Below are 56,821 nucleotides of genomic sequence, written 5' to 3'. Positions count from 1 at the left end.
TCGACCGCGGTGAGGGGTTCCTGCAGGGGTACGTACAGGTGGCGGCCGCCACTGGGGGACTCGTCCTCGACGTAGGCGAGGCCGGCTGAGCGCAGGATCTCTCCGAGGCGTCGGGCGTCGTCGTCGACGACCGTCTTCCGAGCCTTCGAGGTGTCGAGGTCGAGGGCCAGTGTGCGGACAGAGCCGTCGACGTCGTGCAGCATTACGGCCGCCGGTCGCGCAGGCACCGTCTTGGTGATCTGCAGGGGAGTGGTGGGCTGCGGGTACTGGAACCGGCCGTCCTTCCACCGCCCAATGCGGTACGTCGGCTGGCCAGCGATGAGGGGTGCCAGGACCCATGCATCATCTGCAGAATCGCTACGGCGCGGCGCGGCACAAACAACTAGAGGAGCTTCTAGCACCTGGTGTAAACTCACTTTCGTACACAGGTACGCCGAGAGGCGTAGCGGTATTGAGCTCCTCACCTGGAATCTTGGCGGATACGGTGGTGGAGAGCTTGAATAACTTGATACGAAGGCCCGCCGGCTAGGCGGGCCTTCCTCGTTTAACTGGCCTTTTCGAGGGGCAGTGCCTCCTGGTTGGCGAAGTGTTCTGTGCGCAGCGCAGCGATGATGGCTTGCGCCTTCTCGGTGAGAAACGGTCCTGGCTTCATGCCCATCTCAGCGGTGATCTGCTGGAGGACCTGGAACTCCTCTGGGCTGAGCTGAACCGCGACGGTATGACGTGGGCCGTAGCCCTTGCTGGGTCGTCCAAGCTTCCGCTGAGCAGTCATGGGCTCACTCTGCCAAGGATTTTTATTTAAAGCCGCACCCGGAGACGGCGTGTCGCGCGACACTTTGGGGAGTGAACTCAAGGGCTGCATGGCTTCCTTAACGACCGAAGGACTGCAACCAATATGTCACAGTCCTTCGTCCGTTAGTAAATGACAGCAAGTGCTAGGGCTTCCAGGCCCACTCGATGAGCTTCCTCTTGGCGTTCTCTTCATGAACCGGGATAGACGTCGAAGCGAAGGCTTCGCCGAACAGGGTCCGTAGCGATCGGGCGGTTCGGAAGTATTGGCCGTGCCGGTCGATGCGGCGGGCGGGGACGCCGAGGTACTTGGCAGACTGCCGGCGACTCATGCCAGCGGCGACGCAGATTTTGACGGCCCGGAAGATGACCGCGTAGGCGACCTCATTCTCCGGGTTGGCCTTGGTCAGGATGCGTCCGACAGCGCGTTTGGCTGCTTCGGGTGTTTGATCCATGTACCTCTCCTCAGTCCACAGGTAGGTTGGCGTCAATCTTCCGGCCAGCAACTCCGTGCGTTCGCGTGTAGGCGAACATCCACAGACCGATCACCACGCAGACGGCCGATGCCTGTGAAATCACCTCAAACAGATAGAACGCCTGGGGCCAAGCCTCTAGTTCCCAAGGGAACGCGAGGGCGCGACCGATGGATAGTACAAAGCCGAACAGAATGAGCCTGGACCCTGCACGGGTGAGGCGTAATGGATTCACGTGGCTGTCGTGGAGGACTGGCCTGAACAGGATCCCCATCACGTAGGCGATGTACGCGAGAGCGATCCAATGCATGACGTGCACCGGAGGCTGGGTCAGATAGTCCACCAGCCGCGGGGAGGGGTTGGGCGCTTGGGAGGAGACTAGGGCGCCAAAAGCGCCAAGAGAAGCAGCCAGGAGTGCGAGGGAACCACGGATGCCGACAAGCCAGCGAAGCGCGAAGTCAGATTTATAGGAAGTCGCTAGATGTACTCCCAGCTGAGAGACGGCAGCCATAGCGAAAATTTGTGCGATCGCCGAGGTCCCATTTGACACAGGTATGTAGGAGTCAATGAATTCGTAAATAGGTTGGATCGTCATGACGTTGCCAACAGTGAGAAGGATTCCCATGAGCGCGAGACGACCGCTGGGACGTAGAAGCGACCTCGCCCCCTCCGGCGTATTTTTAGCGGTCAGGCGATGGAAGGTAGCACTACCAAGAACAATCAGCATGAAACTGATCGAAATAACGTGGGTGCTGTCGGTCATCCAATCGCCTCCGCAAGCTTCTCGGCATATTCGATTGCTTCCTTGCGTTGCTTGATTCGCCGACGCAAGAGGGTAATACGCTGCTGAACGAGCTCCATCAGCGGGTCATCCTCCATAGCACTCAATGCCGTTTCCCGGACATCATCAGCCCATCCCCCCTCCTTCATGGTCAGCAGCCCGACCACGACGAGCCCGGACACCATCGAGGTTCCGCTGATCCTCGAGGCTGTCACTGCCTGTAGTGGGGTGAGCTTGTTATCCGACAGCTGGGCATAGAGATAAGTGATGGCGATACCGGTTTGCTCCGCCACATCATGACGGATGTCACCCTGGTCGATGCTGTCAATCCATGCGCGATGAGAGCCGGTATGGGGAAAGCCCGTCAAAGCCGGGGGTGTGTATACATCTCTACTGAAACTCGAATTTGTCCGCACTTGAATCTCGGTCATGAGGTTCGCGATGTGAACCTGGCTCACTGCTTCCACCGACGAAGGTGGCCGCGGCCGCGTATCGAGGTCCATGTACCCGGAAAAGTGCGTTAGTGCGGTAACCGGGTCAATGTCATAGGCGCGTGCGACTCTGACGATCGTCGTCTCCGGCACGTTTCCTCGGCGTATCTGGTTTCCCACCGTAAGACGGTGCACCCCGATCATGCGACTCAGCTCGCTGCCGGACGTTGAGAGGCCGCTTCTTTCGAGCCACTGCGTGAACTCGGCGCCGGAGACGGCCATGGGATGCCCTTCGGTGGGACCAATCGGTGAAAACGGACAGGAAGATGCCCTTGTTGTCACTTTCTTGAGTTATTCTTAATTCTAAGAGAGTGACAGCAGGCTGCATCTGTAGTCTTCCAGATTTTACCGGCCACGGCCTAACCAGCCCTGCCGCCCGGATCACCGCCTGAGAGGAGGTCGCCATGGCAGACGAGGAGACCAAGGGCTCAGGAGCGATGGTGGCCGTCCTTGCTGTTGTGGGGCTGGTGCTCGCCGGCCTTCCGGTCGCCGGGGTTGGCGCGGTAGCCGTGCTGACGCAGACCGAGGAACGTACCGGTACGTGTTCGATCACGGACACCGGAACGCTGGCGTCGACGCCGACGATCCCGAATGGCTGGGGCCCTTTGGTGGAGGCCGCGGCGGAAACCGCTGGCCTGCCGGTCAGTGTCGTCGCGGCGCAGTTGAAGCAGGAGTCGGGCTGGAACGAAGGCGCTCGGAGCCCTGTGGGTGCTCAGGGCGTCGCTCAGTTCATGCCCGGCACCTGGGCGATGTACGGGGACGGTGGGGACCCGTTCTCGGCTGAGGACGCGATCCCTGCCTACGGCCGCTACATGGCTGCACTGAAAGAGCAGGTGCAATCGCTGGCCGGTGACGACGCGGACCTTCTGGTGAAGCTCACCCTTGCTGCCTACAACGCGGGCCCCGGTGCGGTGCAGAACGTGAAGGGCGTCCCGCCGTTCACGGAAACCGTGCAGTACATCGAGAAGATCCTGAACACCGGGCAGAACGAGTTCACGACCGACTGTGCGGCTCCGGCCGGGGGAGTGGCGTGGGACGGGGACCTCGGAGACGGCGAGTGGACGACCCCTCTGCCGGGCGGCGTGTTCACTTCCGGCTATGGGCACCGGGGCATCGCGGGCCTTCCTGCGTGGGCGCAGGAACACGTCGGCGTGGACATCTCGACCCCGGGCGCCGGCTACGGCGATGGTGGCCAGGTCATCGCCCCGACCAAGATCCAGGTCACAAGCTTCCTGCCCGTCGACGGCTGTGTCATCGCCAAGGTCATCGAAGAGGGAGAACCGGCGTTCAAGTTCGGCTTCTGCCACCTGAACCGCTACGACGTGCAAATGGGTGACGTTCTGGAACGCGGCGACATCGTCGGCATCGAGGGCAACAGGGCCGGTCTCGGGCGCGTGGCCACACACCTGCACTTCGAGATTTACAGTCCCGAATCGCCGGACGCGGCCTACCCCTACAACAACTTCAACCTCGACCCCGAGCCGATCCTGAAAGAGAAAGGAGCGTGGGTGAAATGACCCACCGCTCACGCGCACACCTGTACCGCACAGCAGCTCTCGCAGTCTCGATGGTCGCCCTGACTAGCTGCGGCGCTGACGCTCCGGCAGCTGAGGACAACGTCGCACCTATCTCCGCGCCGACGACCATCTCCGAAGGCTCCTTCACCTCCGCTGCGGCCGCGGAGGTTCTGGGCGGCGACACGTTCGCGTCCCCTGAGGACGCTGACCGTTCCGACGTCGAGTCGACCGCCCGGGTCGCTGCCCTGATCCTGCACTCCTGGGACACGACGGTGGACCGCACGGAGACGGCCGCCGCGGTCCGCGCGAAGCCGCTGATGAGCGACGCGTGGGCAGCGAACCAGATCGAACCCGAGCGGAACGCGAGCAACGGTGATTGGCTCGAACCAGCCGAGCACCGTGCCTACAGCGTTCCCCGGGCGGTTCCCGCAATCGGTGACGCAGCGCAGGACATCGCCCCGGACAAGGCAATCCGGGTCCTCGACGTGACCTGGCGATGGGTCGCACGGAACGAGACACCACTCGAGGGCACCGGCCAACGGCAGGTGACTCTCTACCTCGAGAAGGTGGACGGCCAGTGGGACGTCGTCGGGCACCAGACCCGGGACCTGACCGCAGCGATCGGGGGGCAGCGATGAGCCACGCCGTGCACCCATGGCCGGTGATCGTCCTGACCATCGGGGAGGGCGAAATCGTCGCTGACGCCAACGGTGACGTCCTCACCTACCCGGTGCTCGAGGACGCTTCCCCTGCCGACGTCGCGGCCGACGCCGCGTCGGAAGCATGCCGCCGCCTGGGCTTGAAAGCCTGCCGGGTGCAGGGCCACACCGAGGACGGCGAGGTGTACGAAATGATCGTCGACACCGAGTTCGGCACCCTCGAGGAGCGTTCCACCGATCCCGCGACGACGCTGACCAGCGGTAATGGAACCGTCCACGGACAGACCAGTGCCCGCAGGAGCGGGCGTCTTGGCCGCCGCCGGACCTCGAGCGGAGCGACCGCCGCCCGTGGTGGCGTGCGGCGTCCGCAGGCACGCCGTCGGAAGCTGATGATGTGGGGCAGCGCCGGGGTCTTCGTCGTGACCGTCGGGGTGTGCGGGGTCTACGTCCTCCAGGATCCCGAAGCGACACCTGCCGCCACCATCTATACGCCGCCCCCGGCGCAGCTCCCGGTTCCGGCTCCTGCCGGGTGGGACACCTACGCGACGTGGACCGCGCCGATGCAGTCCTCAACGGTCCGGGCGATCCAGGACCCTTCCGGTCACCCGGTGAGCGTGGACGGGTCAACCCTGACCGCTCATGATCCGGAGACGGGGGTGGAGCGGTGGACGCGTACCGCGCCGTTCACGATCAGCGAGGTGGCCCTGTTCACCCTCGACGGGCAGTCCCGTGTGGCGGCGTCGACCGCGCGTGAGCTGGTCATGTTCGGGGACGAACCTGATCCGATCCGCGTCGACGTTCCGCAGAACGGGACGATCGTTCTCGACGGAGGCACTGCGCCCCGGGTGGACCTTCCGAGCAAGCAGACCCTGATCGTCGCAGCCGACGGCAGCACCGTGTCCCGGGTGGTCCCCGCGGCCGCCGAACCGATCGAAGCCCTCGGCGCGGACCTGGTGACCGCGGATCTGCAGGCCGGCCGAATCTGGCGGGTCACCACGGACTCTGCCGCCCTGCCCTCCCCGGCAACACTGCCGTCCCCGGCAGAGGGTGCAGAACTGATCAACGTCCTCGGATCCATCGACGGTCGCGTGGTCGCCGCATGGAAGAACGAGGGTGGGGCAAGCGGCGGAGCAAGTGATGTGGTCAGCATCGGCTTCTACGACCTCGGGACAGCCCCGGATGCCACGGAGGTAACGCAGGCCGGACTCGTGACTCTCGAGGGCGGGGGCGTCTCAGCCTCCGGGCTGCAGCTGGACCGTGAGAACGCTCTGATGCTGGCCGGATCCGTCCTCATCGACGTCCCCGCCATGGAAGCTCACCGGCTACCCGGCGCGGGCAAGCTCTCGGCCGGGTACGCCTGGGTCAACACCGACGGTGAACAGTCGCGCATCAATCCCCACGGCGAGGTCGAGGACACCGCTGACTCCCTGCAGGCGTCCGTCCCGGACCTCATCACGGCGGACGGGAAGGCGATCACCCGTGCCACTGGATCACCCACCGGAGACTCACCGAACTCCCTGTACGCGCTGGCGGACACCGGCCCCCGTCCGACCGCCTCACCGACCTCGACCATGGCGCCGACCCCTGCGACGACAAATACCCCTGCTCCTGCCTCCACTTCCGCCGTTTCCCCGAAGGAGAACCCCTGATGAAAATGACCGCTGTGATCGACCAGACCGGAGCCCTTGACCTGGACGTGGAAGGACACAAGACCCACGCGGACTACTCCACGGTGATGGAAGCGCGGCGTTCAGTGATGACGACCGCGACCGGCCTTGCCGTAGACGCGACTACCAGCGTTGAACTGCACATCGAGGACCCGGCCGGGGCTCGGACGGTCCTCGTGCAGGCCGATGGAGCGGTCATTGAGCAGGCTGCCACCACAACCCCGGATGAGCAGCCAATCCTTGCGACCGTGGCAGTGTCGGCAGAACCGGCTGTTTCATCGGCGCCGGCTGAACCAACACCTCCACCAGCTCCTGCTCCTGCTCCTGCTCCTGCGGCACCTGTTCGGGCATCCCGGCGGGTGTCCACAGCAATTCCGGCACCCACCGAGCCGGTGACGGAATCCCCTGCACTGAAGACGGCGGTGGCGGTCCTTGAACCGGATACGGACACCCAGACGGACACGGCGCAGGTTCCTGCGGACGTCGTGGAGCAGGCACCAGTGACAGCAGCGGTGGCAGCACCGGCGGAGCAGGATGAGGTCACGACTGTAGAAGTCGTGCCGACGCGTCGATCCTCGATGCCGTCGTTCGTGGACCGGCCCGATGCGGCGTCTCCGGCGCAGCTCGGGATGCGTGGACTGCTGAATCACTTTGGTATGAAACTCGCTCCGTCCGCCGACGAGCTGGCGCAGCGGGAGGACGAGAAAGCCGTCTCTCAGCATTGGGAGGGTCCCCGGACGATCACGGTCCTGAATCCCAAGGGCGGCGCAGGCAAGACCCCGACGGTCATCTGCCTGTCGGCGGTGTTCGCCCGTATGGGTGGGTCCGGTGTTCTGGCATGGGACAACAACAACTCGCTGGGCTCGCTGGGGTGGCGGACCTACGATGCCGGCCACGAAGCAACGGTGGTCGACCTCCTCGGCCGGACGGACTACTTCATGACCTCCGGTGCCCGGGCGGGAGACCTTGCGTCCTACGTTCACCACCAGCCCTCCGACCAGTACGACGTGCTTCGCTCCGATGACCGTTCCGGTGCCAAGGCCCGTCATGAGGTCACCGGCGCCGAGGTTCACCGGCTGTACGCGGTGGCCGCGAAGTATTACCGGCTGATCGTCAAGGACTCCGGGAATACCGAGCGCGGCGACAACTGGGAAGCGATGATCAGCCACACCGATCAGGTCGTGATCCCGGTGAAGTCCGTCGATGACGCGGCCGAGGGTGCGTCGAGGATTCTCAGCGCACTACGGGCCGGGGACGAGCACGCTCAGTCCCTCGCGGACCGCGCCGTTGTGATCGTCCTGGGCTGCACTCCGGCGCATGGCAAGGCGAAGCTGGACGCGCTGGCTGAGTCCTTCCGGCCGTTCGTGAAGGCTGTCGCCACGGTGCCCTATGACCCGTCCCTGGTCGAGGGCAGGATCCGGTTCTCCTCGATGCTCCCGCGGACCCGGCGTGCCTGGCTCCGTGCTGCCGCTCTGATCGCGGAGGAGCTGTGAGCGTGACGACCAAGGGCAACCCGTTCATCACTGCACCGGAAGTAGCACCGGAAGAGGACCCGATCGACGATGACCCGATCCTGGGGCACCGTGAGTCGCTGCGCGGTCCGCAGAACATTCAGCAGACCCTGGCCGAGGAACCGGTCAAGGAAACCGAACCTGCGGCGTCAGTCACGGTGACCACGGCGACGCTGTGGCTGGTGGGCGCCTCCGGTGGGGTCGGGACCACCACGTTGGCAGGCATGTGCTCGGACAACGTCGTGGACGAGTCCGACCAGCACCCGACGTGGGCGGGACGTGCCTTGCTGGTGTGTTCGACCAGCGGGTCCTCGCTGGAGGCCGCGCAGCAGCTGGCCCGCAAATCGGCGTCCGGGCAGCTCGCCTACGAGCTGGTCGGCCTGGTCATCGTCCACGACCGGCCAAAGAACCGGCTGACGAAGCCGACCCTGGACTTCGCGCGCGGTGTCGCCCGCATGTTCCCGGTCGCCATGACCGTCCCGTATGAGGCGTCGTGGCGTGAAGTTGGCGCAACCCCACAAGCTTCCGGCACGCGTCTCAAGAGCGTGCTCCGGAAAATCGAAAAGATCGCCCACACCGGGCACTGAGAGAAGGAAACCATCATGTTCGGAAACGCACTGGCAGCACACACAATCACCACCATCAACGCCTTCACCCCGGCCCGTCAGGGGTCGGTCAGCGCCCAGCAGTTCACCCCGACCCAGCCTCCCGGCACCGAAGGTCTCACGACGGTCATGGGGTGGATCCTCTGGGGCGCCACCGCGTTGCTGTTCGTCTACTTCATCTTCGGGCTGGTACAGGCTGGTAAGGCACGCCGCAATGGGGAGTCGGTCGAGGCACCGCTCTGGCCGATGATCGGAGCACTTCTGATCGGTTCGTCAGGGGCGATCTGGGCCGCTGTCACGGCCGCCTGATCCCTACCTGACTGACACGCCCGCACAACGAGACAAAGGACAGACGATGAGCACACAGGACACGACCGACCGACCCACCGGCCGACCCGCTTGGTTCGGTGCTGCTGTCATGCTGCTGGTCCTCGTAGTGGTGGGTCTCGCAGCCTGGGGCATACGGACCTTCTTTCTCGATAACAACGCTGATGACTCCGCCGCACCGACGAGCACGACCAGCCCGGCTAGCCAGGCTCCCGGTGCGGCGGAGCCCACTCCTTCCACCACCCAAGGACCCGCCGTGGTGGAGGCTGATACCGCGTGGGACTGCCAGGCGGACCTCAGCGATGACGAGACCTCCGTCGGGGATACCGCTCCTGTCGTTGAGGAGTGGGTAGCCGCCGGCTACAACGTCGTCCCGTTCTCGGAGTTTGGAGGCTGCCAGAAGCAGCCTTCAACCCTTCGGGTCGGATACTCACACACCGAAGCCGGCGCACTGATGGCAGCGGCTACCTATGTGGTCGCGCTCGACCCCTCGGTCAGTGAGGAAGCAGCACCCGACCTCGAAGCGGCGGTGGCGGACGGACCGAATCGAGTCCTGCTGGGCGAAAGGGCGCAGCGCATCCGGGACGGAATCGAGCAAAGCGAAGACCCTACTGCCATCACGCGGCTGAATCTGATCGGCTATATCCAGAACAACTACGACGGTGACACGGCGTCTTATCTACTGGTCTATTCGGCGGCCGATTCGAATGGCGTCGACCAGACGCTTGTAGCTCAGGTCGACCTGGTCTGGGAAGACGGGGACTGGAAGCTCGACCCGGCGTCCGGCAATGACTTCAACACATGGGCCCGGTACCAAGGACAGCCCTACATCGAGTGGGGACCCAGATCGTGATTGGGGAAGTAGTAGGGGGCTTCCTGGAATCGGCTGCTGGGGACGCGATTGAGAAGCTCATCACTTTTCTCGCGGGGTGGGTGATCCAGATATTGACGGAGATTCTGAACTTCGTCGGTACGTGGTGGTTGAAGATCGGGGCGCCCGACATGGGGGAGGGCTCCGCGACTGCGCGGATCCAGACGTCGACGGTGCTCTTCGTCGGAGTCGCTGGCGTCCTTGGTACTGTCTTCGCGCTGATCAAGATCGCCCGCGATCAGGACCGCAACTCGGCGGAGAACCTGGTGATGGGAATGGTCCGCACCATTCTGACGACGGCGATCGCGGTCCCCATGGTGGCGCTGCTGTTCGCTGCAACTGACGAGCTCGCACCGTGGTTGGTCACAACCATCTCCGGGTCCGCGCAGGAAGACGGACTCGGGCAGGCCATGGGGCTGGAGGCTATCGCGGGCGGGACTATGACGATGCAGCTCGCCGGCATCGTCCTGTTCATCGTTCCTTTGGCCCTGTTGGGTGCAATCCTGAACGCGCTGATCGTCATCTTCTCCTACGGCATGGCGATTGCTCTGTGCGGTGTCCTGCCGGTCTTCGCCGCTGCCTCGCAGACCGAGCGCGGCCGCAAATCCTTCGATAAGGCCGTGGCGTGGCTCGCTGCCGTGGTGCTGTTCAAGCCTGCTGCGGCGGTTCTCTACGGGGCGGGACTCGCATTGCTCAAAGGTATTCAGGGCACGGCCGAGAACGAGCTGGGGAACACGATGATCAGCCTGATCACTGGCCTCGTCGTGATCCTCAGTGCCTCCGTCGCGATGCCTGCCCTGGCGAAAGTCCTCGTTCCGGCGATCAGCTCCGGACCGCAGGGCATGGGCGCGTCAGGGCTCGCGATGCTCGGTGGAGCACTGGCGGTCGGTGCGGTCACGGCTGGCGTCGGGGCTGCGGGCATGGCCGCGGCAGGGACCGCAGGAGGAGCTGGGACTGCCGGCACCGCAGCTGCGACCGAGGCGGCTGGAACCGTGAGCTCTACCGGCACGGCAGCGGCAACCGAGGTAGTTGGAACCTCAGGTACGGCCGGACCGGCGGGAGCCGCAAGTGCTGACGGAACGGGCGGCACACCTGCCCCGACCGGAGGTACTGGTTCTGCTGGAGGACCTGGCGGTGCTGGTCCCGGTGGCGGAGACGGAGTCAATGGTGGTGCTGGTTCTGGTGGTAACACCGGTGGATCCGGAAGTGCTGGCGGTTCCTCTGGTGGACCGACGGGTGCTGAGGAGCAAGCTCAGCGATCCGGCGCACCGGGGGCCACGGAGACTGGCGCGGACAGCAACAACAGTGGAGGAGCTGGCGGAGGTGCTGGTGCCGAGTCTGGCAGTGGCACGGGCGGACCGACAGGTGCGGAGCGGCAGACAGCCCGCTCAGGGGCACCTGCTCAGACGGAGGGCGGCCCGGGGCCCGCCTCAGGTGATGGAGGGCCCAACGGGCCAAGGGGCGGTCCAGCGGGTGCTGAACCGTCAGCTGGGTCAAATGCCCCTTCGGCGGAATCGACCTTCCCTGATGGTGACGCCGGTGGCGGACCACAGGGTGCGGGCAGCGAATCTCCGGCGGCGCAGGGATACCGAGACGGAGCCCCTGGCGGAGCCGAGAAGGCGGCAGACAAGTCAGGGCTCAACCAACAGCGCCTCGAGTTCGCAATGAGGGACGCGGCGAAGGACATGGAACGCGGGATGGAAAGCGGGAATGACGTATGAGCACTGATCAGCAGGTTGTCCGGCAGTACGGCAACATCGCCGAGGACAAGACAGCGGGGCTGATGGGATTCACCATGGCCTCGACCGCTGTCCTGGGTATCGGGGCGGTGGGCGTGTTCATCGCGATCATGATGTCCCAGATTTGGGTGGCTATCGTGCTCTCCGTTCTCGCGTTGGCCGTGGCCGCGGTGCTCGGGTCCAAGGACCGGTACGGCCGTTCCAAGCCGGAGCGGTGGATTGCCCGCAGCATGCATACCAAGGGCAAGAAAGCAGGAGCTACCACCTACAAGGCCGGGCCGGTTTCACAGATCCCGGACGGTTCATTCCGGGCGCCGGGCCTGCTTGCCGCGACGGAGCTGATCAACTTCCAGGACCTGTTCGGTCACGAAGGCGTGATGCTGTGGCACCCGCGCTTGAAGACCGGGACGGTGTTCTTCTCCACCAACTCCTCCGGTCTGGGGTTGCTCGATCAGGACCGGGTGAACCGCCTGGTCGGATCATGGGCGGCGTTCCAGCGTGATGCCGGATCGAACGCCCGGGTCGAACAGATCGCGGTGACCACCCAGTCGACCACCGATCCCGACGAACGCCTCCCGGACGCAGTGTCCGTAGCCCGTCAGCAGGCCGGTAACCACGAGGTTCCATCCTTCGCCCGGCAGGTCATGGACGACGTCGTGCAGAACCTCAACCACAATGTCCCCAAGCTCGAGCAGTGGGTGTCGCTGACGTTCAGCGGCAAGGCCAGTGACCAGGGCCGGGCGCCGGAGCGCACCGCCGACGAGCTGGTGTCCGACGTGAAGTCCCTGCTCCAGGGGTTCATTGAGGAACTGGAGTCCGCGGGTGCGGGCAGTGTGGCGCTGATGAAGGGCACGGACCTGACGGATCAGACCTATGTGGCGTACAACCCATTGGGCGCGGCAGCGGTGGAACGGGCCCGTCTGACCGGTACCGGTACAGGATTGACGTGGCATGAGGTCGGTCCGGCCTCAGCACGGACGGTCGGGTTCCCGGGCCGGTATGAGCATGCCGGCGTCGTGTCGAAGTCGTGGCAGATGTTCCGGCCGCCGGCCGGAACGTTCCGGGAGAACGCGCTGGTGGCGCTGTTGAGCCCGGATTCGAGCATGGTGCAGAAGCGGGTGACCGTGTTCTACCGGCCGCAGCCGCCGGAGAAGTCAGCGGTGCAGGTTCAGGAGGCGTTGACCAACGCGCAGTTTGCCACGAACCAGAAGGGCCGACGTCCGACCAGCTCGCAGATCATCGCCCTTGAGAAGGCGCGCAAAGCTGAGCGGGAGCAGGCCGAGGGTGCAGCCCTGGTGCGGTTCGCGATCGGGATTACCGCGACCGTCCACACCCCGGAGCAGCTGCCTCAGGTGGAGGCGTCCATCATGCGCAGCGCCTCGAGCGGGATCCAGATGCGGGTGCGTGGGTGTGACTACAACGACGATGCGGCGTTCGCGTTCAACCTCGGCCTGGGGCTCATCCCAGAAAACGTCGCCACCATTTCCGCCAGCGTGAGAAAGGCCCTCTAGATGTCTGTCTTCGATCAGCTGGTCGACAAGGTCAGCGACAAGTTCTTCGGCAAATCCGTGGCGGCGACGACGGCGGCCGCCGCGTCCTTCCCGCAGCTCACCGACAAGGGCATCAAAGTGTGCGACGGCGGGATGGTGACGTGGGTGGAACCGCCCCCGGAGTTCACGGCCACCTCGAACCAGACCGCGGGTCTGTGGCCGTTCTGCGTCGGTACGTCCTCGCCGCTGGTGGGGGCGATCCTCGGCCGGAATCTCCTGAACGGGTCCGTGGTGTGCGGGGATCCGATCAGTCTGTTCCTTCGCGGGATCATTTCCTCCCCGTCTGGGTTCATCCTCGGCCTGAACGGGCGCGGGAAGTCCTCGGTGGCTGTCCGCATGGCGTTGGCTCTGATTGATCAGGGGTTCCTGATCCTGGTGGCCGGGGACCTCAAACCTGACTTCGCCGGCGTCGTGAAGGAAACCAACGGCCAGATCATCCGGGTAGCCCCCGGTGTCGGGGCGATCAACCCACTGGACGCCGGGCCGCTCTGGAACAGGCTCGGAGGTCTGGAAGCTCCCGTGCAGCGGCAGATGCGCGCCGAGATTCACAGCCGCCGACTGATGACGCTCACCGGGCTCATCGAACTCGTGTTCAAGGAGCCCCTGGACGCGAAGAAGCAGGAGCAAACCGTCCTGTCCATGGCGATAGCTATGGCAGCAGAAAAGGCCGAAGCTGAGGGACGGCAGCCGCTGGTCGGCGACGTCGTCGACGTCATCAAAGCGGGCCCACCGCAGATCAAGGCGGCGCTGCTCATCGAGGACTCCACGGAGTACCTGCCTCAGGTGAAGAACCTCCTCGCGGGCCTGAACGCGCTCGGTGAGCACGGCCCGTTCGGGGATGTGTTCTGCCAGCCGACGACCGAAGAAATGCTCATGGACAAGTCGGTGGACTTCGACATCTCGATGATCGACGAGTCCCAGCTGATGCTGCGGGCTGCGGTACAGACGGTGTGCTGGTCCTACGGCCAGGCGGGTGTCTCGGCGGCGAAGACCATGGCCGACGCCGGGCTGATGGAGGAACGCCATCACCTGATGATCATGGACGAGTTGTGGCAGTCGCTGCGAGCCAGCGAGCTGCTGGTCCACCAGATCGACGCCCTGACCCGCCTGAACAGGACCAAGGGACTGGGTCAGCTGATGATCACGCACTCCATGAAGGACCTGCTGCTCTCCACGGACGAGCTGACGAAGATCGCCACCGGATTCGTGGAACGCTCCTCCGTGAAGATCCTCGGCGGGCTCGCGCAGAACGAGATGAGCCTCATCGAAACGGTGTTCCCGGTCTCCGAGCGGGAGAAAGCCCTGCTGGTCGGCTGGTCGGCCGAAGGGTCGATGAACCCGAACACCGGTCAGGTATCGCCTCCGCCCGGGCGGGGCCGGTTCATGCTGAAAACAGGGGACGAGCCCGGTGTGCCGTTCCGGGTGAACCTCACTGCCGGGGAGCACCGCGCCCACGACACGAACAAGGCATGGGCTGCTGCGCAAGAGAAGGTGAACCGTTGAACGATCAGGAGAACGGTTCGGCTGTCACAGTCATCGCGGTCATGGGCGCGATCGCTCTCGCGGTTGGCCTGATCCACCTCGGGGCAGTTCTGACCCCCGTGCCGGGATCCCTGCCGTGGAATCCGATCGCCCTGGGTATTGGCCTGATGCGGGGCACGCCGTGGCCGCCGGCGGCCTCGTGGTTGCTCGGGGCTGAAGCACTTTTGGTTATCGTGGCGCTGGGTTGGTGGGGGACCCGCACTCCCTCGAGGACCAGTAGCGCCGCGCGTCGGATGAGTCCGGGCGGAAAAATGCGTCCGGCCATGGAGGAAGCCCGATTGACCGAGGCTGCACGCCTCCACCCTGACGCTGAGGGGATCGGCCCGGGCCTGACCATCGGGTACACCGGGGACACCGGCACGAAGGCAGTCATCCAGGGCTGGCGCGAGTGCTCCGCGCACGTCTGGGGAACCGGTCGAGGTAAGACGACGACACAGGTTGTCCGTCATGCGACCGAAGCGCCCGGCCCGTATCTGATGACCAGCAACAAGGTTGACGGCGTCGCCGAAGTGATCGCCGCCCGGTCCGAGACCGGGACGGTGTGGTTGTTCGACCCGCAGCGGATCTGGCGGGACAGCCACCGGCCCGCGATGATCTTCAACCCACTCTCGGTCGTCACCGACACGATCAGCGCCGGCGAAGTCGCCTCAATCTTCGAGACCTCGTCCGCTCCCGGTGCCGGGTCGGGTCGGGGGGATGCGCAGTTCGATTCGCAGGGCCGCGACTTCCTGTCCTGGTGCCTGCTCGCGGCCGCGAAAAGTGACGGGACGATGAGGGACGTCCTGCATTGGGTGTCCGGTGCTGACTTCCTGGAACCGGCGGGTCTGCTCGAGCGCGCCGGTCATGCGGGCCCGGCTGCGGCGTTGAAGGGCATGGGTGACCAGCCGGAGGACACTCGCGGATCCGTGGCGGCCAGCGCGCAGCGCATGGCCTCGGCCCTCGTCCACGACGAGCTCGTGGCATGGTCGACGCCGACGCCTGGGGTTCCGATGTTCGACCCGGCCCGGTTCGTCACCGGTAAAGACACGTTGATCCTGCTCTCACAGGACGCCGCCGGTTCCGGGGCTGCGTTCGTGTCCACCCTCGTGTACGCGGTGTTCACGGCAGCGCAGCAGGCCGCCCGCCGCGCCGGTGGACGGCTGACTGTGCCGTTGGTTGCTGACCTGGATGAGGTCGGAAACGTCGTCAAACTCAAGCAGCTCCCCGAGTGGTACTCCTACTTCGGATCCATGGGCATCGTCGTCAGTGCGTACTTCCAGACCAAAGGCCAGGGCGTTGCCATGCTCGAGCGCACCGGCTGGGACACCCTCTGGTCCGCGGCCGCGATCAAGGTCTACGGCGGCGGGTCCGACGACGACGCGTTCCTCGGCTCGCTGTCCAAGGTCATCGGTCAGTACGACGCGAAGGTCCGCAGCTCCTCGACGTCGAAAAACGGGTCCTCCCGGTCAGTGCAGACGCAGCGGCGGGACATCATGTCCGTCTCCCAGCTCTCCGAGCTACCTATGAACCGGGCGTGGGTGAAGACCTCCAACGGGGGTGGAACCATCGTGCGCACTGTCCCTTGGTTCCGCGACAAGGTGATTACCGCCCGAATCGGTTCCACGGTCGAACGCATTAAGGCAGGGCAAACCTCGTGAGTGACGAGTTGAAAACCGGAGAAGACTCCGGCCGGGAAGCTGAGGCGGTTACTCCTGCTGATCTCGTCGAGTGGGTGGAACACATCGTCTCCAGACTGGAGTCTGTAGATCGCTCGAGTGGGCAGCACTGGTGCTCCCAGTGGTGGAACCACCCTGAAGCCGTCGACCGTCTCCGTGCCCTGCACGAGCGGTGGCTGGAAGCACAGGCAGACGGCGCGATGTCGAATTGGTGGGTTGGTCACTTCGACAGCCACGCAAGCATCCTGTTCGCGAAGCGCGGTCCTTTTGGTGAATGTGGGACTACCCATGTAGCCAAAACCACCCGCAGGATCTTGGCCGCGGAGCAACCTCCAAGCGGATGGTCTTGGTGAGTCGCCTCTAAAGGCCAGCGCTGCCAGCACGGCGTGTTCCCTTAGCCCTTCTGACGTGGTGACGCTGGTGTGCAGGCGGGGGAGTTCCTGGGCGTCCGGGCCCAGCGTGATGGCTTCCAGGAAGGGAAGGAAGCAGCCCTGACGGTCGGCGGCTTCTAGGGCTGTGGCCCCCATGTGTGCTTGGTCACTTGTGGGCAGGTGGCGTGCGACGAAGGTGACGCGTCGGGAGTAGTCCGCCCGGAGGTTGGAGAGAAACTCTTGGATGGAGATGGTGCCCGGCGCGTGCAGGTCGATGAATTGCACCAGGACAGCCCGTTCGTGGGAAGCACGCGACACCAATCGGTCACTGGCGACGATGGTTCCCCGCAAGGTATTAAGTTGTGTCGCTCGTTCGGTCGAGCTCGTATCAGATACAGACCGGGGGCCGGGGGCACTCTTCGCTGGTGTGGACGATGGCTTGGGGTTCCGGTCAGTCTCGTCTCGATCGTCCGACAGGTACCCCTTGAAGCCGACGAGGAAGGCAATGGAACCCAGCACCACGATGATGGTCAGGGGGATCATGGCTGCAAACCAGGGGTTCCTGAAGAAGGTGCCGATCCTGTCACGTCCGACGGTTTTGAACAGATGTACCTGTTCGCTGGCGTCGGATGGGTCGTCTGTCGGAACGTGCCGCCCGAGATGGTGCCACCGCGGCACATCAAATACATCGTACCGTGAACTATCGGGACTGTCCTGCCGGTCGTGGCAGTGCCCGAGCTATGGCCATATCACCGTGGCTGGCCGGGCACGACAAGCGGTCAGGGCGAGGGCGGTACGGGCAAGGTGCATGAGGCGGAACGAGCGGTGGGGGACGTGCGGTGCTTCATCGCACGACCGCCTCGTCCAGGGCTGCTTCTTGTCAGACGCGTTTGGCGTAGACGACGTAGTTGTCGTCGAATTCTCCGGTGTCAGGGTCGTAGCCGTCGCATGTGATCAGACGGAGTTCTGAGCCTTCGGTGTTTCCGTAGACCTTGAGGGTCGGGAAGTTGTCCTTGGGGTATTGCTCTCCGCGGTCGACGGCGAAGCGCGCCGTCGTACCGTCTTCTCTGGCGATCTCGATGATGTCACCGGGCTTGAGGGCACGCAGGTCCGCGAATACGCCAGGTCCTCCATCGGTGGCATTGACGTGTCCGAGCAGGACGGCCGGTCCGCGTTCCCCGGGGGTGGGGGATTGGTTGTACCAGCTGGCGGGTGCGCCGGGCCCGTCCGGCGGCACCTCGAGGGAGCCGTTGTCTCGCAGCCCCAACGCGAGGAGGTCAGATCCGGCACCGATAGCCGGGATCGAGAAGGAGGTGGGAGTGGACGCTGGTAGTACCGGCGGTTGCGCTGGGACCGGGGCGGCGGAGGTAGGTGCGACCTCTGCCGGCGTGGCCGTTGCAGAGGGTGCGGTGCTGGGTGCTGCAGACGGCGCGGGTCCAGCGGCGGAGGAGGTTGCCGTGGCTGTGGGCGGCGCGGCAGGAGATCCGTCGGAGGCGGTGCTGTTTCCGCATCCGGTCAGTATTAAAGCGGCGACCGCCGCAGAAACGAGAAAGCTTCTGCGGCGGTCGCTGGGTGAACTAATCATGGTGTGAATGCTGTCCGATCAGTTCGTTGTTCTTGGTGAATTACGCCTGGTCGGCTACGCGACGACGAACGACGTAGGTTCCGCCGGCTGCAACGGCGAGGACGAGGCCGCCACCGAGGGCGAGCATGCCCACGTTGCTGCCGGTCTCCTGTGCGACACCGGTGTCAGCGCCACCGGAAGGCATATCGCCCATCTGGGTTGCGGCGAGGTTTCCACACAGTGCCGGTGAGGTGGCGCCGAGGGGGAGCTTGGGGTCGAGGTCACTCGGGGAGTTGAAGACTTCCTCGGAGACGCCGGCCGTTGCGGGATCCAGGCCGTGGACGACGACGACGGCGGTGCCGGCGTCGAGGGCGTCCTGGGTGCCCTGGTTGATCTCGAAGCTGCGCTGGATGTTGTAGCTTCCACCCTGGCCACCGAGGGCAAGGTTCAGGCCCTCTTCGGGTCCGGTGGCGCCGCTGGTGGTCAGCGTAGTCTGGATTCCACCGTACTTGCCGGCACCTTCGGTGACGCTGACAATGCCGTCGCTGTTGGCGTCATCGGCGTCGGTCGGGCAGGTGCCCAGGGCGAGGCCGTGGATGTGCTGGACGTGGGGGTAGGGGCCATCCATGAAGGTCTCGGCAAGGCCGTTGACCTGCAGGTTCACGGTTGCGGTGGTGCCTTCGACGTCAACGGTGACGGTTCCGGTACCCGTGGTGCCGTTGAGCTGGCCGAGGGTGGAGGAGTAGGAGCCGGACGCGTGGGCGGCCATAGCTGGGGCCCCGGCCATGGCGACGACGCCAAGGGCGAGGGTCGGTACTGCGAGAAGCCGCATTTTCTTGTTCATGAGATGAATCCTTCACTGTGCGGTGAGCGCGTACCCATGCGGGCACGTCTGGCTGTGATTCGAGGCACTTAAGTCCTTGGATTGGTGTGATGGCTGATCATTTTTCTAATCCCTCCAAAAGCACAGGAGGAGTACCTATCGCGTAGGGGCTTTGCGAAGCCGAATGAGGGCGTCCCTGATCCGGCTTTTCACCGTGGGTAGGGGGATCCCGAGGTGGGCCGCAACCTGTTCGTAGGTGAATCCGTCATAGAACGCCAGGGTGACCGCACGGGCCTGGACGGGGGAAAGGTACTTCAACGATGCTCGAATCCACTGTTGCTCGACCATGTCGAGGGCTGTTTCCGATGTGTGGTCGTATTCCCTGGTGTACATGCGGGTGAGGTAATCAGCTTCGTGCCTTTTGGCCCGGTCTTCGGACCGGAAGCGGTCCGTCGCACGATGGACCGCGATCATCGTGACCCAGGTATCCGCGTTCCCCAGCGCCGCATCATAGGTGTGTGCCTTCTGCCAGACCTCGAGGAAGACGTCCTGAATGATCTCGAGACCGACCTGCTCATCGAGCACCATCCGGGTGCACAGGGTATACACCCTGGGCCCCATGGACGTCAGAAGGTCCGCGAAGGCGACCTCATCGCGTTCTGCAATCTTGATGAGCAGCTCGCCCATTCGTCGGCGAAACGAGGGCGAAGCCACATCACCGGCGTCGCTGGGATCACCGGCGTCACGGGCGTCACTGGCGTCACGGGCGCTCGAGCTGATGGCGTGCCTCCTGTCGCGGGTGTGCTTTTTCAGTATTCTTGATGGACCAATCGTGACCCGCCCGACTGACCGCCCGTTTCGCTGAGTATGGGCCCGTGCATGGCGAGCACTGTCTGCCTTTGACAGCTCAAATATCCGCGGACTAGTGGGAGATTACCGTCGACGCCGGGAGGCGCTGGGATTCACAGCCCTCACCTAGACAGAGGCTGTACTGTCAGCATCATCCTCATGTGCGAGTGATGTGGATTGCGTGCAAAACACACAATCTATGGCGCCGGACGACGGTACGCGGCCTCCTCCGCCACCGACGTCCGGCGCTTCCTTTGCATCAATGATCTCGCTGCCGCTGTCTTGTCGACGATCCTCAGAGCACTAACCGCCGTAGCAGTTATGAGTCAGACCAAACCTCCAGCTGAAGTGCTCCGAATCACACGAGAAAGCGCCCATGGCACCACCATGGGCCCCGGCTACCCCTCAAGGCGTGTGACGCATCATGGAAGCACAGCACATTCGCTTGCGTTGGTTCGCTGCAGGGCTCGTCCTGGCTGCCGGACTCACCGGGTGCGGTGCCGTGGAACAGGATCCCCTGAACGTCAACAGTGGTCAGTCAAAGGATCAGGGGGTCGTTGATGCTTCAGGCACGGAAGACACACCAAGCGATCCTGATGGAGAGTCCGCGGCATCCTTCATCACCGAGGATCTCGACGATGATCCGCTGAACATCGGGGTGGACGGCGCCACACTTTGCGGTGTGCAGCCAAAGGATAGCTTCCTCCGGTACACGATCATGCTGCACAATCCGACCCTCGAGACCTTCACCTTTGACGACATCAGCCTCGGCGATGCTCAGGGGCTGACTCAGGTCAGCGCCATGATTACCCCGGCCAACCGCGAGGGCCACGGAAATCACGGTGCGCCCGCTGTCGGACCAAGCGAGCACGCGCCAGCGGCCCATGACACCCCGGCGCCCACTCCCACCGCCTCCGAACCAAGTACGTTCACGGTGGAACCAGTACCTGCAGTCGGGTACCAATTCGAACCGGACAAGCACATCAACATCGTGGTGTCCGTGGCGCTTGAAGACAACGCACAGCGCGGCACAGCCGACGATGTCGTCGTCGGGTTCTCATCACCAGGCCGAGAATTCTCCGTGCCTCATGACCTGAACATCACGATCGACAGGACCACCTGCTCCTGACTTAAGGGTTCCTCCTCCTAAAGGAGAACATCCTCCCTTGAGAGACAGTGGTGTGTTTTACAGAACCGCCAAGACCTCTCTTATCTAATGGAAGCAAGCACTATATCCTCAACGACCATCGCCTTGAGGTGTTTAAACCTCCGCTGCAACCGGACCTCACGCTGCCTGACCACAAGGGGTCCCGGCCCCGGAACGTCCTCATTTGACCTGTCGCACCAAAGGATTCTTTGATCGGACCGCAGGCAGGGCTCGACCGTGGATCGGTCGACTCCAGGGCTACTCGTCCCAATGATTCGACAACTATTGTCGGCGCCTCAGGTGGGTGCCTCTGACAGTGGCTCAAACTGCAGCCGGGCGAAAAGGTTCCGCGGATGATCCCGGGCGACGCACGGCGAGCCATCCCCTTGCTCAGCAGGGGCGGCACCAGGACAGCGTTAGAGCTTTCGACGGGTGATGCGGTACACGCTGTAGATTGCGAGGATCGAACCGGCGAGCATGAAAAAAATGCTCTCAGTGCTGAGATTGTCTCGGCATTGTCCGTCCGCGCCGGATACGTAGTCATAATCGACGCAGTACGCGGTTCGCATGACAAACGCGATGGCAAAAATTGCGATAGCGGCGATGAGGCAGAGGATCCAACGCCCTCGGGGGTCTGAAGGCTGGCCCATGGGATGAGGCTACTCGGCTGGAAACCCGTCGCAAAGCGTCCCATTGGACGATCGGTCTACGGGAGCGAAGTCCGGGGGCGTTGGCAGCAGAAATGTGGGCTGCCGCGCAGAGTCACCGCCGAAAGTTACTAATGGTGAGTGCTGAGTAGGGAAGAGTGCCGTCATCGGGTGTGAGGGTGAACCACTGGCCATCGATACTGTTCGCGAAGACGATGATGCGGTCGCTCGTCTCCAGTGGATCCCCGTCGGGGTACTGATCACCCTCAGTACAGGTGATGGGCATGGACGTGATGCGGATGTCCTCATCAGCAAGTTCACCTTTAACCACCTCGTCAACCCGCATGCTATGCGTGTGAGCGTCGACCCCGTAGATCGTTGTCGTCCCTTCGCGCTCACCCTTGGAGGCTACAAATACCGCTGTGGCTTCGTCGTATCTGTCCTGGACCGAATCGAACTGGACCCAATCGGCGCAGGACGCTACCCGCTGCGAGTCGCAGCCAACGACTGCAGTAGCGATAATCAGCACAACCGCCAACCTCGCCGTGAGTGATCCCATATCTCGAGGGTAGGGAACGTCACCTACAACACCGGCACGCAACTGCCATCGTCATGGAATTGTGCCCCCAAGAACACAACAGTGAGAGCGACCCGCAGAGAGATGATGTTATGGATTGCCGGACCGGCACCACACCGTGATTCCCAGAGCCTCTTCGAGAACACGGACTTAGTCTGAGCCACTAGGGATCGGGCGTGTTGCCAGCGTTTCCCGTGATCACCAAGGCGATGAACCCAACGACCACGATAACTGTGACCAGTAGAACGACTATCTGCACCCGGTTCATGACGACTCCTAAGGCTGGTGCCTCATAGCGTACGGGCATCACAGCATGAGCTTGCGGCCGGTCCGATGAAGGGATCCAGGACAGAACGCATTCGGAAGCGGGTTCCTACATAGCTTGCTGTCCGACGCTTTCGGCCTGCGGTGGGGTGGGGTGGGGTGAAACTGCGGTTAGTCCACTGGTGAGTCGTCAGGAGGGGTGGGTGGGGTCAAGTCAGGCTGCGGAAGTGGTCTCCACTCGCGTTGACATACTCACAGGACATAGGGCTCGGACACGGTCCATGGAACACGGCGCGCCGTTCCTGACACTCTCGCGTTTGGGTGTCCTATAGACGGTCGTTTTAACCACACTATCCGGGTGATGATCGGCGCATGGCCACGTCAGCTGATCGTCTGCGGTGCTTGTGGACTCGCTGCCGCAAGTCGGCATGGTGGTCAGGCGCCGAGGTAGACGGAGATCGCCGCGAAGAGGGCGAAGCCGCCGGTGAGCAAGATCGGGTCCCACACGCTGGTCTCTCCCTCGTGGGCTTCGGTGAGTATTTCTTCGACCACCACGCTGGTCAACGCCCCTCCGGTGAGCGCCAGCACCGACAGGGTGAGGATCTCCGGGGCCTGACGCAACGCGAAGTAGCCGAGGGCCGCCCCGATCAGGATCGGCAGGGCAAAGCCCAGAGACATCAGGATCCGGGTGCGGCGCCGGATTCCGGCCCGCCGCAGGGTGGCGATAGCGGCGAAGCCTTCCGGCACGTCGGCCGGGACCTGCCCGAGGGCCAACAGCAGTCCCAGCGACGGGTTGAGGACGGTGGCGGTGCCGATCATCACCCCGTCGCTGAACAGGTCCAGGGACACCCCGGTGAAGATCGCTAGCGGCCCGGCGTTCTCCTTGCCAGCGCCGAGGCGTGCCTGGATGGAGCCGATGGACCGTTCGATGCCCATGAAGAACGCCCCACCGGCGACGAAGGCGAGGATCGGAACCCAAGGGGCGGAGGCTTTCAGGGCTTCGGGCATGAGCTCGAGGCCGACCACTGCCATGACGATGCCAGCGGCCAGGTGCAAGGACAGGGACAGGGTTCGCTCGGAGACATCAACCAGCTCCGCGGCAAGTCCGCCCAGAAAATTCCCGGTCGCCGGCAGGGCGGCCAGGACCAACACCAAAACAAATCCCTCCACGGGCCACCTCCTGCGATCCGATCGGTGACAACAGGCCCGGCTGGAGCCGACCACATCGGGTTAGCTGGACCGGTACTCCGCACAGTCTTACAGGAAGACACCCTGATGTCCCCACCCCGATGACAAGCATGTTCACGACTGCCCCCGCCGAAATCCCCTCCGGGCCCCTCAGGGGCGAAAAAGGACCACCGCTCACCAATCCGGTGTCCCGGACACCGCCGCAGTACATTGCTGCAGGATGTGGTCGGCGGGCGGGCACGCCGCAGGGGCAACAACGCCCCCCGCCCATGCCGATAACGTTAGTCAGCACCCCTGGGTGTTTTCCTCGCGACTGCTGAAGCTCCGGTCAGCTGGCCGGAGCGACCCATGGCCCAGTTGCCGTGCAGCTGTGGAGATCAGCGCATCTGGCTGAGCAGCCCTACCATGCCGACTCAGATCCCGGTGGAGTCCGCCCGTGACCGCGCAAATCCTGGCACCGGTGTGCTGGCGAGGCCACCGCAACCTTGCTGAGGTCATCACTTCCCGGCCGCTGCTGGTTCGCCGCGAGCTGAAGGTCTCCTCGTATCACCCAGCGAGCTTCCCCCTGGGCCGTTGCCGATCTCAGCGTCCATGCAGCACCTCCCGACGGTGTTCCCGCTTCCGACTCACCGTGCGTCTCAATCTTCTGGCGGAATTCTCCATCACCGGGCACCTCGCCGCAGCTCGAACAGAGCGTACACGCGCCCGTTCCCTGCTCACCGCACCCAAAGTGCACCTCGCCCCGCGCACGCGCCAGTCCTCGTGCGCGATTCCCGTCGGCAGGTATAGTGGCGGGCCCTGCTTCGAGCGTTCGCCAGACCGCCAACCAGCTCCAATGAAACACGCCACATACCTTCGACAGCCACGGGACTGTAAGAAAAACGGTCGGTCACACACCGATCGCGGAGAACATGCGCAACGGCACCCGAGTAAAGACGGTATTGACGGAGATCGGTCCGGTCGAGATCGAAGTGCCACGGGATCGGGACGGGTCGTTCGAGCCCGTGATCGTGCCCAAGCGGAAACGACGCTTGAACGGCATCGACCAGATCGTGCTCTCGCTGTCCGCCCGCGGGCGGACGACCGGTGAGATCGCGGCGCACTTCGAGGAGGCGCTCTACCCTGTGCTCTTCGTCGATGCGATCGTGGTCAAGGTCCGTGACGGGCAGGTCCGCAACACCCCGTTCTACGTCGTCATGGGCGTCACAACGAACGGGGAACGGGAGATCCTGGGCATCTGGGCCGGCGCCGGAGGCGAGGGCGTCCGGTTCTGGTTGCAGGTCTTCTCCGAGTTGAAGAACCGGGGTGTCCAGGACGCCTCGTCAGAGGGCAGTTCTCCGGTTGATGGAATGTGCCGAGGGGTAGTTATCCATCGGCAACGTAGGCCGTGAGTGGTCTCAGACCACTCCCGCAAGGTGATTGCCAGAGCTGACGATGGCGCCACAGTGCGCGGGTGCTGACAGGAAGCCCGAGATTTTTGGCGAATATTTGTCCAGGTACTTTACAGATTCGACTCGTATGCTTGGGTCATCTTCATATGCGATGAGGATTGACCCGGCCCGCCGGGTCCGAGCGTCGACGAACATTCGGAACCTTCACCCCCGATGTCCGTCGGCGCTCCTTCATGTACAGACCCCTCGTATTCAATTTGTGCTTGATGGAGCATCACCTTGAGTTTGATGTGTCCCAGCGTCACGGTCGTATCGTCCGCCGTGGCAACCAAAACCCCGAGGTCGCTATGCCGACGCAGGAACAGGGGCAACGCCTGTCAGCGCCGCGAACTGGGCTTCATTGCTCACCCGTTGCCGCTGTCTCCCAACGTGACGAGCAGTTGGGATGCGACGTCGGTACCAACACCAGGCAGGTCCTGCAGCATCGGCGCGTAGGAGTCCAGGATGAGCTGCAATTGAGCGGTGACTTCTTCGATCTCGACGGTCAGGTGCTGATACCGGGTGGCCAAGGTTTTCAGCACCCGTGCTGTCACGTAATAGGGGTCGGCGGGGTGCCCTGAAGGTCTGGCACGAACCATCGCCCCGATCATGGTGGTCGTTGCCATGCCCTGGTATTTAGCCCGTAGCGTCTCCGGCGCGGATACAAGTAAGCCCTTGATCTAGGTTAATCGTCGCGCTCCTGGCCTTCATCGCTGATGCCCTGGGCTGGGCTGGCCTATGCAGAAACCACCCTGAGGACGGAACGGACTCGGCGGCAAATGAAGAGGGCGATCCGGGCAGGCGAAGAGTTGGCAAAGGAGTCGAGGAAATCGCGGATTCCACCTAGGAACCGAAAATACTTGCTCTGATCGCCCCGCAGCCACCGCGGCTGTTGACTTACCATTGACGCCCGCTCTGCGCGTTGCTGCCTGCGCCGCGGATGCGGCGGTGAAAAAGGTTTCCCGAGTAGTAAATCACTTCCGCTATGGCTTTGAAGTCAGGAATTCCACGGATCGCGTAGGTCAGTAGGATCTTGGCCGTCAGCTGACCGTTTTGGCGCGGTTGAACCCTCGGGTAGAAAACGGACAGCGCTACGGGGCGGCGTCCTCGTTAGCCCAGGCCTCTGCGTAGAACTTTGGGGATAGGGAGTACAGCAGTGCGGCATAGGTATCAGGTTCCATCGCCTGTGCTGAATCGGGCGGGATCTCCGGGGCGAAGGCGGACACGCCCAGCCCCGCTTCACGATCCTTCAGGGTCAGGCCGGCGGCTTCCAGGATGGTGGAGTACATGTTCAGCTGGTCCACGCCGGGGCGCAGCGTCCGGTTCTTGTCCCCGCCTGGAATCCAGATCCGATTGAAGATGGTCCGGTTGTTGTTGTCGTCCAGCTGCTCGTGGAAGGCGTCGCTAACACTCATGTGCTTGAGGTGGTCGCCCATGATCACCACGGCGGTGTCGTCGAGGTAGCCCTTTTCCTCCATGTACTCCACGAACCCGGTCACTTGGGTCATGGAACAGGAGTACACGGAGGTGAGCGCGTCCTGCGTGTCCACGGGGCAGTAGTCGTAGACGTGCACCGGCTCGTGGGTGTCCAGCGTCAGCATGGAGAGGTTGAACGGCTGACCGGTCTTTTCCGCCTGGGCGTGCAGCTTATCGATCTCGTTCTTGGCGTTGGCCATGAGACGCTCGTCGCTTAGGCCCCAGTCGCTGCGGAAGTTCTCCTCCGGTTCGCCAGCGGCGCGCCAGTCGGAGAGCCCTTTCACCTCAGAGTAACCGTGACTGCCCAGGAAGGTGTCCTTCGCCGCGAAGGAGGCGTTGGCGCCGCCCATGAAGACGTTGGTGTAGCCGTTCTCGTCCAGGACATCACCCAGGCATGTGGTGCCTCCCAAATAGGTATCGACACGACCGCCGAGCTCGTTGAGGGCGCTTCCGCTGAGGGTGCTGCTGATACCCGCGGCATGCCCTCCGCCCTTCAAAGGGACGCCGCATTGCGTCCCGACGAGGCCTGCCATGGTCCAACCTCCGCCCTCGTATTGCTGGAGACCGTCGACGCTCTGCCAGCCGTCCGAGGCCTTGGTGGCCTCTTTAAGAGGAGCGAACGCGTCTTTCTCGAACAGCTGATCGTTCGCGAGGGTGGCCTCGCCGGATTCGAGGTAGATCAGCACCAGGTTGCGCTTGTCCTTGTCGCTGGTAACGGTCGGCTCCGCGTAGTAGTCGCCAAGGTCGTATGGAGAGTTCGCCGCGTCGACGTAGTCCTTCAAACCCACCGTGCTGGCAAAGGCCGTGGTGCCGCCGACGACCACCGCGGCCGCCAAAGCGGTGGAAACGATGCGCATGATCCATTGGGCACGAAGCGGACGCGTGACACTGTTGGTGCTGCGGCGCTTGCGGCGCCGGGAGTGCTGCCACAGGGCGATCCCGACGGTGATGAGCAGGGGAGCGACGCCGACGGCCAGAACGGCGATCCAGATGATGGTTCCGCCTCCGCCGTCGGTTTCCACGGAGACGAGGTTCAGGAGCATCTGACTCACGGAGATCTTGCCCCAAAAGAAACGGATACCGACGGCGGCGATGAGCAGCACAAGCCCCGCCCAAATCAGGACGTAGACCAAGATGCGTCCCACAACGACGCCGACCCGTCGGGTCACGTTCGAAATCCGGCCGTGCATGGAAACACCTCGCGTTCGACGATGCCCGCGTGTTCGCCGAACACCCTTGACATCCGACCCTTTCTCGGGCCTTTGAAAGCCTAGTACCGTTAAGCGAGCCGTTCAACGTTGTTCACCTGTGAGTCATCGTTCGTACACCGCAGCAGGGACCGCATGGCTGTCACTGCAGCTTGCGCCCCTGGCGAGTTTCGAAGGCCAGTGAAGCCCGCTTCTCATGGCTGGGAACCCAGGAGCTCAGTAGCTCGACACGGGCATGCCTCGGATGTCGGTTCGTAAGCAGCACAGGCAGAAGTCGGGATTGCTCGAATAGGGCGTCTGTGGCCGGGATGGAAGAATTGGGTCCGCCGCCCACTGATTAGGAGCACACCATGAATCCCCGCACGCTTTTTCGCACCGTCGCTGTGGCAGAAGCGTTGACCTGGGCTTTTTTGCTGTTGGGCATGTTCTTCAAGTACGTCACCCGCACCACGGAGGCCCTCGTACCGCCAGCCGGAGCCGTACATGGGTTCGTCTTCCTGTGCTTCGTGGTCGCGACCGCGTTCGTCTGGATCAATCAGCGCTGGTCGCTCATAACAGGCCTCCTTGGGTTTGCCTCGGCGATCATCCCCTTCGCGACGGTTCCGTATGAACGTTGGATCGAGCGACGCGGGCAGTTGAGCGCCGTTTGGCGCCTCGCTCCTGGTGCGGAGTCGCCGCGGAACTTGCTCGAGCAACTCCAAGCGTCGGTTCTGAGGAGCCCGCTCGTCGCACTGGTCGTCACCATCGTCGGGATCTCGGGCGTTTTCACTGCCCTGCTGCTTGTAGGCCCGCCAGGATCCTCGAGCTGAAGAGCGCGCCATGCGCGATTTGCAGAATTCATACAATCCGGAGCAACTCCTGCCCGAAACGCTATCGATGGACTTATAGGCAAGGCAGAATATCGAAGATGTGCAGCGCAGGTGGGGAAACGGCTACACGATCCTGCGCTCCGTCAGCGGACCACCGCCTGCCGTGTCACGGCAACCCGCAGTAGCTGTTATTCGTTCAGCTCAGGTGCCATTGTGGGGCTAAATCAGCTTCGAAATGACATGCTTTGACCCTTAGATTTTTATTGGAGATGTACTAGATGTATCGCTTCCTATTCTCCGCTCAATGGATGGGGTGGCTCGCAATGGTCATCGTGCTTGCCGCAGGATGTGTGGGACTTGGACGCTGGCAACTGGAGCGCCGTGAGGCGGTGGTGGAGGACATCCGGCGCATTGAAGCGAATTACGACGCTGCGCCGGAACGCTACGTGCCGGGGGTGAACGACTTTGACAGTTTTGACCCGACCCGAGAGTGGACGCCTATCACCTTCACGGGTACGTACGACGTCGCGAACCAGACGGTCGCTCGGAACCGGCCGCTGAACGGGCAACCCGGTTACGAGGTGCTCACTCCCTTGAAGCTCGAGGACGGAACAGCTGTGATTATCGATCGCGGTTGGCTGCCCATTGGCAACGCCAAGCCCGGGCGACCCGACGAGATACCGGCACCACCCGCTGGCCAGGTCGAGGTGACCGCAAGAATGAAGCCGGGTGAGCCAACCGTGAACCGTGGCGCCCCTGAGGGGCAGATTGCGTCGATTAATCTTCCTGCCCTCGCGGAAAGGGTGGACTACCCTTTGCAGGGTGCTGCTTACGGGCTCTTGGCACTCGAACAGCCAGCAGCAGCACAGACACCAGTTGCTGCCCCGAAGCCCTCGGTCGATGAGGGACCGCACCTTTCCTACTCGTTGCAGTGGTTTGCGTTCGGAGTGCTGGTTTTCATCGGCTTGGGGTACGCGGCACGGCAGCAGCGAAGGATCAACGCCGAGCAGGACGGGACTGCTGTAAACCGCCCGGTCCGCCAGCGTCGTCGCCCCTCCTCCGAGGAGGAAGAGGACGCCATCCTCGATTCGCAGGGCGTCCGTTAGTAAGTCGCCCCCAACCCGCCACTCCTGCTCTCCTGGTCAACACTGTGGGCCATTCTTTGGATGAAACTGTCCAATAGACAGCGCGTGCCGTCTGGCAACGTTCATCAGTAAGTGGTTCTCTCAAAACCGTCCACGAAAGTGGTGCCGAATGCGTTCAGAGCATCTTCCACCCGATCACCCAGCGTGCTCCGTCACCGCCAGTTGGCGTCTGATCGTGTCACTCATGAAGTCGGTCACGACCGTTTCCTCTTAGATCAAGCCCTGCCCTCACAGACTGTTTTGCTTCCAGTCACCTTTCCGGGCAGCACCTGCCGCACCCGAGATGAGAAGCTCAAGGGGACCTCGGACCTTCAACCGGTGGAAGAGAATGCCGAGCCCTACCGCAATCACCACTTGTACCCAGAACAGTTGCACTGCATCGGGTGATGGATTCAGTTGGCCGGCCGCGCTCATGACGGCTATATGCAGCGAATACAGCGTCAGCGTCATGGCCCCGGTCGCTGACAACGGCAGGAGTAGGTTTGGGTACTTGCGTGTCACCAGGAAGCAGATAGCAATCGTGGCTGTGGCTGATCCGGCTACATGCAGAAGGTCCAGCGGTGCGCCCGAGTGCGGTGCGCTGACGGCGAGCCACCACCACGACCCGGACTGGTTGATCCCGGTAAGGCCTACGTTGAGCATTGTTTCAAGGGGGTAGGCGTTTCCGTCGGGCGTCCTCAAAAGGGCTTGTAGCCCGCCTCCGCGTCCGAGCAGCTCGGCACTGATCAGCTTTGCCATGATGGCCGTTGCGAGTCCTGCACCAAGCAGTCCTAGCTGGACGCCGAGGCGTCGGAGGTTGAGGCGGCCGATAGCCATACCGATCAGGACGAAACTTAGCCATTGCAGGACGGGGTAGTAACCCGTGAGGAAGACGTCGGCAAAAAGTGTCCGGGGTTCGAAAAAGTGTTCAAAGGTCGGGTTCGCACCCAACGAGGACGGGTCTACATTCTCCCTCACCAGTGGCCGCAGAAGGTACGCGGCAGCCGGTGACAGCAGTGTCCAAGCAACAGCCCATGCAGCCAAAGCCTTGAACGGCAGACCTGTGAAGGGCAGGGCGACGAGAAACAGGATGCCGTAGTGGAACAAGATGATCGCAATGTTCGTCTCCACTCCGCCGAGTACCAACCCAGTCAGAGCGATGATGAGCGCGCGGATGACGATGCCCCTACGATCTGCAGCGAGGGCCCCATCTCGGTGCGGCGAGCTTCCACCCGTCAGGAAGGCGAGCCCGATTCCCGCAACAACGGCGAAAAGACCTGATGCCCTGCCGGAAAAAAAGAGCGCTATCCACGTTGCATTGCTGGTACTTGATGAGTAGAGCGGAAAAATGTGGGTGCTCATCATGCCAAAAAGAGCAATTCCGCGAGCTGCATCGATTCCGGTCAATCGCCCTGGGAAAAGCTTCGTATGCACTTCCAGATAGTCTCACAGTGTCCCGCGCCACCATTGACCCTTCGGGAAGCCACTCAGAGCGCTTCATGAACAACGGAGACCGCCGGGACGACACCTATGTGGTCATCAAAGCAAACGATAGTCGGGTCCTCAATCAGACCGTTCTGGTGGTCCCGGGTCGAGTCGACATACTCAACCCAAGCTGGTGCTCGGGCGAGTTAGGTTTCGCATGTAGGTCGGAATCAGCGGTGAGGGCGTGCGGGCGAACAGCGCGGTTGGCAGTTCCGCAGGGCCTCTTTCGCGGCCCTTCTAACGGCGTGTTGCCGCAACACGCCGAGTTGCGTTACCTGAACGTGACTATTGATACCGCCCTGGGGTATTCTCCTCAGGTGATCCCGGCACCCGTCGAGATCACTCTCCCGCGCAGAATGCCGAGCCCTGCCGCTGCTCCCGGGACCCGTTCGTACAACCCATTTGGCAGGGACGGGGGAACCACGTTTCCACCGGGTCATAGCACGTCAGTGCGATGACCCTCGGGGTTAAGTCGATCCGACAACCTAGGCACGACCTGAAGTAGCGTCCGCGACTGCAGGAATGCGCAGGCTTGAACGACGGCCGGGTGACTCCCATCCGAACCCGACAGCTCACCCCGCAGGCATGGGAGAGGCAATCACCATGTCACGTTCATCCATTCCTGCGCGCCACCGCGCGGTCGTCACCCACTCGATCGCCCTTGAAGGCCTGTCGTACTCCGCGAAGACCGGCGCTGTGGCGCTGGGCAAGCCGGCCATCATTGCAGCTGCTACCGGCGGCCTTGTTTTCGCTGTTGGAGCCCCCGCTGCTCAGGCCGGAACCTATACGCAGGACACCTCCAGCGCTGTTGCTGTACAGGCTCCCGCAGCCACCGTTGCTCCTGCACCCGCTCAGGTTCCTGCAGCATCTGCTGCCGGCGTGTACACGGTTGCCTCCGGTGACACGATGGGCGCTATCGCCGCCAAGCACGGCGTGAACCTCGACGCACTGCTGGCAAGCAACGGACTATCCTACGCCTCGGTCATCTACCCCGGCCAGCAGATCAAGCTCTCCGGCGGCGCCGCTGCCAGTGTTGCCGTCAGTGCCGCCACGGTTCCGGCTGCCGCACCTGCCAACCAGGTCTTCTACAGTGCACCTGCCGCAGCGCCTGCTCCCGCGGCGGCGCGTGCAGGATTTTCCCTGACCTCGGCCTCCATCGCCCCGATCACGCCCGCTCCGGCGCAGCCCACCGTCGCCGCCAGTGGTGTCGGTGCCGCCCTGGTCGCCTCGGCGTACGCACAGATCGGTTCAACCCAGGACTGCACCGTTCTTGTCGAGCGGGCTCTGCGCTCGATCGGCAAGAATGTCGGAGACCTCGGCCCGATGCAGTTCTTCCAGTTCGGAACTGTCGTTGCCACCCCGGCACCCGGTGACCTCGTAATCCGGCCGGGCCACGTCGCCATCTACGTCGGCGGCGGCAAGGTCATCAGCAGCGGCATGAACGGCATCAACGCCACCATAGAGCACCCCCTGTCCGACCTCGCCGGTTCCTCTTTCGTGCGGGTGAGCGGCTAACCCCACCTTCCGGTGACGTGGTCGACATAAGCTGAGATAGCGGCAAGTGCCCTGGACGGGGGTGCTTGCCGCTATTTCATTGCGCGCTCGGCTCTTTATTGCGCTCCCGTCGCTACCTGCTTGGATGACGGTCAGGGTGAAGGTTCGGCACGAACTGCTGGTACCGCTCGTTATGCTTATGCTTCTGCTTCCGTTTCTGGGCAGGATGGCATTGAGTGCCGTATGTGGTGCTCCGGGCTCGATACGCTAAATCGCAGGTGAGACCGTGACGTTGGGATGGTTGGACATCAGTGAATGACCCGTGGGTTAGTGGACCGGTCTGGATACCCGAAGCCCCACCGACATGGGCGACCTACCTGGCGCCGACACTGCAACCCATCCCGCTGATCCCTGCCATCGCCTTGGTGCTTGGCCTGTTGTACCTAGCCGGCGCCATCCGTCTGTGGTCGATGGGGCGGTCCTGGCCGGTATGGCGGACAGCAATCTTCCTGGCGGGCTGCATCATCATCATGATCACGATGGGGGCAGGAGTCGAGGGCTATGGGCTGCGCATGTTCTCGGTGTTCATGTTCCAGCAGCTGACTCTCATGATGGCCGTTCCCCCGCTTCTGGTCCTAGGCAGGCCCGGCACCCTATTGCTACGGGCAACCCCTCACCGTGGACTCGGGCGCCCGATCCTCCGGCTCGCCCACGCAGGACTGCGCTCGAGGTCCGCCCGGATTGTTCTCCATCCGGCGTTCATGATCCCGGTGTTCCTGGTCAGCTTCTATGGTGTCTACCTCAGCGGTATCGCCGACGCGATGCTGCCGTCCTGGTACGGGCACATCACCCTGGAACTGCTGTTCCTGATTTCCGGGGTGCTCTTCACCGTCCCCGTGCTCTCGACGGACCCACTGCCGGTGAAGCAGTCCCACTTCGGCCGGTTCCTCGACATCTTCGCCGAAATGCCTCTGCATGCGTTCTTCGGCGTCGTCCTGATGATGGCCACCACACCTGTCGTCGACTTCTTCGGCACTCTGCCCGCGGGATGGGACGTTGATCCGATGACCGATCAGGGTATCGCCGGCGGGTTGGCCTGGTCCTATGGGGAGCTGCCGTCGGTGCTGATGCTGCTGATCATCATGGTGCGCTGGCAACGCGATGACACCGTGACATCACGGGCCATCGACCGAAAGCACAACCTGGAGGGAACACCGGAGCTCGACGCCTACAACGACTATCTTGAGCAGCTCAGGCAACGCGCTGCACGCCACGACCGCCAGCGATAGGCGCGTTGTCCGCGTGTGGGCGCTGCGCCCATACGTCATTGCTCGTGAGGTGGGCTGTGGGCTCCGCTTACCCGTCCGTCTGGGGCGACGTTGAGAAGAACCTTGTTCCTAGCTTGCAACGAGTCGAACAGCTTCGCGGAAGTCTTCGAGAGACGTCAAGGCATTATGGTTCTGGTCATCCAGGAGAATCAGCGCCGGCGCCCGGCTCACGCCGACGCGCGTGGCTTCGGCTCGGTCGGCTTCAATGCGTGATCGCACCTCGGTACTGGTCATGTCGGCTTCGAACCGGCCTGTATTAAGTCCGAGTTCACGGGCAACAGCCACATAGGTGTCGATGGTGAGGCGGGTGTGCATGCGCGGTAGTTCCTGGGCGTCCGCATCAAGGGTGAGTGCTTCCAGGAAGGGAAACAAGCAACCTTGACGGTCAGCTGCCTCAAGAGCTGCCGCGCCGAGGAGCGCCTGATCATTGCTGGGCAGGTGACGGGCGACGAAGGTGATCCTCCGTGAGTAGTCCGCGCGGAGGTTGGAGAGGAACTCCTGAACAGAAATGGTGCCGGGCGCATAAAGGTCGATGAATTGCACCAGGACAGCCCGCTCGTGGGAGGCACGCGCGATCAGACGGTCACTGGCCCTGATCGCGTCCCGCAGGGCAGCCTGCTGTGCTGCACGGTCGGTCACGCCCGTGTCGGACTCTGTCTGAAAACCCGATGAGGAGCTCGAGGGTGTAGGTGAAGGCTCGTGATCCCGGCCGGGCTCATCGCGGTCGTTCGACAGGTACCCCTTGAAGCCGATGAAGAAGGCAATGGAACCCAGCACCAGGATGATGGACAGGGGAATCATTGCCGCAAACCAGGGATTCATAAAAAGGTGCCGATCCTGTCACATCCGACACCGTCGAACGGATCTTCCTGTTCGCGGGAGCCGGACGGGTCATGTATCGGAACGTCACGTTCCGAGATGCCGCCACCGTGGCACATCAAATACATCGTACCGTGAACCATTTATGGGGCATGGTTTTCCGACAAGACCTCAACACTTCTAGGATGCTTGGAACGATATGGGACAGTGTCATAGTCGGTGCTGCTCGAACCTCAGGTGCATGGTACTTGCCGGGCACCATTCATAGGACCGCTTTTTTGCCGCAGCCGGCCCGTTGGAGGTACCTCGCTCCGGCCGCGGTTCCACCCTGAGGGGAACGGCATGACTTCAACACTTTCCCGCCCCACTCCTGCCACGGAGCACGCATCTTCGCCGCGACGGCCAGCACCCTCTGCTGATCCCTGGCACTGGGCTGTCACGGGCGCGTCCCTCCTGGCTGTGCTCGCCGCGGCGACAAGCCTCAACGGCGTCGTGGAGCCCTGGACGTGGCTCGGCCCCGTGGTCCGCACACTCGTCCCGGTGCTGCTGGCGATGGCGCTGACGCGGGCCCTGCGCCTCAATGGAGTGCTGGGCGCCCTCGTGGGGGTGCTCGCGCTTGTCGGAGCCCTCACCGCCCAGTTCTTCACCCGGCAGAGCATCCTCGGTATCGTGCCGGGGCCGGGCACCTCGCTCGAGCTCCGGCGCCTCCTTGCTGAGGCGGAGGAGACGGTCGTCTCGCAGGTGGCTCCCGTACTGCCCGGCCCGGGGATCTTCCTCACCACGTGCGCAGCCCTGGGGCTCATCGCCATCATCGTGGACCTCTTCGCGGCGACGATGCGCATGCCCGCCGCCAGTGGCCTGGGCCTCCTCATCGTTCTGGTCGCGCCGGCCATCGTGAAGCCCGACGGCATCGGGATGTTCGCCTTCGTCGCCACCGCCCTGGCCTACCTGCTGCTCCTCGCGATGGCGCAGTGGCGCGAGAACCGCCTCGCGTCCAGTGGCGTGCGGGCTTCGTCGGAGTTCGCGGGGCGCAGCGCGATCATCGGCTCGGCGGCCCTCGCCGTGGCCGTGATCCTGCCGCTGTTCGTGCCCGGCTTCAACTCCGGCGCCTTCCCGCAGGGCGCGCGGCTCAACGTCTGGGGAAACGCCACCGGGCTGAATCCGGCAGTGACGCTCGGCAACGACCTCCGCAACCCCACGGGCTTCGGGCGGATCGCCTACGCCACAAACTCGGATACTCCCCTATACCTCCGAGCGGTGACCCTCGAGGACTTCAGCGGCCGGCGATGGGAACCTGACCAAAGACTCGACGACCGCGAGCAGGGCGTCGCGGAGATCGGTGCCGAGGACGGCGCCCCGCAGACCGCGCCGGCCGGCAGCACCGTGTTCACGCGCGTCACCACGCAGAGCTACGCGAGTCCGTGGCTGCTGGCCCCCTACGCACCCGTGGGCATCACGAACCTCTCCGGCACCTGGGCTTGGGACCCGGCGAACCTGTCGGTTCTCGCGACCGACGGCGGGTCCACCGCACGCCAGGAGTACCTCGTGCAGAGCACCTCCGCCGAGCTCACGCGCGAGGGCCTCGGCGCCATCGGCCCGTCTGACTACGACGATGTGTCGGAGGTTTTCAAGGAGCTGCCGGAGGACACGCCCGAGATCGTCCGCACCCGGACGGACGATGTCACCGGCGAGTTCGTGAACCCCTACGACAAGGCCCTCGCTATTCAGAGCTACCTCCGCGGCCCGGAGTTCACCTACTCCGTGGAGGCACCGGTGGACGGCGGGTACGACGGCAGCGGCGTGGACGTCATGGCACGCTTCCTCGAGTCGAAGTCCGGCTACTGCGTCCACTACGCCGGCACCATGGCCGTCATGGCCCGGGCGGCGGGCATTCCCAGCCGGATGGCTATCGGCTACACGCCAGGCAGCCCCACGGGCAACACCAGCGAAGGTCCCGGCGGGACGGAGCTGCGCGAGTTCGTCGTCGACTCCCGCAACGCGCACTCCTGGCCCGAGCTGTACTTCGAGGGCGTGGGCTGGGTCCAGTTCGAACCGACTCCGTCGCGTGGCGTCGTACCCACCTACGCCCAGCAGTCCTCCTCACCGGTCGGCCCACGGGCCGACGACGGCGACACCCTCAACCCCGGGGCTATACCCGACGCGAATGGCCAGACCAGCCCCGCAACTGAGCCGCCTAGTACCGGGGGTAGTACGCAGTCGACAGGGCCCCAAAATCATGCGCTGTCCGGTGCGGGATTTTTGGCCGTCGTCGGAATCACATTGCTCGCACTTTTCCCGCTGTTCCTGCGAATAGCGCGGACCAAAGTACGACGACAGTCCGTCGTGGAGAATGTCGAAGGCGGCAGCCACGGAGCAGCGACGGCGGCTTGGGCGGAAACGACGGAGATCGCCGGCGACCTTGGCTATCCATTGAACCCCACGGACACCCCCCGCACATTCGCCGAACGCCTCGCCACGAATGCTTCATTGAGGGGTGAACCTGCAACGTCGCTTTCGCGGCTCAAAACCGCCTATGAGCACGAGGAATACTCCAATCACGGTCTGGGAAGCAGGACAGGAGAAAGCACCGGAGCCCAGCCACCGGCTGTACTCGTGCGCCCAGCGGCAGCCCTCCGTTGGGCGGACGTCGATGCAGTGACCCGGGCGCTCCGTCACGGCAGCTCTTGGTCGACCCGCCTTAAGGCCCGCCTCTTTCCCCAGTCGCTGCTCAACCGCTTCCGGGACAGCTCCCGCCGATAGCCGTATAGCCCTCTCATTATGGGATTGCGTCACCGCCACCGGTGTCGCAAGGGTTGGTGCCTTCCACCCGCTACAGATCTGTATGGCTCTCGTGCATCACCAAGCGACACTGACCAGGGACAAGCCGCACTATGAACGACTGAATCACTTCGGCTCTACAGGTAGTAGTTGATGGATGTACTTCTGCCAACTCGGAGCGGCTCCTTGTCCCGTCCACGACAGCTCACTTTTGGAGGCCTTCATGTCCTGTGCGGCGGGGTCTATCGGGTGTTCCTGACTGGCGGTAGCCGATCCGTCCCGGATCTACTTGCCACTCTGAATGCTCATCATCTAGGTTGGCTCCGTTGGAAAAGTTTTACCACTGTCCAGCCGCGGCTAGGACGGTACCGCTGACGGCCGGACTGACCATCAGTGGCTACTTTCCGTCACCTCGAGCCTCACCACTGTCGACGCCTCTCACCAGAGCGGTTCCTGCTCCAAGCCCCCACCACTGAACTGCAGCCCGGCGTAGGCTGTACTGACCAATCCGCACGCCGATGGTTAAGAGTCCTCTACGAGCCAGCATGCATTAACTCCACCGCTCACGGCTGGTGAGTCCACGCGCAATTGCACGCGATGGGAAGTGGAACGTCCTTGGTCAGCTCCCTCATCCACCCCATTCGCGCCTATATCTACAATCTTCCAGCCAACCACCGCGTAGTTCTCACTCAATGCCTGCACTGCACATTGTGCGGTGGCCTCGGGGTCTTTGATCACTTCAAAATCGACGGACGTGAATCCATCCTGCTCGACGTTGAAGCCCACGTCCTTGCTGCTCACCGGTTCCGTACTCGTCAAAGACAGGAAACCGGCAATAATGACTGCGAGCACTAAGGCAAGGATTAAGAGCACCCGCCTTGATCGTGCCGTCAAGCGGGTACCAGGTCCTCCGTATCGTTCCGTGAAGGAACCACGTTGAGGAGCAGGTGATGTACTCATTCCAGAACCACTCAACGGTTCAGGTCCGCACCCGACGCGTACCGGGCAGTTACGGCGATGTCATCGATCACGACGCCAGCAGATGTAGAAGCTCCACCAGCGACGCCGATCGACGACGCAACCGCTGTACAAGCCAAGGCTTCGATGCCATGCAGCAGGGGGACGACGCCGCTCAAGGTCGACTCCCGCGCCGCCCGAGGACGAATGGGTGAACGCAAATGCCATGCATGGGGCAAAAGATTGGCATACTTCAAGTATAGGGCCAGGGACTTCCCGCATAGATGACAGGCATCCGGTCATCGGAATTGGTAGTGATCGCGTTCAGCGACAGCTCGGTACATGCAAGGGTGGAGCCTTCGTTAATAACAGTGAGCTTGAAGCAGGCTGTGGAAGTGATCACAGCTGCCGCTGAACTTCCTAAGTGCTGTTTTGTGAGTGGATCTGAGCGCTAGCACATTGGTGCAAGCTGTTCGTCTCGCGCTGCACTTACTACACGCGGCAATCTATGTGTCGAAGGACTCTCATTGAACAGGAAAAGGGCTCAGGAGAACATGGGTCAAGGGCCGGTTTCGGGACAATCGCCATCGAGCGGGGTAATTCCAATGGAGACGGACAGCAACCCACAGTCCGCCCGGTCGGTTGACTATGGACCGTCACAGATTTTGCTACATTCTCACTATCAAGCAAGAAGACTCGCCGCCGAACTTCTGACACTCACCTGACTCCCTAGCTCCGTGATTGCCTGACTCCCGACGCCGCCGTGGTCCTACACTGGCGGATGACACCTGCCAGTCACAGCAGTAAGCCCGGCCGTACCAGACCTGCCGACCCTGCCGGTGGGGACACAGCACACTGTTCTTGTTGCGGTCGGCGCCTCGCGGTGAAGAAGCTGCACGTGCTGGCTGGTGGCAGCGCACGTATCCGTCGTCGATGCGGGGTTTGGGTCGCGGTCCGTCTCCGATAGCACGTCGTGGTCCTGACGGCTCTGCGTTCCCTGGTGCCCTACTTGTTCGCTATGTGGAGTTCCCGGTACAGTGGGCACTGCAACGGGCAGTAGCCCCGCGAAGTTAGCCTGGCAGTCTTCCGGATGGTATGACGAGCCAGGCTCGCGCATTTAAAGCCGGCGGACCTCACCGATGAGCGGTTCCGCCTCGGTCCGCCAGGGTCCGCCTTTCTGGAAGCACCAGGCGACGGCGTCGCCGACCCATAGCAGGGGTTCCTCGCGCGGCGCATGTGTCTGTATTCCAGTCCGGTGTTCCCACGGGCTTTGAGCTCAGTGTGGATGATTCGCCGGTCTGCGGCTGCGAGGGAATCGTCCTGCTCGAGCACGAGGCGCTCGGCTTCGGCATCACACAGGTCCTTGATTAGGGCTCCCAAACAGGCGGGTCGGGCTATCTTGTCGGGCTGACCATTGACGATGTAGACGATGGTCTTCACGCCCGTCTGGGCTGCACCCTTGAGGAACGCGCGTCTCGTTGAATCTCTCTCGCTCTTGAAGTGCCGAGGAGCTTCCCTTATACCGCAGGCCCCTGATGGCTGATCGTGTCGCGGTGACGTCAGCTGGCGAGATGGCCGCGGCTGCGATGTAGTAGCTGCCTGCCTTGGACTCGTCCACGAAGACGTGGGAGCTGCGCGGCAGGTCGAAAGGCATGCATCGACCCTACCGGCGCCCTGCGTTGACCGGGCAAGGCCACCTCATGTTTCCGAGACGAATGAGAATGGACCGCCGGTCCCTTTCGGTATCCCGTAAGTCGAGCGACTAAATGCACCCCGGCCTACGAGGGGTCAGGGGCAGTTCAGCTAGCTGAGACAGAAGAGCCTTACGAGGCCTGCCCCGCTGGTGTGATGCCGCCGGAGCAGGTGGCGCCGGGTTCGCGGGTTTGCTCGCCCTGGATGTATTTGTCGAGGAAGGTGCCGAGCCGTGGATCGTCGGCGGAGTCGACCTTGAGCTGCAGGCCCCACGCGCTGGCGGCGATGGGGGTGTCGAGGCCGGGGTAGGGGCTGAGCAACACGTGGGAGCGCGTTCCGACGAGGCTGGTCAGCTGATCGATGTCTTCCTGTCCGATGTCCGGGTTGTACATGAGCCACACGGCGCCGTGCTCCATGGAGTGCACCGAGTTCTCGTCGGGAACGGGCTCGGTGTAGACGCCACAGTTGGTCCAGACCGGGCTGTGATCACCGCCCACCGGGGGCAACTGCTCGTACTCGACGGCGCTCTCGACGTGGTTGAACGTGACATCGGGATATTTTTCGATGCCTTCGATGGGCTGCGCGGCGGCTGCCTCACGCTCACGGTTCACCTGGACCTGGTTCACGATCACGAGGGTCACCGCGATGATGACGGCGAGGATCACGGCGCCGATCCCACCGAAGACCAGGGCGTTGCGCTTGCGTTCACTGGCACGCTGCTGGGCCTGAATGGCGGCCAGGCGCGCCTGACGGTCCTGGTTCTCCTGAGACCTTTTCTTGTTCAATGGAATGCCTTTCGGTATATGAATCGCCGCGGGGTAGTGGCCGCAGATCCAAACGTATGCCCTGCGGTCCTGTCGACCTTGAGTCAATGTACCGGTGGTCGAAGCTGCATCAGCTTGGACTACCTACCCTTCAACCGAACCGGGTGTCAGAGCTGAGGGAAGCCCCGTTCGTGATGACCACGGTGATGAATTCGATGATTTTTCCCGCGGATGATTTCCGAGCATCACTGCGGCCGCGATGACGGCAACGACGAGTGCATTCCTTTCCAGACCAGTCCACGGCAGGCGATGAGTGGGAAAGCATTCATTTTTCGGTTCGTGCCTGCGAGGAGAGCATGGTGCCAAGGACAAAGAGGGATACTCCGGTGGTGATGAACACGTCGGCGAGGTTGAAGGTGGGGAACCAGCCGCTGTGTAGGTAGTCCACGACTCCTTGCCCGTCGAGCCTGTCGATGAAGTTCCCGATCGCGCCTCCAAGCAGCAGGGCTGCTCCTGTCCTGGAGAGGGCGGTCAGGGATGGCGCGGAGGAAATGGTGTACCAGGTCAGGGCGGCGATGATCAGGCCGGTGGCGGCGATAACGACCCAGGGTGCCAGATCCGCGCCGAGGCTGAATGCGACACCACGGTTATAGAGGAGCTTGATGTTGAGTGGTCCGAGGTCGGTTGTCGCACCGGTGGAGAGCAGGGTTTCGGCTACAGCTTTGACCGCTAGGTCGATTACAGCCAGGGCCACCGCTATCAGAAGCAGCACCGTCCTGGAGCGTCGGGCCTGCCGGGCGTCCGCGGCCGGCGCAGCGGTTCCTGCGCTCACGCTGCCGGTTCCAGCATCGGGGCGGGCTGAGCGGCGTTGGCCGTGGTTCTACGGCTGATCCGGCCAGCCCTGACGCCGTTGGCGATGACGACGACTTCGGCCAGTTCGTGGATGAGGACGACGGCGGCCAGGCCGAGCAGACCGAACAGCGCGAGCGGAATCAACACTGCGATCAGCGCCAGGGACAACCCCACGTTCTGGAGCATGATGCGTCGGGTCCTGCGGGCGTGATCGAGGATTTGGGGAAGGTTGTTCAGGTCCTCGCCCATCAGGGCTATGTCCGCGGTTTCGATCGCGACGTCGCTTCCCATGGCGCCCATGGCGATGCCGCTGTCGGCGGTCGCCAGGGCGGGGGCGTCGTTCACGCCGTCACCGACCATGGCGGTAGGGGCACGGCCTTGGAGGGTGCGGATGATGTCGGCCTTGTCCTCGGGTCGGAGATCAGCATGGACCTCCGTGATCCCGGCGGCCTGACCCAGTGCCGTGGCGGTGATCAGGTTGTCACCGGTGAGCATGGCCGTGGTGTAACCGGAGGCGCTCAGCTGTGCGATGACTTCTGGGGCTTCGGGACGCAGCTCATCACGGACCGCGACCGCTCCGATGACCTCGCCTGCTTCTTCGATCAGGACGGCGGTCGCGCCCGCGCGCTGCATCCTTGCAACCTCAGCGGCCAGTGGGCCGGCGTCGATCCAGCCCGGCCGGCCGAGGCGGACGGTCCTGCCCTCGACCAGGCCTTCCAGGCCGGCGCCGGGGACGGCGTTCACGTCGGTGATGGCCGCCCGATCCGTGGTGGCGGCGAGGATGGCGCGGGCGAGCGGGTGCTCGCTGCGGGCCTCCAGACCCGCCGCGAGGGCCAGGACGTGTTCCTTGGTGGCCCTCCGGGTCGCAACGACATCGATCACGGCGGGCTTGTTGCGGGTGAGGGTCCCGGTCTTGTCCAACGCGATGGTGCGGATCTTGCCGAGGGTTTCCAGGGCGCCTCCGCCCTTAATAAGCACACCGATGCGGCTGGCCGCACCGACGGAAGCGACGACCGTGACGGGCACGGAGATGGCCAAGGCGCAGGGCGAGGCGGCGACCAGGACCACGAGAGCGCGTTCGAACCACAGCAATGGTTCGCCGACGATGAAGCCGAAGACGATGATCAGCGCGGCGGCAATCAGGATGCCGGGGACGAGCTTTCTGGCGATGGAGTCGGCCAGGCGCTGGCCTGGGCCTTTGCGGGACTGCTCAGCTTCCACGATATGGACGATCCTGGCCAGCGAGTTGTTCTCCGCCGTGCTGGTCACTTCAACCTCCAGCGGGCCGGTGCCGTTGATCGACCCGGCGTAGACCTCGCTGCCCGGTCCGGCTTCGACGGGTACGGACTCACCGGTCAGCGCGGATGTGTCCAGGGATGTGCGGCCGGTGACGACCCTGCCGTCGGTGGCAAGGCGCTCCCCGGGCCGGACCACCATGCGGTTGCCGGGGACAAGTTCCGCCGGGTCGACAGTGACCTCGGCGCCGCCGCGCAGGACTGTCGCCTCTGCCGGGACAAGATCTAGCAGGGCGCGCAGTCCACGGCGGGTTTTTGCCAGCGAGTACTCCTCGAGTCCCTCAGAGATCGCGTAGAAGAAGGCCAGCATGGCGGCCTCCTCGAACTGCCCAAGAGCGACAGCGCCGACGGCAGCGATTGTCATCAGGGTCCCGACCCCGATCTTGCCCTTGACCAGGCGCCGCAGGGTGGAGGGAACGAACGTCCAGGCCGCAATCAGCAACGCGGCGATCTCCAGGGGAAGCGTCAGCCACTGGGGCCCGCCGGTCAGCGACACGATCCACGCCACCAGGAGCAGGACACCGGAGACGGCGGCCGCCCGGACCTCCCGGACGTGCCAGAAACCTACGGCTTCCTCCGTTTCCTCGGACTCGCCGCTCCCGGGCTTTTCATCACTGCAGCAGGCGTCGCTCATTGTGCATCCTCCATCGTGAGGGCGGCGCCGGTGCTGCCGGTGCCGTAGTTCGGGCACAGGCTGACCGCGTTGCCGGTGGCGGCAAGCAGAACCTCTGCGTGGGCGAGCATGTCCATCAGTTCTGGGCGGGACAGCGAGTAGTACACGCTGCGACGCTCCATCCGGCCTTCCACCAGGCCGCAATCGCGCAGGCATGCCACATGGGCAGACACAGTCGACTGGGCCAGCCCTAATTCCCTGGTCAGGTCACCGACCCGGACCTCACCGCCGGCCATACGCTTCACGATGCTCAAGCGGGTCGGATCACTGAGCGAATGAAACAGTGCCACTGCAGGATTGAGCTGGCTGCACGAAGCAGCAGAAACCACACGTTGAATCGCCATTTGACGATGATAGCGCGTAAATCTGATGTCATCGTCTGATGCTGTACCGTCGAACCAAAGCGACTTGACCCCTAGGGCATGATGGGCCGGCCGCAGGGGCCGACAGCTTGCTGCTGATGGAGTAGAGCTTCACATGCTGGCCAGGGAAAGTATTGGCAGGCATGGACGGCTTCTTCGCCAAAATGGTGCAGTTTGGGCCCCGCAACACGAAGGAGGGTGCCGGAAGCCGTGTCGGCAGCTGGCTCCGGGCAGTCGCACGACAACGCAAAGGACAACTGATGCCACAACCAGTCAACGCCGAGCTCGGGCAGGTCAGCGAGCTCTTCATGCTGCTGGCTTCCATCGCCTACGTGGTGGCCCTCATCTTCTTCGTGCTGGACCTCGTGAAATCGAGCTCGACCATCGGCGCCCTCGAGTCGCGGCTCGCCGATGAAAAGGCCGTTTCCGCGCGCGCCCTTGCGGGTATCGGGGCACGGGCGACGGGTTCGACGACGTCGGGCACTACTACGTCGTCGGCGCCCGCCACGGCCGACGATTCTATGGACTACGGCTCCGGCCCACGGCGTGGACTGGCCCGTGTCGCAGTCTCATTGACCGTCCTGGCCGCGCTGATCCACGGTGCAGCCGTCATCACCCGCGCCATTGCCGCAAACCGGGTGCCCTGGGGCAACATGTACGAGTTCTGCACCACGGGTGCCTTCCTCGTCGCCGCCATCTTCCTCGTCACCCTCACGCGCAAGGACCTCCGCTTCGTCGGCTCTTTCGTGGTGGGACTCGTCGTCATCATGCTGTGCGCCGCCACGGTCGGTTTCCCCACGCCCGTCGCCCGCCTCATCCCGGCCCTGCAGAGCTACTGGCTGATCGTGCACGTGTCCATCGCCGTAGCGTCCTCGGCGCTCTTCACCATCACCTTTGCCATGTCCATCCTGCAGCTCCTCCAAACCTCGCGGGAGGCCAAGCTCCTCGCCGGCGAGGGCGACACCGCGAAATTCCTGCGCCTGGTGCCATCCGCCCTCAGCCTCGAGAACCTCTCCTACCGCCTCAACGCCCTCGCCTTCGTCGGATGGACGTTCACCCTCATGGCCGGTGCTATCTGGGCCGAACTGGCATGGGGACGCTACTGGGGTTGGGATGTCAAGGAAGTCTGGACCTTCGTGATCTGGACCGTTTACGCCGGCTACCTGCACGCCCGCGCCACGCGCGGCTGGACGGGCACACGGGCCGCCTGGCTGTCGATCGTGGGCTACCTCTGCATCGTGTTCAACTTCACCATCGTGAACATTTACTTCTCGGGACTGCACAGTTACGCAGGGGTCTAACCGGACGCCTTGCAGGGGAGTCGGTGGCGGCCCTTTATCCGGCAGCGAGAGCCCGCGACAGCCATTGCGAGGCTCTCGGTCCCACGTAGTATGCTCCTGTGCGGCTCAATTCGGCGTCGTCGCCGTCGTCGATGCCCCTCTGCACCCAACCCCTTTTTAGGCACGACTAAAAATGTTAGGGTCGGGTCATGTTCCGTCAGAGTTCCGCACCAATCCATCCTGGGCAGTCCCTCGAGGCTGCTCCTTCGCCCGAGGTGCCCCTTAGCGGAGGCAGGACGATATGGCTGCTGGGGCCCGCCCTCGTAGCGGGTGTCGCCTACCTCGATCCAGGAAACGTCGCAAGCAACATGACTGCCGGGGCGATCTACGGGTTTCTGCTGGTCTGGGTGGTCGTCCTCGGAAACGTCATGGCCTGGCTGGTGCAGTATCTTTCCGCGAAGCTCGGCATCGTCACCGGCAAGAGCCTCCCGGAAATACTGGGGGAGCGGATCAGCTCACGCTGGGCGCGACGCGGGTTCTGGTTGCAGGCCGAGCTGGTCGCCATGGCGACCGACATCGCCGAGATCCTCGGCGGGGCGATCGCCCTGAACATCCTGTTCGGCCTTCCCCTGGTGGTCGGCGGGCTGATCACCGGGGCAGTGTCCCTGGCCGTCCTGCAGCTTCACGGCCACGGCCGTGAACGGATCTTTGAACGGATCATTATCTCGATGATGTTCATCGTCGTGATCGGCTTCTCGGCGGGAGTTTTTCTCAGCCCTCCCGAACCGACCGATGTCGTAGCAGGCCTCCTGCCGGCCTTTGACGGCAGCCAGTCCGTCCTCCTGGCCGCGTCGATCCTCGGTGCGACCATCATGCCGCATGCAATCTATGCGCATTCAGCGTTGGCACGCGACCGCTTTCCACGGCGACCTCAGGCAGCGGTGCCACGGTTGCTGAGCGCCACCCGCTGGGATGTCACCATCGCCTTGACCATTGCGGGCGCGGTCAACCTCGCCATCTTGCTCCTGGCTGCCACATCCCTGCAGGGCCGGGACGACACGGGCACGCTGGAGGGCGCTCACGGGGCGATAGCCGAGGTCCTCGGCCCAGTCATCGCGACGCTCTTTGCGATCGGGTTGCTCGCGTCGGGTTTGGCATCGAGCTCCGTCGGCGCGTATGCGGGAGCCGAAATCATGCACGGCCTGCTGCGGGTAAGAATTCCTCTGGCCACGCGGCGCATCATTACCCTCATTCCGGCACTGTTGATTCTTGCCTTCGGAGTCGATCCCACGCAGGCGCTGATCCTCAGTCAGGTAGTGCTCTCCTTCGGCATCTCCTTCGCTTTGATTCCCCTGGTCTACCTCGGCACGCGCTCCGACGTGATGGGAGATCACCAGAACAGGTGGTGGACGACCCTGGTCGGCGCTGTCGTCGCAGCCCTACTGGTGACACTGAATCTGACCCTGCTTACCTGATCTTCACCGGCAGCGGATGATCCCGCCGCGAGATCGGCACCGAATGATGAACCCGGCCGTCGTCCGGACGCCTTGCAGCTCCGGACCACGGTCAAGCCGGCAGGATGCATCCCTGTAGCCTGTTGCGTGCGGCGGCAGGCTCTCATCCGCAGCCCAAGGACCGGCCAACCACTGTCCACTGGCAGTTCGCCCGAGTCCCCCGACAGCTCACGACATGGAACCTGTTTGATGATGACGACACAGCGGCAAGGAACCCTGCCCAACGCGGCGGTCGAGGACTACCTCAAGACCATTTATCAGCACACGGAGTGGCAGGACGAGCCCATCACTCCTTCGGTGTTGGCGTTGAAGCTGGCGGTCGCTCCGGCGTCGGTGACGGGCATGGTGAAGAAGCTCGCTGCTCTTGGGTTCGTTGATCATGTTCCGTATGGGCCTTTGAACCTCACAGAGGAAGGGGCCGCCCGCGCGATTGCTGTCGTGCGGCGGCATCGGCTCATCGAGACCTGGCTTGTCCGGGATCTCGGTTACGCCTGGGACGAGGTTCATGATGAAGCCGAGCTCCTCGAGCATTCCGTCTCGGACCGCCTTCTCGAGGCGATCGATGAACGTCTGGGCCATCCCACTCATGATCCTCACGGAGATCCCATCCCTGACGCCTCCGGCACGGTACCGGTGTCCGCGTTCGTCCTGCTCGAAGACCTCGGACCCGCCCGACAGGGCACCGTGCTGCGTGTTGACGACAGGAAACCGGAATTACTGCGGCTTCTGGCCGTGAACGACATCCGCCCCGGCAGCACCATCACCGTGCACGAGCGGAGCGAGGATGACCTGACCATTTCAGCCGAATCGTCCGGCACGGGTCCTGCGGTGCGTCTGAGCATCCCGGACGCGCAGCGGATCTGGGTTCAACAACCCTCGGATGCAGTCCTCCGTTGAAGAAGACTGCCATGCGTGTGCCTAGCAGTGGTCGTGGCGGCCTGTGGCTGGTTCGAGTTGCAGGGTGGAGTGCCGGATGTCGAAGTGTTCGCTGATGCAGGCGTTGAGCTCGGCGAGAATCCGTTCGGCGCGCCCGCTGGTGAACGCTTCAGTGTCGATCTGCACGTGGGCGGTTAGTGCTGGCAGGCCTGAGGTGATCGTCCAGGCATGCAGGTCATCCACCAGGACGACGCCGGGTACTTCTTCCATGTGCCGGCGCACCTCGGCGAGGTCCGTCTCCTCCGGTGTCGCCTCCAGGAGCACCAGGACTACAGCCTTGAGCAGGCTGTAGGCGCGGGGGAGAATCAGGATGCCGATGGCGATACTTGCCAGGCCGTCGGCGCGTGCGAACCCGGTGAGCCCGATGACGAGGGCCGCGACGATGACAGCGATGGATCCGAGCATGTCGCCCAGGACCTCGAGGTATGCGCCTCGGACGTTGAGGCTTTCCTTCTGCCCTCCCATGAGCAGCCGCAGGGCGAGGAAGTTCGCGATCAGCCCCAGCGCCGCCGCGATCAACATGATGGGGGCGTCGACCTCCACGGGCGCCAGGAAACGCTTCGTGCCTTCAATGAGCATCAGTACGCCGATGACACCGACGATGAGGCCGTTGACAAGGGCCGCGAGAACTTCCACCCGCTTCCACCCGAAGGTCCGTCGTTCCGTCGCCGGGCGGGCCGCAAGCCAAGTCGCGAAAATGGCGATAGCCAGGCCGAAGGAGTCACTGAGCATATGCCCGGCATCGGCCAACAGGGCCAAAGACCCGGACACGACAGCGCCCACCACCTCGATCAGCATGACCGAGAGCGTGATAGCCAGGGCAGCGACGAGTCGGCCCCGATGAGCTCCTCCCGCTGTCAGGCCATGGGAATGTCCATGCCCGCCACTCTTACCGCCACTCCCGCCAGCACCCCGGTCATCATGACCGGCATGTCCGGAATGAGCGCCATGCCCGGCGCTCATGCCGGCACCACAGGATTCGGAAGAACAGCTTCTCCTGTGCGAGGGCGCCCTGTAGACGCCGTGTCCACCGCAGTTACCAGCGGACTGTCGTCGTGGTGGCCCTGATGGGAGACGTCCTCAGTTCCCGGGGTGACGAGACGTTCACCGGCGTGCAGAAGATCATCGAGGCCGGGGTTGGCCAGCCGGTACAGGGTTGCTCGCCCGTCGGGGGTTGCTGCAACCAGCCCCGCATCTCTAAGTAGCGCCAAATGCGCCGAGACCGTCGATTGCGCCAGGCCGAGGTGCGCCGAGAGTTCGCCGACCCGGTGAGGCCCGTCGGCAAGGCAGTGGATGAGCGTCAGCCGGGAAGGCTCGGACAGTGCCCGGAAGATACGGGCTACATCCTCGTGCTGGTGCAGATCATAATTCATCGTCATGCACCGTTTATATCGTTAAGCGACGATGATAACAAGGCCGGGTGCCACATCACCCTTCCGGTGTGGTTCCGGATTGGTCGGTTACTTGCCGCAGCAGTCGATTTTTGAGCTGCTGTCGTAGACGCCGGCGTGCCAGAAGCGCGGTGAGGGCGGCCGCCCAGGCCAGACATAGGCATATCAGCGCGGCGTAGAAGAGGCCGGAGGCGGGAGGCTCTGCAGAGTCTGTGCCGCTGAAGAGCAGCGGCCCGAAGTAGGCCAGGAGCAGGACAGCGCTGGCGAACGCGGCGACGGCTGCTAAGAGCATGAGTGGTTGTCGGCGGGACCGCGTGCCATTGGTCGCTAATCCGACGGGCAGCAGAAGCAGCCCGGTGAAGGTGAGCACCGGACCGATCGCTAGGAACTGTGAGGACAATGCGCCCGCGAGCATGAGCAGCAGCGCGATGGCCACGATTCTGCGGTGTACCAGGGGCAGCCTGATTGCTCCCGGCCCGGCGGTGAGCAGTGCCTGGGCCAGATGTGCGGTGATCTGCCGCTGGCTGGGGATCGGGTGCGGCGGAACGGATGAGCTGCGGACAGGCGAGCTCGTCCCACCAGTCGGGCTGACGGTGGCCGGGGTGGTGTAATCAGGCGCATCTGGGGGATCAGCCGGAACGATCGTGTTATCGATGAGCAGCGCCGGCAGGTGCTCGGGTACAAGCCGGGATGGAGCTTTCCGGGCGCCTGTTCGTACAAGGGTGATATTGGCATAGGGGGCGAGGTTCGCCAGGGATCGTTCGGTCCGTTGCCGGAGTTCAACCATCTCAGGGTCGGTCTGGGTGAAGAGTAGTTCGATGTTCACGGGGCGAATGACCTTTAGGCAGTGATACGGGTGGGGAAGTGCTGGGCACCGATAGTCCGGGCGCATGTGCTCCGAAAGCTGTCCCAGTCAGAGAAGCCTGCTCCCCGTGTTTTCACCCGGTCATGTATGGGCGAAGTAGGCGGTGAACCAGGGGAGCAGGCACCAGTGATCGGAGGAGCGGACGTTCTACTGTTTGTTCAGGAGGCGACGTGTGATGAGCGCCAGAACGACTGCGAGGATGACGCCGCCGATGGCTAAGTAGATGACGAAATCCGGTAGCCCGGTGGAGCTGGCAGGGTCACTGGCCGGGGGTGGCGCGGACGCGGCTTCTTCGGTTTCTGTGCTCGGGGTGCTTGGCTGTCCCGTTGGAGAATCGGCACTGCCTACGGACCCTGTTTGGGCGGTAGTGCTCGTGAAGGAGTAGGTCCCTTCGATGGGGTGGTCGTCGGAGGAGACTACCCGCCATTGCGCTGTGTAGGTACCGGCCGGGGCACCTGATTTCAGGGCCTGAATTGCCGTGTTGTTGACCACTCGGGTGGAGCCTTCTGACCAGATAGTGCCCGTGCTGTCAGAGACGATGATGTCCGCTCCGATACCGGAGGGCGGGTTGGTGAAGGTGAGAACGACTTCAGCGGGAGCCACGTCAACGGTCGCGTCGGCTGCGGGGGAACTGTCGGCGAGCTCATCGTGTGCGGTCGCCGTACCGACCGGCCCCAGCAGCAACAGGGCAGAGGCCACAATCAGGGCTGCTATCTGTGCGAAAAGCCTCCGTAAACGCTGAGATGTGGAGTGGAACTCAGAGGTGAAGCGGGACCTCGAGGTCAAGGCGGAGACAAAGGGGAAAGGGGTGGTGCGTGCCTGTGCTGTCATAACTGTTCCTTTCAGGCGACACCAGGGTGGGGTGATGTGGGAGCGGCACCCCACCTTGGTGGTTCGCGTCGTTAGTTCTGGCGCTGACCGCGGGTACGGGCCAGTGCCAGCGCGCCAACCAGGAGCCCCAGAACACCGGCGCCCAGACCAATCCAGCCGAGCACAGTACCCGAGGTGTCGGTCGTGGTGGAGGCCTGTTCGGTGTCGACCTCGCTGGTGCCCGCTACAGCTTCGTCGGTCGCTTCGGTGCTGGCCGCTCCGTGGGAGTCCGTGCCGTCGGACGAGGTCGTGACGAAAGAGGGAGCCGGGTTTTCTGGTTCCTTCTCGCCCTCGATGGCCGGTTCGTCCCAAGCACGGACGGTCCCATCCGCGTAGGACTGCGTGACGGGAAGTTCTACCGTGGTGCCGGCCTCCGGCAGTGTCCCCACAGAGAGCGAGAACGTCTGGTACTGCTGGGCGTTGAGCTGGTGCTCCTCGTCGTTGGCCGTCCAGATTACGGTCAGCGGCGCCTCGGTCAGCGTCGCCCCGTCGACTTCGACCGGTTCGGGCAGGTCGCCCCGAACCACTTCGGAGGTCCATCCCTCGACGGGCTTCACCCTCACGGAAGTGAAGGGCGTGTCGGTGGGAAGTGCGACCTCGATCTTGTTCGTGGTGGTGTCGGTCGATTCACTGGGGACGCTGAACGTCAACTGGGAGTAACCGCCTTCCGTGGTCGAGGCAGGGTCGACGCTTACATGGGCGGAAGCGGCGCTGGCACCGGCGAGCAGCAGGCCCGACGTGGCAGCGAAGGCGGCGATACCGCGTACAGTCCGGCGGGCAGTGCGGGCAGGAGCGGCGCCGTCGGATGACGGGCCGACGGGCAGGGAAGTGGTGTGTGCAGCAAGCATTTGGGTGTGCCTTTCGTGGGCCTCTGCGACAGGTAGGCCGCGGGCGCTAAGCAGTGATGGTCTAAAGAGGTCGCGCAGGCGTCCGACCAATCACATGCGGTACGAAGGATCAGCTGAGCGCCATTGTCGGGAGCATGGGTTCCGGAGGTCCTCGTCGCACATCGGCAGGCACATTGCGTCGGGCAGGGGGAGCGACGGTTCGTTCGGCGTATTCGGGCAGCTGTAGCCGGCCAGTCACCGGTATCGGTGAGGGCAATCCGATCAGGGGGCGCAGCCAGGCAAGGAGTGACCAGAAAGCGTCCTCACCGCGGGAGAGGATCCACACCATCACCATGACGGCCAGCAGGTGTCCGATCACCATGATCGGTGCCGCGCCACTGTCGACCAGGTGCGGGACAAGATGCTCGGATACGGACCCGATGGGAGCACACTGCATTCCGACCGCCGGGTGATTCGCCCCCGCACCATGCATACCCTGAGGTGTGCAGACTGCAGGACTGGAGAGCATCTCGAAAATATGGTGCAGAAGGACTTGGCCGCCTACGAGCAGGCCGCTCAGGACGGGAAGAGAGAGCCGTCGTCCGGCCAGGAAAGCAATTGGCATCAGGGCGAGCATTGCCAGCCCGACGAGCAGGGGCCACGTCGGGAGGGAGCTTCCAGCCATTACATGCGCGCCGAGCGCAAGGGACATCATGCAGGACGTCACGATGATCGACCGGATGAGGCGCACTGGAGCCGTAACCTGCATGCCGCCGTCCTTTCCCGTCACCATCACCCGTTCTTGCCCTGCTGACCTTACCGCCACCGCCTTGACGGGCCGATGCAGTCTCTTCGTGCCGGAACGCACTGCGGACCGCCCGCACGACGGCGCATCCACAGCCAGCCCCGTCCGGCCATGTACCCCGGCATGAAGGCGCACCGATGCGCCTATGCACCGGGGCGACCTGCCTGCCCGACCCACGCCATTCCCCATCCTTCATCAATACACAGGACAGTGTATTATCAGGGTGTGAAGACCTTACTGCAGCCAGCCGTGCTCGCGAAGTTCGGGTACGCCCTGTCGGATCCGACCAGGGCGCAGGTTCTCCTGACCCTGAGGGAGGGGCCGGCGTACCCCAGTGACCTGGCCGAGTTGGCCGGAGTGAGCAGGCAGAGCCTGTCGAATCACCTGACCTGCCTGCGGGGCTGTGGGCTGGTTGTCGCTGTTCCTGAAGGTCGTCGGGTCCGGTACGAGCTGGCCGATCAGAAGCTAGGTGTGGCGTTGAATGCTCTTTTGGACGTCGTCGCCGTGGCGGATGTCGAATGCTGCTGCACCACCACAGCGAATCACGTCGATGGGAAGGTTTGCTGCTGATGAGGACCCACACGTCAGCAGCGTCCGTGCAGTCAGCACCTTCAGCCCCCTCCGTGGAGCGGCGTGCGATCCTGTCCCGGCGAATCCGGCTTTTCGTGGCAGCGACGATTACCTACAACGTGATCGAAGCGGTCATCGCGATCAGTGCCGGCACGATCGCGTCCTCGAGCGCATTGATCGGCTTCGGACTGGACTCGATCGTCGAGGTCCTCTCCGCCGCGGCCGTCGCCTGGCAGTTCGCCGGTCGCGACCCGGAAGCCCGTGAGAAGACCGCATTGCGCCTGATCGCGTTCTCGTTCTTCGGCCTTGCAGCGTTCGTGACCTTCGACGCCGTCCGCACCCTGCTCGGCGCGTCCGAGCCCCAGCACTCGCTGGTGGGCATCGTCCTCGCCGCCGTAAGCCTGGCGGTCATGCCGTTCCTGTCCTGGGCCCAGCGCCGGGCCGGACGGGAGCTAGGGTCGCGTTCCGCTGTTGCGGACTCCAAGCAGACACTGCTGTGCACGTACCTGTCGGCGGTTTTGCTGGTGGGCTTGCTGCTGAACAGCATGCTCGGCTGGTCCTGGGCTGACCCGATCGCAGCCCTGGTCATCGCCGCCGTCGCGATCAAGGAAGGCCGTGAGGCATGGAAGGGTGACTCCTGCTGCGCCCCGACCTTTGGAAACCTCGACGTCGATGGAAGCGTTGACACCGGTGAGAGCACGCCTGCCGGCGGTGCGGACTCGTGCTGCAGCCCCGGCACGCCGACACGTTCAACCGCTGCTATAACGTCAACCGCTTCGGTGATAAGCACTCCTGCGGGAAGTACGCCCTTGACGTTGACGGCCCAATCAACAGGACCGGGTGGTGCAGCAAGCACCACAGCAGGTCCGGTAGCAGACGCGACATCGACGCCCGCCAAGGCGTCCTGTGCCTGCTGCACGCACGACTAGAACACCGAAGTAAGCCCCGACCTACCCCAGCTCCACCTGATTGACCAGTAGTTCCCTGCACTGGGCGGGGAACGAGCACGACGACGCAGTTCCATGACGAGGAGACACCACCGTGCCGACCCCCGCCCCCGCTCCAACCACGACCCCTGACGCGAAGAAGGGCCTGAGCCTGCAGAACCGGGTCATGGTCGGCCTGCTCGCCGCTGTCGCTCTCGTCATCGGCTTGGTGATCCTTTTCAACACTCTTGGCGAGGATGAGGGCCAGGCCGCCGGCGCGACCACCACGGCCGAGGTCGTTCGTGAGGACAGCCACCGCCTGTCCCAGGCACCGGACGAGAAGGCGGTGCTGGTGGAGTTCCTCGACTTCGAATGCGAAGCGTGTCTCGCCGCGTATCCGGTCGTGGAGGACCTCTCCGAGGAATACGGGGAGAACCTGACCGTCGTCTCCCGGTACTTCCCGCTGCCCGGGCACCGGAACTCAGAAACCGCGGCCGCCGCGGTTGAGGCCGCAGCGCAGCAGGGCAAGTTCAAGGACATGCACGCACGCATGTATGAGACGCAGACCGAGTGGGGCGAGGCCGATGAGGACCGGTCACCGGTATTCAGGGGTTACGCCGAAGACCTCGGCCTGGACATGGCAGCCTACGACGCGGCGATCGCCGACCCGGCAACAATGGAGCGGGTCAACGTCGATAAGGCGGACGGCATGGCCCTGAACGTCGAGGGTACCCCTACCTTCTTCCTCGATGGCGAGAAAATCCAGCCGTCCACGCTTGAGGAATTCCGCAGTCTCATCGAAACCGCCATCGCGGACTGATCACGACTTCCTGCGAAAGACCACCCACCATGTCGCACCCGACCACAAACGATGTTTCCTCGATTCAGGAACCCGCCCAGGACGACGTGGCCCCGATGCCCGGGTTCGCACGCAGGATCCCCTTCGGCGTCATGCTCGTGGTCACCGGTGTCATCGGATGGGTTGCCGCGGGGATCCTGATCCTCGAAAAGCTCGAGCTGTACCGGAACCCGGACCACGTCACCAGCTGCGACATCAACCCGTGGGTGTCCTGCGGTCAGGTCATGGAAACCTGGCAGTCCGAACTCTTCGGCTTCCCCAACCCCTTCATCGGTCTCGTTGGGTTCACGATCATCATCACCACCGGCATGGTCCTGCTAGCCCGCGCCCAGTTCAACCGCTGGTATTGGGCCGGCCTGCAGGCAGGTGTCACCCTTGGAGCCGTGTTCGCGACCTGGTTGTGGAGCCAGGCCCTGTTCGACATCTACATCCTCTGCCTCTACTGCATGATCGTCTGGGCTGCGATGATTCCCCTGTTCATCCTCACCACGGTCCGCAACATGGTCCACGGCGTCATCCCCGCACCTGCTGGCCTCACCCGGTGGCTCGCAGCATGGGTCGGACCGATCATCGTCCTCATTTACATCGCCGTCGCAGCCTCCGTGTTCTTCCGCTTCCTTCACGTCTTCACCTAAGGCTCCTGTAACCGTCCCGACGTCTTTCCGGGACCCTCCTAACCCTTGTGTTCGATGGAATTGAGGCTGATCGTGTCAGTGCACACCGCGTCGCTCGTAGCCTTAGGTCTGTACATGGTCGGGGTCATCACCACCTTCGGCGTCAGGTCCTGGATCCACCGGCGCAAAACCGGCTCCACCGGCTTCCACGGCATTAGCGGGAAACCCGGGTCCGTCGAGTGGTGGGGCGGTGTTCTCTTCGTCGCAGCAATGGTGCTTGGCACTGCCGGTCCCGCACTGGCTCTCGCCGGCGTCGTCATCCCGCCCCGACTGCCCGGCCTCGCCTGGGTCGGGCTCATCACCGCCATCATCGGTTTCCTGGGCACACTGGCCGCGCAAAGCGGCATGGGCGCTTCCTGGCGCATCGGCGTCGACGCCACCGAACGCACCGACCTTGTCACGACCGGCTTGTTCGCCGTGGTCCGCAATCCCATTTTCTCTGCGATGCTCATGGCCATGACTGGAATCGTGCTCATGGTGCCCACACCAGTCAGCGCAGCGGCCCTGGCCTGCCTGTTCGTTGCCGTGGAGATACAGGTCCGATTCGTCGAAGAGCCCTACCTGAACCGCACCCACCGGCGCTCCTAAGTCGACTACACCGCGAAGGTTGGCCGCTTCCTGCCAGGCATCGGCCGTTCACAGGCAACAGCCACCGCGCGGCACTAACCACTCTTCGACGCACCAGGTACAAGGGCTGCTGGGGGGGGCATCGTGCCACCGACCTCTCGAGGTCTCGGCAGGCACGTCCCGCGCCCATTGAAAAGGAACAGGGACCGGGCGGCGGCGTTCTACTTACCAATGCCACTTCTTCGAAGTCGACGGACCGATGCCGGTGCTGGGGTCTCACTCCGTCGCCCATGATGGTCCTTCTCTAGCGGTGTCGTGGTGGGTCCAATTACTGGTGCCTCATATACACATGCAAACGAGCGCCAAATGATACTTGTTCCGACCCTGAAACGACCAGGTGCGCACACAGGTGTTCCTTGATAGCGGAGTAGTTGGCAGCGCCATCAAGGCCTGCTTCCGTTTCGCCGATAACCGCGATTATGTCAACTTGAACCCGGCGAATCGCGTCTGGTGCGAACTCGACGGACTGTGATACCTCTCCCCTGCAGGTGGTTCGCGAGGCCCGGGATGTCGTTGGTTGGTGA

At 63.5% G+C, this 56,821-nt stretch carries 53 protein-coding genes, 2 pseudogenes and 1 riboswitch (1 of these 56 cut by a window edge); of the genes and pseudogenes, 28 read left to right on the top strand and 27 right to left on the bottom strand.

Features of this window, described 5'->3' with window-relative positions; all coding sequences use genetic code 11:
* The 5 genes from ACIQCY_RS15830 to ACIQCY_RS15810 form a co-directional block, all read right to left on the bottom strand.
* Positions 1-203, bottom strand: the beginning of a protein-coding gene (locus ACIQCY_RS15830) for a hypothetical protein (protein ID WP_400484853.1). It extends 1,477 nt beyond the left edge of the window; only the first 203 of its 1,680 coding nucleotides appear in the window; the start codon lies at positions 201-203; its stop codon lies beyond the left edge, outside the window.
* A 341-nt stretch (positions 204-544) separates the two neighbouring features.
* Positions 545-772, bottom strand: coding sequence for a hypothetical protein (locus tag ACIQCY_RS15825; RefSeq protein WP_158504783.1), 228 nt, complete (start codon positions 770-772; stop codon positions 545-547).
* A gap of 163 nt (positions 773-935) precedes the next feature.
* Entirely contained in the window at positions 936-1,244 is a 309-nt protein-coding gene (locus ACIQCY_RS15820; protein ID WP_400484852.1) for a hypothetical protein, read from the bottom strand.
* A 10-nt stretch (positions 1,245-1,254) separates the two neighbouring features.
* Entirely contained in the window at positions 1,255-2,025 is a 771-nt protein-coding gene (locus tag ACIQCY_RS15815; protein ID WP_400484851.1) for a hypothetical protein, read from the bottom strand.
* On the bottom strand, positions 2,022-2,756 hold the full coding sequence (locus ACIQCY_RS15810) for a hypothetical protein (protein ID WP_400484850.1): 735 nt from the start codon (positions 2,754-2,756) through the stop codon (positions 2,022-2,024). Before ACIQCY_RS15810 ends, ACIQCY_RS15815 begins: the two co-directional genes overlap by 4 nt.
* A 182-nt stretch (positions 2,757-2,938) precedes the next feature.
* Here ACIQCY_RS15810 and ACIQCY_RS15805 point away from each other — a divergent pair, with 182 nt between their 5' ends.
* Genes ACIQCY_RS15805 through ACIQCY_RS15795 form a run of 3 tightly spaced genes read left to right on the top strand, consistent with a single transcriptional unit; the run spans position 2,939 to position 6,359 of the window.
* A complete protein-coding gene (locus ACIQCY_RS15805; protein ID WP_400484849.1) occupies positions 2,939-4,051 on the top strand; it encodes a transglycosylase SLT domain-containing protein in 1,113 nt (370 codons plus the stop codon).
* Positions 4,048-4,689: a hypothetical protein gene (locus ACIQCY_RS15800; protein WP_400484848.1), complete on the top strand. Its 642-nt coding sequence runs from the start codon at positions 4,048-4,050 to the stop codon at positions 4,687-4,689. The genes ACIQCY_RS15805 and ACIQCY_RS15800 overlap by 4 nt, the downstream gene beginning before the upstream one ends.
* Positions 4,686-6,359, top strand: a complete 1,674-nt coding sequence (locus tag ACIQCY_RS15795) for a hypothetical protein (protein ID WP_400484847.1) — start codon at positions 4,686-4,688, stop codon at positions 6,357-6,359. Before ACIQCY_RS15800 ends, ACIQCY_RS15795 begins: the two co-directional genes overlap by 4 nt.
* 213 nt (positions 6,360-6,572) lie before the next feature.
* On the opposite strand, the gene ACIQCY_RS15790 is transcribed toward ACIQCY_RS15795, so the two are convergent.
* Entirely contained in the window at positions 6,573-6,728 is a 156-nt protein-coding gene (locus tag ACIQCY_RS15790) for a hypothetical protein (RefSeq protein ID WP_400484846.1), read from the bottom strand.
* Between the two features lie 8 nt (positions 6,729-6,736).
* On the opposite strand from ACIQCY_RS15790, the gene ACIQCY_RS15785 reads away from it, so the two are divergent.
* The 9 genes from ACIQCY_RS15785 to ACIQCY_RS15745 all read left to right on the top strand — a co-directional run bounded on the left by ACIQCY_RS15785 (position 6,737) and on the right by ACIQCY_RS15745 (position 16,530).
* Positions 6,737-7,870, top strand: coding sequence for an AAA family ATPase (locus tag ACIQCY_RS15785; protein ID WP_400484845.1), 1,134 nt, complete (start codon positions 6,737-6,739; stop codon positions 7,868-7,870).
* Entirely contained in the window at positions 7,867-8,475 is a 609-nt protein-coding gene (locus ACIQCY_RS15780) for a DUF6668 family protein (RefSeq protein ID WP_400484844.1), read from the top strand. The genes ACIQCY_RS15785 and ACIQCY_RS15780 overlap by 4 nt, the downstream gene beginning before the upstream one ends.
* Before the next feature lie 15 nt (positions 8,476-8,490).
* Positions 8,491-8,802: a hypothetical protein gene (locus ACIQCY_RS15775; RefSeq protein ID WP_400484843.1), complete on the top strand. Its 312-nt coding sequence runs from the start codon at positions 8,491-8,493 to the stop codon at positions 8,800-8,802.
* Between the two features lie 46 nt (positions 8,803-8,848).
* Positions 8,849-9,673, top strand: coding sequence for a hypothetical protein (locus ACIQCY_RS15770; RefSeq protein WP_400484842.1), 825 nt, complete (start codon positions 8,849-8,851; stop codon positions 9,671-9,673).
* Positions 9,674-9,765: 92 nt separating this feature from the next.
* Complete coding sequence (locus ACIQCY_RS15765) at positions 9,766-11,412, top strand: hypothetical protein (RefSeq protein ID WP_400484841.1); 1,647 nt, start codon at positions 9,766-9,768, stop codon at positions 11,410-11,412.
* The gene (locus tag ACIQCY_RS15760) at positions 11,409-12,941 is read left to right on the top strand and encodes an SCO6880 family protein (protein WP_400484840.1); all 1,533 of its coding nucleotides are present in this window, start codon (positions 11,409-11,411) and stop codon (positions 12,939-12,941) included. The genes ACIQCY_RS15765 and ACIQCY_RS15760 overlap by 4 nt, the downstream gene beginning before the upstream one ends.
* Positions 12,942-14,483, top strand: coding sequence for a hypothetical protein (locus tag ACIQCY_RS15755; protein WP_400484839.1), 1,542 nt, complete (start codon positions 12,942-12,944; stop codon positions 14,481-14,483).
* Between the two features lie 317 nt (positions 14,484-14,800).
* The gene (locus ACIQCY_RS15750; RefSeq protein ID WP_400484838.1) at positions 14,801-16,159 is read left to right on the top strand and encodes a type IV secretory system conjugative DNA transfer family protein; all 1,359 of its coding nucleotides are present in this window, start codon (positions 14,801-14,803) and stop codon (positions 16,157-16,159) included.
* On the top strand, positions 16,156-16,530 hold the full coding sequence (locus ACIQCY_RS15745; RefSeq protein ID WP_158504799.1) for a DUF4913 domain-containing protein: 375 nt from the start codon (positions 16,156-16,158) through the stop codon (positions 16,528-16,530). Before ACIQCY_RS15750 ends, ACIQCY_RS15745 begins: the two co-directional genes overlap by 4 nt.
* An 898-nt stretch (positions 16,531-17,428) precedes the next feature.
* Here the strand turns inward: ACIQCY_RS15745 and ACIQCY_RS15740 are convergent.
* Positions 17,429-17,875: pseudogene (locus ACIQCY_RS15740) on the bottom strand (class F sortase); the annotation flags it as partial.
* Positions 17,876-17,936: 61 nt separating this feature from the next.
* Here ACIQCY_RS15740 and ACIQCY_RS15735 point away from each other — a divergent pair.
* On the top strand, positions 17,937-18,140 hold the full coding sequence (locus ACIQCY_RS15735; RefSeq protein WP_400484858.1) for a hypothetical protein: 204 nt from the start codon (positions 17,937-17,939) through the stop codon (positions 18,138-18,140).
* Positions 18,141-18,173: 33 nt separating this feature from the next.
* Here ACIQCY_RS15735 and ACIQCY_RS15730 read toward each other — a convergent pair whose 3' ends face one another.
* Complete coding sequence (locus tag ACIQCY_RS15730) at positions 18,174-18,956, bottom strand: CHRD domain-containing protein (protein WP_400484837.1); 783 nt, start codon at positions 18,954-18,956, stop codon at positions 18,174-18,176.
* A gap of 135 nt (positions 18,957-19,091) precedes the next feature.
* Complete coding sequence (locus ACIQCY_RS15725; RefSeq protein WP_400484836.1) at positions 19,092-19,622, bottom strand: sigma-70 family RNA polymerase sigma factor; 531 nt, start codon at positions 19,620-19,622, stop codon at positions 19,092-19,094.
* A gap of 586 nt (positions 19,623-20,208) precedes the next feature.
* On the opposite strand from ACIQCY_RS15725, the gene ACIQCY_RS15720 reads away from it, so the two are divergent.
* Positions 20,209-20,913 carry a hypothetical protein gene (locus ACIQCY_RS15720; RefSeq protein WP_400484835.1) on the top strand — a complete coding sequence of 235 codons (705 nt, stop codon included), beginning with the start codon at positions 20,209-20,211 and terminating at the stop codon, positions 20,911-20,913.
* A gap of 434 nt (positions 20,914-21,347) precedes the next feature.
* On the opposite strand, the gene ACIQCY_RS15715 is transcribed toward ACIQCY_RS15720, so the two are convergent.
* The 3 genes from ACIQCY_RS15715 to ACIQCY_RS15705 all read right to left on the bottom strand — a co-directional run bounded on the left by ACIQCY_RS15715 (position 21,348) and on the right by ACIQCY_RS15705 (position 23,568).
* Positions 21,348-21,581, bottom strand: a complete 234-nt coding sequence (locus ACIQCY_RS15715; protein WP_400484834.1) for a hypothetical protein — start codon at positions 21,579-21,581, stop codon at positions 21,348-21,350.
* Positions 21,582-21,693: 112 nt separating this feature from the next.
* Positions 21,694-22,137: a hypothetical protein gene (locus ACIQCY_RS15710; RefSeq protein WP_400484833.1), complete on the bottom strand. Its 444-nt coding sequence runs from the start codon at positions 22,135-22,137 to the stop codon at positions 21,694-21,696.
* Positions 22,138-22,854: 717 nt separating this feature from the next.
* Positions 22,855-23,568, bottom strand: a complete 714-nt coding sequence (locus ACIQCY_RS15705) for a ZIP family metal transporter (RefSeq protein WP_400484832.1) — start codon at positions 23,566-23,568, stop codon at positions 22,855-22,857.
* A 941-nt stretch (positions 23,569-24,509) separates the two neighbouring features.
* On the opposite strand from ACIQCY_RS15705, the pseudogene ACIQCY_RS15700 reads away from it, so the two are divergent.
* Positions 24,510-24,923 (top strand): annotated as a pseudogene (locus tag ACIQCY_RS15700) (transposase); the annotation flags it as partial.
* 479 nt (positions 24,924-25,402) lie between these two features.
* Here the strand turns inward: ACIQCY_RS15700 and ACIQCY_RS15695 are convergent.
* Positions 25,403-25,663: a hypothetical protein gene (locus ACIQCY_RS15695; protein WP_400484831.1), complete on the bottom strand. Its 261-nt coding sequence runs from the start codon at positions 25,661-25,663 to the stop codon at positions 25,403-25,405.
* Positions 25,664-26,128: 465 nt separating this feature from the next.
* On the bottom strand, positions 26,129-27,703 hold the full coding sequence (locus ACIQCY_RS15690) for a sulfatase-like hydrolase/transferase (RefSeq protein ID WP_400484830.1): 1,575 nt from the start codon (positions 27,701-27,703) through the stop codon (positions 26,129-26,131).
* A gap of 368 nt (positions 27,704-28,071) precedes the next feature.
* Here ACIQCY_RS15690 and ACIQCY_RS15685 point away from each other — a divergent pair, with 368 nt between their 5' ends.
* A complete protein-coding gene (locus ACIQCY_RS15685; protein WP_400484829.1) occupies positions 28,072-28,530 on the top strand; it encodes a DUF3817 domain-containing protein in 459 nt (152 codons plus the stop codon).
* Between the two features lie 278 nt (positions 28,531-28,808).
* Positions 28,809-29,636, top strand: coding sequence for an SURF1 family protein (locus ACIQCY_RS15680; protein WP_400484828.1), 828 nt, complete (start codon positions 28,809-28,811; stop codon positions 29,634-29,636).
* A gap of 267 nt (positions 29,637-29,903) precedes the next feature.
* Here ACIQCY_RS15680 and ACIQCY_RS15675 read toward each other — a convergent pair whose 3' ends face one another.
* Positions 29,904-31,088 carry a heparan-alpha-glucosaminide N-acetyltransferase domain-containing protein gene (locus ACIQCY_RS15675; protein ID WP_400484827.1) on the bottom strand — a complete coding sequence of 395 codons (1,185 nt, stop codon included), beginning with the start codon at positions 31,086-31,088 and terminating at the stop codon, positions 29,904-29,906.
* Positions 31,089-31,486: 398 nt separating this feature from the next.
* Positions 31,487-31,740, top strand: a riboswitch (cyclic di-AMP (ydaO/yuaA leader).
* Positions 31,741-31,742: 2 nt separating this feature from the next.
* Here ACIQCY_RS15675 and ACIQCY_RS15670 point away from each other — a divergent pair.
* Both ACIQCY_RS15670 and ACIQCY_RS15665 read left to right on the top strand, forming a co-directional pair.
* Positions 31,743-32,654, top strand: a complete 912-nt coding sequence (locus ACIQCY_RS15670; protein ID WP_400484826.1) for a LysM peptidoglycan-binding domain-containing protein — start codon at positions 31,743-31,745, stop codon at positions 32,652-32,654.
* Between the two features lie 290 nt (positions 32,655-32,944).
* Complete coding sequence (locus ACIQCY_RS15665; protein WP_400484825.1) at positions 32,945-33,922, top strand: cytochrome c oxidase assembly protein; 978 nt, start codon at positions 32,945-32,947, stop codon at positions 33,920-33,922.
* Between the two features lie 108 nt (positions 33,923-34,030).
* On the opposite strand, the gene ACIQCY_RS15660 is transcribed toward ACIQCY_RS15665, so the two are convergent.
* Complete coding sequence (locus ACIQCY_RS15660; RefSeq protein WP_400484824.1) at positions 34,031-34,762, bottom strand: DsbA family protein; 732 nt, start codon at positions 34,760-34,762, stop codon at positions 34,031-34,033.
* A gap of 360 nt (positions 34,763-35,122) precedes the next feature.
* Between ACIQCY_RS15660 and ACIQCY_RS15655 the strand changes: the two genes are divergently transcribed.
* Positions 35,123-37,540, top strand: coding sequence for a transglutaminaseTgpA domain-containing protein (locus tag ACIQCY_RS15655; RefSeq protein ID WP_400484823.1), 2,418 nt, complete (start codon positions 35,123-35,125; stop codon positions 37,538-37,540).
* Between the two features lie 540 nt (positions 37,541-38,080).
* Here ACIQCY_RS15655 and ACIQCY_RS15650 read toward each other — a convergent pair.
* From ACIQCY_RS15650 to ACIQCY_RS15630, 5 genes are all read right to left on the bottom strand, one after another.
* Positions 38,081-38,431 carry a DUF4307 domain-containing protein gene (locus tag ACIQCY_RS15650; RefSeq protein ID WP_400484857.1) on the bottom strand — a complete coding sequence of 117 codons (351 nt, stop codon included), beginning with the start codon at positions 38,429-38,431 and terminating at the stop codon, positions 38,081-38,083.
* A 1,907-nt stretch (positions 38,432-40,338) separates the two neighbouring features.
* Complete coding sequence (locus ACIQCY_RS15645; protein ID WP_400484822.1) at positions 40,339-40,992, bottom strand: DUF3105 domain-containing protein; 654 nt, start codon at positions 40,990-40,992, stop codon at positions 40,339-40,341.
* A 304-nt stretch (positions 40,993-41,296) separates the two neighbouring features.
* On the bottom strand, positions 41,297-41,803 hold the full coding sequence (lspA, locus tag ACIQCY_RS15640) for a signal peptidase II (RefSeq protein WP_400484821.1): 507 nt from the start codon (positions 41,801-41,803) through the stop codon (positions 41,297-41,299).
* Positions 41,800-43,752: a heavy metal translocating P-type ATPase gene (locus ACIQCY_RS15635; protein ID WP_400484820.1), complete on the bottom strand. Its 1,953-nt coding sequence runs from the start codon at positions 43,750-43,752 to the stop codon at positions 41,800-41,802. The genes lspA and ACIQCY_RS15635 overlap by 4 nt, the downstream gene beginning before the upstream one ends.
* The gene (locus tag ACIQCY_RS15630) at positions 43,749-44,135 is read right to left on the bottom strand and encodes an ArsR/SmtB family transcription factor (RefSeq protein ID WP_400484819.1); all 387 of its coding nucleotides are present in this window, start codon (positions 44,133-44,135) and stop codon (positions 43,749-43,751) included. The genes ACIQCY_RS15635 and ACIQCY_RS15630 overlap by 4 nt, the downstream gene beginning before the upstream one ends.
* Before the next feature lie 278 nt (positions 44,136-44,413).
* On the opposite strand from ACIQCY_RS15630, the gene ccsB reads away from it, so the two are divergent.
* The 3 genes from ccsB to ACIQCY_RS15615 all read left to right on the top strand — a co-directional run bounded on the left by ccsB (position 44,414) and on the right by ACIQCY_RS15615 (position 47,844).
* Complete coding sequence (gene ccsB / locus ACIQCY_RS15625) at positions 44,414-45,454, top strand: c-type cytochrome biogenesis protein CcsB (RefSeq protein ID WP_400484818.1); 1,041 nt, start codon at positions 44,414-44,416, stop codon at positions 45,452-45,454.
* A gap of 188 nt (positions 45,455-45,642) precedes the next feature.
* On the top strand, positions 45,643-46,908 hold the full coding sequence (locus ACIQCY_RS15620; protein WP_400484817.1) for an Nramp family divalent metal transporter: 1,266 nt from the start codon (positions 45,643-45,645) through the stop codon (positions 46,906-46,908).
* A gap of 228 nt (positions 46,909-47,136) precedes the next feature.
* Positions 47,137-47,844, top strand: coding sequence for a metal-dependent transcriptional regulator (locus ACIQCY_RS15615; RefSeq protein WP_400484816.1), 708 nt, complete (start codon positions 47,137-47,139; stop codon positions 47,842-47,844).
* A 21-nt stretch (positions 47,845-47,865) separates the two neighbouring features.
* Here the strand turns inward: ACIQCY_RS15615 and ACIQCY_RS15610 are convergent, their stop codons facing one another.
* From ACIQCY_RS15610 to ACIQCY_RS15585, 6 genes are all read right to left on the bottom strand, one after another.
* A complete protein-coding gene (locus ACIQCY_RS15610; RefSeq protein ID WP_400484815.1) occupies positions 47,866-48,846 on the bottom strand; it encodes a cation diffusion facilitator family transporter in 981 nt (326 codons plus the stop codon).
* On the bottom strand, positions 48,843-49,262 hold the full coding sequence (locus tag ACIQCY_RS15605) for an ArsR/SmtB family transcription factor (protein WP_400484814.1): 420 nt from the start codon (positions 49,260-49,262) through the stop codon (positions 48,843-48,845). The genes ACIQCY_RS15610 and ACIQCY_RS15605 overlap by 4 nt, the downstream gene beginning before the upstream one ends.
* Positions 49,263-49,311: 49 nt before the next feature.
* Positions 49,312-50,100: a hypothetical protein gene (locus ACIQCY_RS15600; protein ID WP_400484813.1), complete on the bottom strand. Its 789-nt coding sequence runs from the start codon at positions 50,098-50,100 to the stop codon at positions 49,312-49,314.
* A gap of 186 nt (positions 50,101-50,286) precedes the next feature.
* Positions 50,287-50,970 carry a copper resistance protein CopC gene (locus ACIQCY_RS15595; RefSeq protein ID WP_400484812.1) on the bottom strand — a complete coding sequence of 228 codons (684 nt, stop codon included), beginning with the start codon at positions 50,968-50,970 and terminating at the stop codon, positions 50,287-50,289.
* 71 nt (positions 50,971-51,041) lie between these two features.
* On the bottom strand, positions 51,042-51,857 hold the full coding sequence (locus ACIQCY_RS15590) for a YcnI family protein (RefSeq protein ID WP_400484811.1): 816 nt from the start codon (positions 51,855-51,857) through the stop codon (positions 51,042-51,044).
* Positions 51,858-51,966: 109 nt separating this feature from the next.
* Positions 51,967-52,629 carry a hypothetical protein gene (locus ACIQCY_RS15585; RefSeq protein ID WP_400484810.1) on the bottom strand — a complete coding sequence of 221 codons (663 nt, stop codon included), beginning with the start codon at positions 52,627-52,629 and terminating at the stop codon, positions 51,967-51,969.
* A 237-nt stretch (positions 52,630-52,866) separates the two neighbouring features.
* Here ACIQCY_RS15585 and ACIQCY_RS15580 point away from each other — a divergent pair, with 237 nt between their 5' ends.
* From ACIQCY_RS15580 to ACIQCY_RS15560, 5 genes are all read left to right on the top strand, one after another.
* Positions 52,867-53,211: a helix-turn-helix transcriptional regulator gene (locus ACIQCY_RS15580; protein ID WP_104119176.1), complete on the top strand. Its 345-nt coding sequence runs from the start codon at positions 52,867-52,869 to the stop codon at positions 53,209-53,211.
* Entirely contained in the window at positions 53,211-54,140 is a 930-nt protein-coding gene (locus ACIQCY_RS15575; RefSeq protein ID WP_400484809.1) for a cation diffusion facilitator family transporter, read from the top strand. The genes ACIQCY_RS15580 and ACIQCY_RS15575 overlap by 1 nt, the downstream gene beginning before the upstream one ends.
* A 184-nt stretch (positions 54,141-54,324) precedes the next feature.
* On the top strand, positions 54,325-54,957 hold the full coding sequence (locus ACIQCY_RS15570; RefSeq protein WP_400484808.1) for a DsbA family protein: 633 nt from the start codon (positions 54,325-54,327) through the stop codon (positions 54,955-54,957).
* Between the two features lie 29 nt (positions 54,958-54,986).
* Positions 54,987-55,631 (top strand): vitamin K epoxide reductase family protein, encoded by a 645-nt coding sequence (locus ACIQCY_RS15565; protein WP_400484807.1) that lies wholly within the window; start codon positions 54,987-54,989, stop codon positions 55,629-55,631.
* A 72-nt stretch (positions 55,632-55,703) separates the two neighbouring features.
* On the top strand, positions 55,704-56,258 hold the full coding sequence (locus ACIQCY_RS15560) for a methyltransferase family protein (protein ID WP_400484806.1): 555 nt from the start codon (positions 55,704-55,706) through the stop codon (positions 56,256-56,258).
* Positions 56,259-56,821 lie beyond the last annotated feature (563 nt).

This window comes from Arthrobacter sp. NPDC092385 (assembly GCF_044755105.1).
GTDB lineage: Bacteria > Actinomycetota > Actinomycetes > Actinomycetales > Micrococcaceae > Arthrobacter_D.
The sequence above is the reverse complement of the archived record's forward strand: the minus strand, read 5'-3'. Positions and strand labels throughout refer to the sequence as shown.

Coding starts and splice junctions, on each gene's coding strand:
- ACIQCY_RS15730 (WP_400484837.1), bottom strand. CDS start 18,956: ATGAACAAGAAAATGCGGCTTCTCGCAGTACCGACCCTCGCCCTTGGC.
- ACIQCY_RS15565 (WP_400484807.1), top strand. CDS start 54,987: ATGTCGCACCCGACCACAAACGATGTTTCCTCGATTCAGGAACCCGCC.
- ACIQCY_RS15715 (WP_400484834.1), bottom strand. CDS start 21,581: ATGGGCCAGCCTTCAGACCCCCGAGGGCGTTGGATCCTCTGCCTCATC.
- ACIQCY_RS15725 (WP_400484836.1), bottom strand. CDS start 19,622: ATGGGCGAGCTGCTCATCAAGATTGCAGAACGCGATGAGGTCGCCTTC.
- ACIQCY_RS15815 (WP_400484851.1), bottom strand. CDS start 2,025: ATGACCGACAGCACCCACGTTATTTCGATCAGTTTCATGCTGATTGTT.
- ACIQCY_RS15770 (WP_400484842.1), top strand. CDS start 8,849: ATGAGCACACAGGACACGACCGACCGACCCACCGGCCGACCCGCTTGG.
- ACIQCY_RS15720 (WP_400484835.1), top strand. CDS start 20,209: ATGGAAGCACAGCACATTCGCTTGCGTTGGTTCGCTGCAGGGCTCGTC.
- ACIQCY_RS15695 (WP_400484831.1), bottom strand. CDS start 25,663: ATGGCAACGACCACCATGATCGGGGCGATGGTTCGTGCCAGACCTTCA.
- ACIQCY_RS15615 (WP_400484816.1), top strand. CDS start 47,137: ATGATGACGACACAGCGGCAAGGAACCCTGCCCAACGCGGCGGTCGAG.
- ACIQCY_RS15825 (WP_158504783.1), bottom strand. CDS start 772: ATGACTGCTCAGCGGAAGCTTGGACGACCCAGCAAGGGCTACGGCCCA.
- ACIQCY_RS15605 (WP_400484814.1), bottom strand. CDS start 49,262: ATGACGATGAATTATGATCTGCACCAGCACGAGGATGTAGCCCGTATC.
- ACIQCY_RS15680 (WP_400484828.1), top strand. CDS start 28,809: ATGTATCGCTTCCTATTCTCCGCTCAATGGATGGGGTGGCTCGCAATG.
- ACIQCY_RS15710 (WP_400484833.1), bottom strand. CDS start 22,137: ATGGGATCACTCACGGCGAGGTTGGCGGTTGTGCTGATTATCGCTACT.
- ACIQCY_RS15755 (WP_400484839.1), top strand. CDS start 12,942: ATGTCTGTCTTCGATCAGCTGGTCGACAAGGTCAGCGACAAGTTCTTC.
- ACIQCY_RS15595 (WP_400484812.1), bottom strand. CDS start 50,970: ATGACAGCACAGGCACGCACCACCCCTTTCCCCTTTGTCTCCGCCTTG.
- ACIQCY_RS15795 (WP_400484847.1), top strand. CDS start 4,686: ATGAGCCACGCCGTGCACCCATGGCCGGTGATCGTCCTGACCATCGGG.
- ACIQCY_RS15670 (WP_400484826.1), top strand. CDS start 31,743: ATGTCACGTTCATCCATTCCTGCGCGCCACCGCGCGGTCGTCACCCAC.
- ACIQCY_RS15805 (WP_400484849.1), top strand. CDS start 2,939: ATGGCAGACGAGGAGACCAAGGGCTCAGGAGCGATGGTGGCCGTCCTT.
- ACIQCY_RS15810 (WP_400484850.1), bottom strand. CDS start 2,756: ATGGCCGTCTCCGGCGCCGAGTTCACGCAGTGGCTCGAAAGAAGCGGC.
- ACIQCY_RS15690 (WP_400484830.1), bottom strand. CDS start 27,703: ATGCACGGCCGGATTTCGAACGTGACCCGACGGGTCGGCGTCGTTGTG.
- ACIQCY_RS15585 (WP_400484810.1), bottom strand. CDS start 52,629: ATGGTGACGGGAAAGGACGGCGGCATGCAGGTTACGGCTCCAGTGCGC.
- ACIQCY_RS15620 (WP_400484817.1), top strand. CDS start 45,643: ATGTTCCGTCAGAGTTCCGCACCAATCCATCCTGGGCAGTCCCTCGAG.
- ACIQCY_RS15685 (WP_400484829.1), top strand. CDS start 28,072: ATGAATCCCCGCACGCTTTTTCGCACCGTCGCTGTGGCAGAAGCGTTG.
- ACIQCY_RS15660 (WP_400484824.1), bottom strand. CDS start 34,762: ATGATTCCCCTGTCCATCATCCTGGTGCTGGGTTCCATTGCCTTCTTC.
- ACIQCY_RS15575 (WP_400484809.1), top strand. CDS start 53,211: ATGAGGACCCACACGTCAGCAGCGTCCGTGCAGTCAGCACCTTCAGCC.
- ACIQCY_RS15820 (WP_400484852.1), bottom strand. CDS start 1,244: ATGGATCAAACACCCGAAGCAGCCAAACGCGCTGTCGGACGCATCCTG.
- ACIQCY_RS15590 (WP_400484811.1), bottom strand. CDS start 51,857: ATGCTTGCTGCACACACCACTTCCCTGCCCGTCGGCCCGTCATCCGAC.
- ccsB (WP_400484818.1), top strand. CDS start 44,414: ATGCCACAACCAGTCAACGCCGAGCTCGGGCAGGTCAGCGAGCTCTTC.
- ACIQCY_RS15610 (WP_400484815.1), bottom strand. CDS start 48,846: ATGAGCGCCGGGCATGGCGCTCATTCCGGACATGCCGGTCATGATGAC.
- ACIQCY_RS15760 (WP_400484840.1), top strand. CDS start 11,409: ATGAGCACTGATCAGCAGGTTGTCCGGCAGTACGGCAACATCGCCGAG.
- ACIQCY_RS15790 (WP_400484846.1), bottom strand. CDS start 6,728: ATGCCCGAACAGGTGCCGCAGGAGCAGGAGCAGGAGCAGGAGCTGGTG.
- ACIQCY_RS15800 (WP_400484848.1), top strand. CDS start 4,048: ATGACCCACCGCTCACGCGCACACCTGTACCGCACAGCAGCTCTCGCA.
- ACIQCY_RS15635 (WP_400484820.1), bottom strand. CDS start 43,752: ATGAGCGACGCCTGCTGCAGTGATGAAAAGCCCGGGAGCGGCGAGTCC.
- ACIQCY_RS15570 (WP_400484808.1), top strand. CDS start 54,325: ATGGTCGGCCTGCTCGCCGCTGTCGCTCTCGTCATCGGCTTGGTGATC.
- ACIQCY_RS15655 (WP_400484823.1), top strand. CDS start 35,123: ATGACTTCAACACTTTCCCGCCCCACTCCTGCCACGGAGCACGCATCT.
- ACIQCY_RS15775 (WP_400484843.1), top strand. CDS start 8,491: ATGTTCGGAAACGCACTGGCAGCACACACAATCACCACCATCAACGCC.
- ACIQCY_RS15630 (WP_400484819.1), bottom strand. CDS start 44,135: ATGGCGATTCAACGTGTGGTTTCTGCTGCTTCGTGCAGCCAGCTCAAT.